We start from the raw sequence: 40,567 nt of genomic DNA on the forward strand, positions 1-40,567 counted from the left end.
CAGGCCAAGTAAAGCAATAAGCTAATAGCTAATTTGGGCATAAATCATTCCTGAGTGTCTTGGTGAAAGATGGTCGTAGCTTAACAAATATCCATATACATATTGATCGTTTATCCCAATCGTAAATTCCGTATTGATCGTCATTAGCGATCAAACTATTCGATTCAAACACCTATTTAAAACCTCTGAGATGACCGATGCGGGGAGACGCCGTAGGCCTAAACACGCCTGTAGCAGACCGATAGTTCTCACCTCTCATAAGGAGATTTAAACACTATGACTACCAAGAATACTTTAACGTGGCGTATCGCTGTATCTGATGTAGACACCAAGTCCAACACCATCAAGATTGACGGACAGGAGCATGACTTAGGGTTTGCCTTGAAGTTCCTACTTCCTGCCTATTTCTCAACGTTTGATTCAAAGACCATCCAGTCTGACAACACGTTCAATGCTGTAGAGCCACTGGTCGTTGCTGGTATTAAGGTATCAAACTTCCTTCCTGTGGCTGCTGAGGCTCACCGTGATATGACCTACCGTCGACAAGCTGAAGCACGTGAGGCCATTCGTCAGGCTGAACAACAAGCTATCCGCTTCGCTGAGTTGAATAAGAGCAAGGAACAAGTAGAGCGTGAGCAACTGGAAGCCGAAGCACGTAAGAAACGTTTACGTGAACAGTCCGAGCTTGTCCGAAGTGCAGGGTCGACTCTGGGTAAATCCCGTGCGGCACAGATGCTGGAAGGCATTGGAGACATCAACCTGCTGGCTGACTAGTAGTCCTCGAACACACAACAAACTTCAGGCCTTGACCAATGGTGGTCGAGGTCTATCCGAACTATTGAGAATAGGAGATACACCACTATGTCTAAGAATATTCAAATTAACGCTGCCACTGACTTAAACAAGCCTGTAGGTGAACAGTTCCGAGCACCTAACGACAAGATTGTTCACTCTGAGTCTATGACCTTCCGTGAAGAGGTTAGTAGCTTCGCTTGGGCGTCTGACAGCCCCGAGTTCAATAGCATTGAGGCCGCTAAGTCCCCTGCTGTTTATGCTAAGACCCTTGAGTCCAGCCTGCGTATTGGCCTGAATGGCATCAAGTCAGACGTTGAGTCTGTGAACTCTGTGTTCCCTGTTGAGTTCCTGCCTAACCGTACTGACGTACCAACCCCTATTGTTCGCCACTTGTTCAACGACCGAGGTGCTGTGGTGGCGACCAATGGCGACTGGTCTAAGCCTAAGAAAGCTGTAGCTATGGCTGGTAGTGAAATCTTTGTGGAGCCAGCAAACAAGGCTATCCTGCTGTCCTATAGCATCCCGCTGTATGACTTCAAGGTCGAGTCCGGTTTCACCCATGCGACTCTGGTTGGTGATATGAATAACATCGTCGATAACATCCTAAAAGACATCAACGCTAAGGTCGCTTCTCAACTGGCAGACTCCAAGCTGGTGCGTAAGGTTGATGGCGGTAAGCTGGCAGGTAAGTTGTTTGATAAAGGTCAAGACATTCTTGATGCTATCACTGAGGCTACAGACTCGGCGCTGGGTGCTAATGTAGACGACTATGGCTTGGTTATTCATGAAGACTTAGTGAAGGCTCTGGCGTCTGTTGCTCGCCGCTCAGGCTTTGGTGGTGAGGACGGTATCGAAGAGATGCTAGGCACTGACTTCTGTTCCTACAACGGTGAAGACAAAGGTGTCTTCCTGATGCCTAAAGCATTTACGGGTCTGAGCTTCGCTCCACCTAAAGTCGACGGTGAGTGGTTCACTACAATCTTGACACGAGATACCGACCGCCAAGCTTTCGTACTGGAAGTCATTGGTAAGCTGTACATCCTGAATGAGGCGACCACTGAGATTAAAGATGGTATCCGCAAGGATGCTGCTGTACTGCCTGTAGTCACTAACATTACATTCACTAAGTAAGACTTTGAGTCTGGGCCTTCGGGTCTGGACTTTATTTATTGTTACGTTATAACATATCAATCGTAAGGAGGGCTGAGTGTCTACGACTTCCACAGACCTAAAGTCTCTCCTGACTCTGGTCTATAAACTTGTGTACCTCTCTGTAGGTCTCTACATGGTACTATCTGGTCGACTCAGTATAAGTGTATTCGACACACTGTCTGGGACTGTAGGTGGGCTTCTGGGACTGTAGGTGGGCGACTTAAAGTGTTTACACCAGAAAAATTCGTCTGACCATCCAATATAAAGAGGAAGCAAAAAGTCCCCCATAGCCCCGACCTATAGTCAGACATAAGACCTGTATAAACACACAGTCTACACCGTAGTGAGTAGACGAGCTACTAACCCAATGTCCCGACCACAGAGACACAAGGCTGACACATAAAGTATTGACTCAACGCCAGACCTGAGGCCTAATGATGACTGAAGGCTGGCAGCTTCAAGTCCTTGTAGTTCCAGAAGAATTTAATCGGCACATCAAGCTTATCCTTGCCGCGCACGCCGTCACGGGTGGCGGTCATTTCAGCACCGTGGTCAATGGCGTCGGTCCAGGTAAAGCAGGAGATGGCGGTTTTTACCGGGTTAGTCAGCACCGGGAAGCGTTCGATGGTGATGGTATAGGTGGACTCACGGGCACCGCTATTGCCGCCATTGATGCCGACATTACCGGTAAGAATGGGCAACATTGCGATGGCACGAGCGGCCAGTTCACCGTTGGCCTGGCGCTGCGGGCCCCAACCCTGGCAAATATAAGCGGGTTTAGCGCTGCCTATTTCTCGCGCCAGCTTGATAATCCTATCGACCGGGATACCCGTGACCTGTGATGCCCATTGCGGCGTTTTTGCTATCCCGTCATCACCCTGGCCCTGAATATAGGCCTTGTAGTGACCGTTAGCCGGTGCGCCTTCTGGCAGCGTGGTTTCATCATAGCCCACGCAATATTTATCAAGGAACGGCTGGTCGACGAGGTTTTCGTCAATCAGCACCCAGGCAATACCCGCCACCAGCGCCGCGTCGGTACCGGGACGAATTGGGATCCACTCATCCTCACGCCCGGCGGCGGTGTCGGTATAGCGCGGATCGATAACGATCATGCGCGCATTTGAGCGTTCGCGAGCCTGTTCAAGGTAATAGGTGATCCCGCCGCCGCTCATACGCGTTTCCGCCGGGTTATTACCAAACATCACCACCAGTTTGCTATTTTCGATATCGGAGGTGCTGTTGCCATCGTTGGTGCCGTAAGTATAAGGCATGGCGCAGGCTATCTGCGCGGTGCTGTAGGTGCCGTACTGGTTGAGTGAACCACCGTAGCAGTTCATCAGACGCATCACCGCCGAACCGGAAGGTGAGGAGCGGGTAATATTACCGCCGACGATACCGGAGGAATAGTTGATATAAACCGATTCGTTACCGTAATCTTTCACCACGCGCTGCAGGTTGCTGGCAATCGTATCGAGCGCTTCTTGCCAACTGATACGCTCAAACTTGCCTTCACCACGTTTGCCGACGCGTTTCATAGGATAGTTCAGGCGATCAGGATGGTTTATTCGGCGGCGAATAGAACGCCCACGCAGGCAGGCGCGCACCTGGTGATCGCCATAAATGTCATGTCCGGTATTATCGGTTTCAACCCAATAAACTTCATCATCTCTTACGTGTAAGCGAAGAGCACAGCGGCTGCCGCAGTTAACGGAGCACGCGCCCCACACGACTTTATCGTCAGCGCGACTGGCCTGCTGGACGGCGGCCGCGGTGGCGCGTAAAGAGAAGGGCAGCGAAAACCCGCCCGCAGCCAATGCTAAAGAACCGATGGCCGATGATTTAATCAGGCTGCGCCGACTCAGCCCTCCATGCTTTTCCTGCTTAGACATCACTCACTCCATTATTGTATTAATGATTTCTGATCGAAATTAAAATCTGACTAATAATGGACGGATAATACCTGGTAAGTGGTATACAAGTATTATTCCTGGTCAAAGAGCAATACCACTACCGCAGGTATTTTTTTGTCGGGTGTTTGCCAGGTTCTAAACTGCTGTGCATAATTGTTTTACAACAATAAAAGATAATTTTTTCGGTTAATGTTTTGCTCTCAATGGTGAACATTGGCTGTACCCCTACAGGAAGAAACTCATGCAGGATATTGCTTCGCACGTCATCCCGATGCCCGCGATCGATACGGTCACGGTTCCCTATAAAGGGGTAAATTTCTTACGCCCCGAAATTTTGCTCGATTTCATTAGCGTCACCCACGGCCATGTCCTTGCTATTACGCCGCTGGCGGTACTCTATTCTAGCGTCGGCGTGTCGCAATCAGCTGAGCTGCGCAAGATCCCTGTGCTGGTCTCAGGGCGGGTGGTGTATCCGATAGGTTCTCAGACGCTTCCTTGCCTGCATGGCAAATTGACCATTAATACCACGTCACAGCAGCTGCGCTTTCAGGGCAATCTTGACGCCTTGTCGGACGACCGTTCGTTAAAGGATGGGGTGTTGATAGGGATTGCGCTGGCGTTTACGGTAGCTCAGGAAGCCTAAGACGGCACCGCCTCCGCAGAGGCGGCGTCGCGCTACTGGGCGCTGTCGGTGCGGGAGTAAAGGATTTTAAAGGTGTCGTTGGCGCAGTGCCCAACCACCTGCGCGCCCGGTTGGTCAGCCTGATCGTTTGGAACAATATCAAGGGTAAAAGCGCTTTCCGCTACGCCGTTGCCGATGATTTTTTGCTGAATGTCGCTCCTGACGCGCTCGCACGAATCCGGGACGGCGGCCAGCGCGGGTAAGGCCCCGGCTAACAGTAGTGCCAATAACCAGCGTGAAGATTTCATGATCGACTCCTTTGCAGTTGGCTTGGGAAAAGTATAGCAGTGGTAGTGTAAATTATTGTATTTCCTAATATCATTGAGAAAATCCCGAAACAGGACTGCGGTGTGAAGAAACTTATTTTATTGGCGTCAGCGATGGCGGTACTCAGCGGCTGTGATACTAATGACGCTCCAGCGGCCTTTACTCCGGAAATGGCCAGTTTTTCAAATGAGTTTGATTTCGACCCACTCCGTGGCCCGGTGAAAGATTTCAGCCAGACATTGCTAAATGAAAAGGGCGAAGTGGCAAAACGGGTCAGTGCGCAAATCTCTCGCGAAGGCTGCTTTGATTTGCTGGAATTTCATAATATTGAAGAGGATAGCGGCGCACTGCTGGTGCTGGATGCTAACTATTATCTTGATGGCGTGACGCATGAGAAGCGGGTGCGTCTACAGGGAAAATGTCAGCTAGCTGAATTCCCTTCGGCGGGAGTGGCCTGGGAAACCGATGACAATGGCTTTGTGGTCAAGGCTCTCAGTAAAGAGCGTGAAGTGGATTACCGCTATGACGGCGAAGGCTATCCGCTGGGTAAAACCGCAACGGCGAAAGATGAGACGCTTTCAGTGGTGTCCACGCCTTCGCAGGATGGCCGTAAGAAGCTCGATTATACCGCCGTCAGCCTGTTGAATAAGCAGCCTATTGGCAATGTCACTCAGAACTGCGAATACGATAGGCACGATAACCCGGTGAGCTGTTCTTTAAAGATTGTCGATGAAAGCGCGAAGCCGCCGGTTATCCAGCATTACACGATTAAGAATACCATTGAGTATTATTGAGCAGAAATGAGAAGGGCGCCGATGGCGCCCTTTTAACACTATGGATTGATTGAGCGACCGGTTGAGCGATCGAGGCAACGCATGGTGTTCGACTCCCAGTAGGCATTGACGTTCGCGCTCTGCTGGCATTTATCGCGAGCATCAAAAGCGACGTCGGTTTTATCCCACTCTTTTTCCGCACGTTTGTTGACCTTCTGGCGCAGCTGGCGAGTGTCGTTCCACTGCTCTTTGTCCATCGCTGCATTCTGGCGGCTCTGGGCGCTATCGCCAGATTCAATAACCAGCTTGTTGGTTTCAGCAGAGGCAGATGCGGTGTACACGATGGCTCCCAGCGCGAGCATAGCCGTCAGGCACAGGCGTTTGCCAAGTGTAATTTTCATTTGCGTGTTCCTTCGAGATAGTGAATACGATAACTCTTTAAACCAGTTTACTACATCTCTTGCGGCTGGCATACCTGCGAAAAAAACGTGGTCGAATCGCGTGAGTTCTTGCGTATGATGGTGCAATCCGTCGATTCTTGATAAAGCATAATGTTAAAGACCTCTCTGCTGTTTTTCGCCACCGCGCTGTGTGAAATCATTGGCTGTTATTTACCCTGGCTGTGGTTGAAGCGGGGTGCAACGCCTCTGTTATTGCTGCCCGCCGGGCTGGCGCTCGCGATGTTCGTCTGGTTATTGACTCTGCATCCCGCGGCCAGCGGGCGGGTTTATGCTGCTTATGGCGGTGTCTATATCTTTACCGCGTTGTTATGGCTGCGGGTGGTTGAGGGCGAAAAACTGACCGCCTATGATTGGCTGGGCGCGGCTGTCGCGCTGTGCGGTATGCTGATTATTGTCGCCGGATGGGGGCGGAGTTAAATCCGTCACCCGTATTAAGGTGTGAACTCAAATTCCTTTGCCCGTTTTTAATCCCCTTTTTTTGTGATCCTTTACGGGATTTTTCGATCTTCATACTTGTATGGTAGTAGTTCAAAGCGTAAGTTTTGCCCACTAACCGATGAGATGTAAGGATTGAAGATGAAAATTGTGGGTGCTGAGGTTTTTGTAACCTGTCCTGGCCGTAACTTTGTCACGCTGAAAATTACTACCGATAGCGGGTTGGTTGGCTACGGCGATGCCACGTTAAACGGCCGCGAGCTGCCAGTTGCTTCCTACCTGAAGGATCATCTGTGCCCGCAGCTGGTGGGGCGTGATGCGCACCGCATTGAAGATATCTGGCAGTTTTTCTACAAAGGTGCCTACTGGCGTCGCGGCCCGGTAACGATGTCGGCGATCTCGGCCATTGATATGGCGCTATGGGATATCAAAGCCAAAGCCGCCAATATGCCGCTGTACCAGTTGCTGGGCGGGGCCTCCCGTGAAGGCGTGATGGTTTACTGCCACACCACCGGGCGCACCATTGATGAAGTGCTGGAAGATTACGCGCGCCATCAGGAGATGGGCTTTAAAGCGATTCGCGTTCAGTGCGGCGTGCCGGGCATGAAAACCACCTATGGTATGTCTAAAGGTAAAGGCCTGGCATATGAACCGGCGACCAAAGGTCAGTGGCCGGAAGAGCAGCTGTGGTCCACGGAAAAATATCTCGATTTCACGCCAAAACTGTTCGAGGCGGTACGTAACCGGTTTGGTTTCAACGAACATCTGCTGCACGACATGCACCACCGTTTAACGCCGATTGAAGCGGCGCGTTTTGGTAAAAGTATCGAGCAATATCGTCTGTTCTGGATGGAAGACCCAACGCCTGCAGAGAACCAGGAGTGTTTCCGTCTGATTCGTCAGCATACCGTCACGCCGATTGCGGTGGGTGAGGTATTCAATAGCATCTGGGATTGCAAACAGCTGATTGAAGAGCAGCTGATTGACTATATCCGCACCACCATGACCCATGCGGGTGGCATCACCGGAATGCGCAGAATCGCCGATTTTGCCTCGCTCTACCAGGTTCGTACCGGTTCACACGGCCCGTCAGATCTTTCGCCGGTTTGCATGGCGGCGGCGCTGCATTTTGACCTGTGGGTACCTAACTTCGGCGTTCAGGAATACATGGGTTATTCCGAGCAGATGCTGGAAGTCTTCCCACACAGCTGGACCTTCGATAACGGCTATATGCACCCAGGCGATAAACCGGGCTTAGGCATCGAGTTTGACGAAAAGCTGGCGGCTAAATACCCGTACGACCCGGCCTATTTACCGGTCGCACGTCTGGAAGACGGCACGCTGTGGAATTGGTAAATCATTCAGTCTTTTAATTTACTTCAATATTGCCAAAGAGAATAAACATGGACTTCATTAACGATCGTTTCATGATCGAGAGTGAAGTCGGTGTTCGGTTATATAAAGACATTGCTGCACAATTACCGATCATCGACTATCACTGTCACCTTGATGCAAAAGAAATATACGAAAATAAAAGTCTCGAAAATATCACACAGCTGTGGTTAGCAGGTGACCATTATAAATGGCGCGCAATGCGCGCTAATGGTATCGCCGAACGCTATATTACCGGTGATGCAACGGCGGAAGAAAAATTCAAAGCGTGGGCGGAAACGGTGGAAGCCTCATTTGGCAATCCGCTCTATCACTGGACGCATTTAGAATTAAATAAATATTTCTCCTGTAATGAAATGCTAAGCAGTGAAAACTGGCAGGAAATAATGCAGCACTGTAATCAACAGATAGCTGGAGAAGATTTTAAGCCGCGTAGTCTGATTGCGCGTTCTAACGTCGAAGTTATCTGTACAACCGACGCACCGCTGGATTCGCTGGAATATCATCGTCTGTTGCAACAGGATTCAACCTTTAAAACGCGGGTGCTGCCAACGTTCCGTCCGGATGATGTTTTTGAGCCTGATGCAAACGTGTTTGCGCGCTTTGTTGAGAAGCTGGCGGCGCTGACTGGCCATGACATTCGTACTTTTGCTGATTTTTCCGCAGCGCTGGCACAGCGTATTGACTGGTTCCATGAATCGGGATGCCGTATCTCCGATCACGGCCCGGTCACTATTGAATATCAGGCGGCAGACGAGCAACACGTTAACGCGCTGTTCAGCCAGAAACGCGGCGGTAAAGCATTAACTGGACTTGAGAGCGCGCAACTGACGAGTGCGATATTTGTCATGCTGGCGAAAGAGTACAAACAGCGCGGCTGGGCAATGCAGATTCACTTTGGCGCGATACGCAGCAATAACAGCAAAATGCACCAGCAGCTTGGGATTAATACCGGGTTTGATTCGATAGCCGATCAAAGCAACCTGGCAGCCGGTTTGAATCAGTTACTCGATGCGATGGCGAAGGTGGATGCGTTACCGAAGACCATTCTTTACAACCTTAACGGCAGCTATAACGATATTGTCGCCACCACGATTGCTAATTTCCAGTCAGGCGATGATGGCGTGAAATCACCGATCCAGTTTGGTTCCGGCTGGTGGTTTAACGATACCCGCCGAGGGATGGAAAATCAGCTTAATAGTTTAGCCGATCAGGGTTTATTAATGCACTTTGTGGGCATGCTCACCGACTCCCGGAGTTTGGTTTCTTACCCCCGTCATGATTATTTCCGTCGGATTCTTTGTAATTTAATAGGCAGTTGGGTTGACCGTGGGGAAATTCCTGATAACGACAGGATTTTAACGCGGATGGTTAGAAATATATGTCACGACAATGCGGTTAATTATTTTAGATTCTAACGTCCTTCCTTAAATGAGGGTAGAACATGTCTCGTACTAATAGAAAAATAACAATTCCCGTCAGTATTGGCTATGGCTTAACGGATATCATGGGCGGCGGCGCATTTACCGTTATTGGCGCATGGCTTTTATTCTTTTACACAACCTTTGTCGGTTTATCTCCGGTAGAAGCGGCGTCAATTGTCGCTATTGCGCGTATTGTTGATGCGATAGTTAGCCTGTTCATGGGCAGTTTCACTGACCACTTTTATAAAAACGCGCTGGGTAAACGGTTTGGTCGTCGTCGCTTCTTCCTGCTGATAGGCGCGCCGTTGATGCTGGTCTACACGCTGCTGTGGGTGACCGGCATGAGCTTCTGGTTCTACCTGGCGGTGTATCTGGCTTTCGAAGTGATCGCGGCAATGGTACTTATTCCGTGGGAAACCTTGCCGTCTGAAATGACCAAGGATTTTAACTCCCGTACCAAGCTCTCGACCTGCCGTATGTTCCTGTCGGCATCCGGTACCTTCCTGGCGACCTTTATTCCTGGTCTGTTGATAAGCCATTTCGGCGAGCACGATCCGCATGCGTATTTTATTAATGGCGTTGTGTTCTCGGTCATCTTTATGCTGTGCGTCTTTATTTCGTGGAAAGTGACCTGGGAACGCGACTTGACGCCGGAAATGCAGGCTGAGCTGGAAAGTCATCGTCAGCCGACCTCGTTTATGGAAAAAGTGGTTGCTGTGGGGCATTTGTTCAAAGAATACTACTCCACGCTCAAAGTCCGGGCTTTCAGAAAGCATCTGGCGATTTACCTGTTCTCCTTTACGGCGAAAGATGTCTATAACACGGTCTTTGTTTTCTTCTGCGTATACTGCCTCAACGTCTCGTCTTCTTTGTCGGGAACGCTGCTGTCGATGAGTATCGTGGGACTGCCGGTGACGCTGCTGGCTGGTGTCGCCATCATCAAATACGGTCCGTCTCGTTTGTATGTGTTTGCCTATACGCTGATGCTGTTGTGCCTGGGAGGCCTGTTCATGGTTTACCAGTTCCCAACCGATAACAAAGTGACCATTCTGCTGGTGCTGGCGGCGCTGTATCAGGTTGGCCGGTGTGTGCTGGAATTTACGCCGTGGAACGTATTCCCATTCATCCCAGATATTGATGAAATGATCACCCGTCAGCGTCGCGAAGGTTTGTTTGCTGCAGTCATGACCTTCTCACGTAAAACGACGGTGGCTATCGCGACCTTCGCCGTCGGCGTGATGTTGCAAGAGGGCGGTTTCGTGAAGGGCAGCCAGGTTCAGCCTGAAAGCGCGGTCAATACCATCGCCATGATGCTGTTTATCGGTACTGCCGGGCTGCTGGTGATTGCGCTGTGGCAGGCATTAACCTTCCATCTGAATAAACAGACCCATAAGATTTTTGTCGATGAAGTCGAGCGCCTCAAAGCACACGGTTCGAAACAGGACGTGACGCCACAGGCCCGACACGTGGTCGAAGATCTGACCGGTTACTCGTACGACGATTTGTGGAACGAACCGCAGAACGCCGAGAGTCAAACGTCTCGCCCAGCCCGGGTGCACTAACGATAGCGCTGACAGCATAGGTAGGTTTTGCCTATGCTGTCACACAACTTAAAAATCATGTCATACCAATCGCCAATAAGTTAACGCAAATCAAAAACACCTCAAATGAACTCGTTAATCTAGTATGGCAATCAACGTTCTCTACAGTGAGTCAAAAAGATGCAGAATAAGCTATTAACCGCTAAGGCAACTCTCCCGACCTACGACCGCAGCAAGCTGGTGTCCCGTATCGTACACCTGGGTTTTGGTGCGTTCCATCGCGCTCATCAGGCTGTCTATGCCGATATCCTTGCCGCAGAACACGGCAGCGATTGGGGATACACCGAAGTTAACCTGATTGGCGGTGAGCAGCAGATTGCCGACCTGAACCATCAGGACAATTTATACACCGTGGCAGAAATGTCGGCTGATGCCTGGACTGCTCGCGTTGTGGGTGTGGTCAAAGAGGCACTGCACGCCCAGGTTGATGGCCTGGAAACCGTGCTGGCAAAAATGTGCGAACCTCAGGTCGCCATTGTCTCCCTGACCATTACCGAAAAAGGCTATTGCCACTCTCCGGCTACCGGCCAACTGATGCTCGATCATCCATTCATCGCCGCTGACCTGCAGAACCCGCACCAGCCGAAATCCGCACCGGGTGTCGTGGTTGAAGCGCTGGCGCGTCGTAAAGCCGCTGGGCTGCCAGCATTCAGCGTGATGTCATGCGACAACATGCCGGAAAATGGCCATGTGATGCGTAACGTAGTATGCGCTTATGCGCGCGCCGTCGACGCTGGGCTGGCTGACTGGATTGAGTCCCACGTGACGTTCCCGTCTACCATGGTTGACCGTATTGTGCCGGCCGTAACCCCAGAGACGCTGGATAAAATTGAACAGCTGACCGGCGTGCGCGATCCTGCGGGCGTGGCCTGCGAGCCGTTCCGTCAGTGGGTAATCGAAGATAACTTTGTGGCGGGGCGTCCGGCTTGGGAAAAAGCAGGTGCAGAGCTGGTGAGCGACGTTATCCCGTTTGAAGAGATGAAACTGCGCATGCTGAACGGCAGCCACTCTTTCCTTGCGTATCTGGGCTATCTGGCCGGTTACCAGCATATCAACGACTGCATGGGTGATGAAAACTATCGCCGCGCTGCGCATGATCTGATGTTAAAAGAGCAGGCTCCTACGCTGAAAGTGCAGAACGTCGATCTGGCGCGCTACGCAGACTTGCTGATTGCGCGCTATACCAACCCGGCGCTGCGTCACCGCACCTGGCAGATCGCGATGGACGGTAGTCAGAAATTACCGCAGCGTATGCTCGATTCCGTGCGCTGGCATCTGGCAGACAATAGCAGCTTCACTCTGTTAGCGTTAGGCGTCGCCGGCTGGATGCGCTACGTTGGCGGTGTGGATGAGCAGGGTAACGCGATTGAAGTTTGCGACCCGCTGCTGCCAGTCATTCAGGCGGCGGTTGCGCAAAGCGAAGAGGGCGAGTCCCGCGTGAAAGCGCTGTTGGCTATCGAGGCTATCTTTGGTAAAGACCTGCCGCTGAACGGTCAGTTTGTCGACCAGGTGATTAATGCTTATCTGTCTCTTCTGAGTAAAGGCGCGAAAGCGACCGTAGCAGCATACATCTAATCAATAAAGCTATGCTGGCAGGCGCCGTCATTTTATGGCGGCGCTTTTCCGCGTTTGAACACCTGTTTTTTCCTGCGACATCCTGATTTCCCCCACAAATTTTATCTGCGCAATCTTATTTCCGTTCATTCTTTCATCTACGACATTTTTGTGATCTGTATTGCTGTTTCTTTCTCATTATACTTGTATGGTAGTTATATGGAGCAAGATATGTACAGTATTAGGTGGTTATTCGTTCAGTGATATCCTAAGGGGCAACAGAGATGAGAAGTGTGGTTATCGAGAAACCAAATCAATTAACGCTTGAGGAACGCCCGATTCCTTTACCAGGAAAGAATGAGGTTCGAGTAAAAATAAAAAATGCCAGTATTTGTGGTTCTGATATTCACATTTGGCATGGGCATAATCCTTTTGCAAAATACCCGCGAGTGATTGGACATGAATTTTCCGGGGTTATCGATGCCGTCGGAGAAAGTGTGGCTAAGACACGCCTTGGTGAACGGGTTGCGGTGGATCCGGTGGTGAATTGTGGACATTGCTATCCTTGCCTGATTGGCAAACCAAACGTCTGTAAATCGCTCTCGGTGATTGGCGTCCATCGTGATGGTGGTTTCAGTGAATATGCCTGTGTCCCGCAGTACAATGCTAAAGTGTTACCGGAGAGCATTCCTGACAGCATTGCCAGCCTTGTTGAGCCTTTCACCATTGGTGCCAATATCTGCGGCAAAATGCAGCCTACAGAGCTTGATGTTGCGCTTATTTATGGCGCAGGGCCAATGGGGCTTACCGCCATACAGGTATTACGCCATGTCTATCATGTCAAAAAGATTATTGCTGTCGATCGCATTGATGAGCGATTGGCACTGGCGAGAGAAAATGGTGCTGATGTCATTATCAATAATAAAGACACACCGTTAACTGAAAGCCTGAATGATGAACCCACGTTGATAATTGATGCCGCCTGCCATCCATCGATTTTAAATGAGGCAATCCAGATAGCATCACCTGCGGCGCGGATTGGATTGTTGGGATTCTCAGATACACCAGGAACTCTCGTCCAAAAAGAGATCACCAGTAAAGAGTTGACTATTTTTACCTCCCGTCTCAACAGTAATAAATTCCCAGAAGTGATTGATTGGATTTCACAAGGCAAAGTGTTTCCTGAAAAATTAATTACTCATCGTTTTACGTTGGATAACGTATTGTCGGCGATGGAACTATTTGAGCACGACGCCAGAACATGCTGCAAAGTCATATTGGATATTCAGTAATAACATTTGTATTTGTAATCTGAAGATGCTGCTCGTTATTGAACGGAGCAGTTGCCATGATTTTATTCTTGATATCGTAATTACCCATTAAACTGGAGATTGATTCATGACGAAAATTTCATTTGATGAAATGAAGAGTACGGTTAAACAAGCTTTCCTGAATACCGGTCTTCATGAAAAACAGGCAGATATTTGCGCTCAGATTCATACGGAAACCAGCTGTGATGGGATTTTTTCTCATGGACTTAATCGCGTGGCGCGCTTTGTCGATTATGTGAATAAAGGTTGGGTTGATATCAACGCGAACCCGGAACGGGTGAAATCACTGGCGTCGTTAGAAATATACGATGGTCAACGTGGTATTGGTATCACCAACGCATTATTCGCCACGGAACGTGCAATTGAGCTCGCCAAAAAATATGGCGTTGGGATTGTGGGCATGCGTAATACGACGCACTGGATGCGTGGTGGCACTTACGGTTGGAAAGCAGCACAGCAAGGCTATGCGGCAATATGCTGGACTAACACCGAATCCTGTATGCCAGCCTGGGGAGCAAGAAATACCCGCCTTGGCAATAACCCGTTCGTGATGGCTGTTCCTCTGCATGAAGGTGCGATGGTTCTGGATATGGCGATGTCCCAATACGCCTACGGCAAGCTGCAGGTTACCCGTCTTAAAGGAGAGAAGCTGCCGTTTCCTGGTGGCTATGATAAAGAGGGCAAGCTGACTGATGAGCCCGGGCCAATTGAAGAGTCCATGCGTATTCTGCCTACTGGATACTGGAAAGGTTCAGGTATGGCGATCCTGCTTGATGCGATGGCCGCCTTTTTAACCGCCGGCTCACCAACGAACGAAATTGATAAAGTGCAACAAGGCAGCTGTACCGGTGCAAGCCAGGTGTTTATGGTCTTTGACCCGGCCCACTTTGGTGGAGCCGAGTTTAGTGAAAATATGGCTCAGAGCGTCGCTGAATATGTGAAAACATCTGAACCTGCCGAAGGCATTAAAGAGGTTTACTATCCCGGCGAAATGGAGATGAAAAATCGGGCTAATTTTATGGATAGCGGCATTCCAGTTGATGATGGTGTTTGGGCAGAAGTGGTTCAACTCGCAGAGAGTCAGTCATTATGATCAGCGGAAATATTCAACAGCTCTCGCAGGCGGCGAAAGAACTTCCGGCAAAGGTTTATACCGTGCTGGAGACGATAGCCGGTTTTGATTGGCAGCAACATCAGGATGGCCAGCTCGAAATAGACGGTGTGGTCTACAAAACGTTTACCGCCGATACCGCGGCCGCAGAAAACCGGCGCCCGGAAACGCATAAACAATTTATTGATGTACACTTCGTGATTACGGGCAATGAGTGGGCAGAGTTTGGGGGGCGAGGTGACAGATTACCTGTGGAGGCCGACCCTCAGCAGGATAATTATTTCTATCAGCGAGAGTCTTTAGTGTTAAACGATATGATATTGGGTGCTGGAGACTATGTGATCTTTTTCCCCTGGGATATTCACTCTCCGCTGTGCCATAAAAATGAGACTCTGCATGTGAGAAAATTGGTGGTGAAAGTTCCTCTCGACGCATTGTAATTCATTGTATCGTAGGTCAACGCCTCCCATTACCGGAGGCGTTTTATTTACGGTTCTACTCTATTGCAACGTTTCTATGAGTTCCTTGAAGTTAGTTGAAATAACAGACGATTATTTTCGTGTTTACATCCTAATTATGAACAATAAATGCTATATCCCACGGGGAAACTGTGGCATGGTTATGTCAGGAGATTAATGGACTATCTGGAATAAGGAGCTCGGGCTATGTACAAAAAAATTCTCATGCCTGTAGATGTGTTTGAAATGGATTTAAGCGACAAAGCTATCCGTCATGCCGTTTATCTTGCCGGCGAGACGGGTGAAATTACCTTATTTAATATTTTGCCTAATAGTAATCGGTCGATTTTGCGTGGCTTCGCTTCAGACATTAAAAAGTTTGAAGATTATATGTTGTCGGAATCCACAAAGAAAATGGTGGCTCTCCAGCGCTTATTTGATATGCCAGCAGAGCGACTGCATACCGAAGTTCGCTTTGGTAATATACGCGACGAGATCCTCACAAAAAGCAAAAGTGGCGAATACGACGTGATTGTGATTGGCTCGCGTCAGCGGGGGATGAGTACCCATTTATTAGGGTCGAACGCTGAATCTATCCTGCGCTACGCCAATATTCCTACCATGGTGGTACGCTAATAAAAAAGGCCTTCATCATGAAGGCCTTTTTACTATTCTTCGCTAAACCAGTCTCGATTTTCCTGGCGGATAAGCAGGACCGACTCGCTAATTTCTTGCAGATGCAACGTCATCGCTTTATCTACCGCATCGACATCGCGCTTTTCCAGTGCCGAAAATATCTCGTGATGTTGCTTCAGCAGCATTTCAGGGGAGGAGATATGATCCAGACTCATATAGCGCACCCGGTCAATGGCCGCTTTAATATTCTCGATGGTATCCCAGGCTAGCTGGCAATCGGCAATATTGGACAGCAACTGATGGAATTCATCATCAAGCTGAAAAAAGTCATTGAGCTGCTGGCGATCGATGGCAATACGCTGCTGATGCAGATTTTGCTCAAGCTGATAGCTTTGCGCATCATTGATCATCGTTGCGGCCCGGCGCGCCACGGCGCATTCAATTGCCTGGCGCACGAAGCAGCCGTTACTCACCTGCGAGAGTGAGATTTTATTTACGTAACTTCCGCGCTGCGGGCGAATTTGGATCAGGCCATTTTCGGCAAGCTTAATAAATGCTTCGCGCACCGGCTGACGGGAAACATCAAACCGCAATGAGACCTCTTTTTCAGACAGCGGGGTACCTGGCGCAATAAGGCAATGCACAATATCGCGACGCAGAATGCGATAAATCTGTTGGTTGACGGGCTGTGTAGGGTTCAGTTGGGTTTCGGCGGCCATTGAATCGTTCTTATCAGCTGATTAAGCTGTTATTTTACGCTTTTTTTGCTTTCTAGCCCAGCCCGACCGAGAGTCGGACTGGGAATTAATGCTAACTTTGGCGATGAACGCTCAGGCCAGCATAGGTTTGGCTTACCGGCATCATTTCGACGGTATTGATATTGACGTGTTTTGGCAACGTCGCTACCCACCAGACGGCTTCGGTGACATCTTCAGGCGTCAGTGCGTTGGCGTTTTCATAGGCTTTACCGGCTTTTGCATCGTCGCCTTTAAAGCGAACATTCGAAAACTCGGTACCGCCCACCAGGCCCGGCTCAACGTCTGTTACGCGTACTGCGGTGCCGTGCAGGTCGGTACGCAGGTTGAGGCTGAACTGGCGAACAAACGCTTTGGTTGCGCCATAAACGTTGCCACCGGCATAAGGCCAGCTACCGGCAGTGGAGCCAATATTGATGATATGCCCGCGATTGCGCTCGACCATACCTGGCAGAACGGCGCGGGTCATATACACCAGACCTTTGTTGTTGGTATCGATCATATCTTCCCAATCTTCGACGCTGGCTTTATGCGCCGGCTCAAGGCCCAGCGCCAGGCCGGCGTTGTTGACCAGAATGTCGATTTCACGCCACTGCGCGGGAAGATTGGCGATGGTTTCTTCGATGGCGGCGCGATTGCGCACGTCCAGCTGTACGGTCAGTACGCTGTCACCCAACTCATCTTTCAGCGCTTTTAAACGTTCGTTGCGACGGCCAGTGGCAATCACTTTATGCCCGTTGGCAATAAAACGGCGCGTGATGCTTTCGCCAAAACCCGCCGTTGCCCCGGTTACCAGTACGATCATCTCTCTGTTCCTTCAACGCGTTAATGTGTCATCACGATAGCACGCTATCTTTATCTGGGGGAAGATACCGCAAGAGCCCGAGAAATCATTGCGGTCTATCAATGGCTTGCTACTCTATGACAAAGTCTTAATCAGGAGCACACGATGTCGGCCACGAATCCATTTTTTGCCAGCAGTACGTTACCTTACCAGGCACCGCCATTTAACGAAATTAACGACAGCCACTATCGCCCGGCTTTTGATGAAGGCTTAAAGCGTAAGCGCCAGGAAATTCTTGATATTGCGCACCATCCCGCCGCGCCAGATTTTGACAATACGCTGGTGGCGCTGGAAAAAAGCGGAGAGTTGCTGTCGCGCGTCACGTCGGTCTTTTTTGCTATGGCGGCATCAAACAGCAACGATGAAATTCAACGCCTGGATGAGCAGTTTTCGGCAGAACTTGCCGGATTAGCCAACGATATCTACCTGAACGATGCGCTGTTCCAGCGTATTCAAAGCGTCTGGCAGCAGCGTCATGACTTAGGTCTTGATGCGGAGTCGCTGCGCCTGGTTGACGTTATTTACCAGCGATTCATTCTGGCGGGCGCCACGCTGGGTGATGAGCAGAAGGCCGAATTAAAAACGCTCAATACCGAAGCCGCAACGTTAAGCAGCCAGTTTCACCAGTGTTTGCTTGGGGCCGCTAAATCGGGCGGATTGATCCTTGACAGTGAAGACTACCTTGATGGATTTAGCGATGATGAAATTGCCGCGGCAGCAACGGCGGCGAGCGATCGTGGGCTGAAGGACAGTTGGTTGATCCCGCTGGTTAACACCACCCAACAGCCGGCGCTGGCATCACTGCGCCACCGCGAAACGCGCGAAAAATTGTTTAATGCCGGCTGGCAGCGTAACCAGCAGGGGGATGCTAACGATACCCGAGCGCGTCTGCTTCGCCTGGTGGCGATTCGCGCGAAACAGGCGGAGCTTCTGGGCTACGCTGATTACGCCAGCTGGAGCATGGCCGATCAGATGGCGAAAACGCCAACCGCCGCGTTCAATTTTATGCGTGAAATCACTCCGGCGGCGCGCGCCCGTGCCGAAAGCGAGCTTGCGGATATTCAGGCGCTTATCAATCACGGTGAAAAGACCTTCAGTGCGCAAGCCTGGGATTGGCTGTTCTATTCCGAACAGGTGCGTCGCGAAAAATACGCGATTGATGAAGCGCAAATCAAACCCTGGTTTGCGCTAGAAAACGTTCTGCTTAAGGGCGTGTTCTGGTCGGCAAGCCAGCTGTTTGGCATTCGCTTTGTCGAGCGTTTCGATCTGCCTGTATACCACCCGGATGTGCGCGTCTGGGAAATCTTCGACGCCAACGGCGAGGGAATGGCGCTGTTCTACGGTGATTTCTTCGCGCGAGACAGTAAAAGCGGCGGGGCATGGATGGATAACTTCGTGCCACAGTCCACGCTGTTCGGCACCCGTCCGGTAATCTATAACGTATGCAACTATCTCAAGCCTGCTGCGGGGAAAAGCGCGCTGATATCCTGGGATGATGTGGTCACGTTATTCCATGAGTTTGGCCATGCGCTACACGGTCTGTTCGCTAACCAACGGTATGTGACGTTGTCCGGTACCAGCACGCCGCGTGATTTTGTCGAGTTCCCGTCACAAATTAACGAACATTGGGCCAGCCATCCAGAGGTGTTCGCCCACTATGCGCGCCACCACGAAACCGGTGAACCGATGCCTGAATCGCTGCGTGATAGCCTGTTCCGGGCGGCCAACTTCAACAAAGGTTACGATATGACCGAGCTGTTGAGTGCGGCACTTCTGGATATGAATTGGCATAGCGTGAATACGTCGGCACTGCCGCAGAGCGTGGAAGAGTTTGAAGCGCAGGCTTTGCGTCGCGAGAATATCGATCTCGCCGCCGTTCCACCGCGCTATCGCAGCAGCTATTTCTCGCATATTTTTGGCGGCGGCTATGCGGCGGGTTACTACGCCTATCTGTGGACGCAAATGCTGGCCGATGATGGATACCAATGGTTTGTTGAACACGGTGGATTAAATCGTGAAAACGGTCAGCGTTTCCGCGAGGCTATTTTATCTCGCGGCAATAGTAGCGACCTTGAACTACTTTACCGCGACTGGCGTGGACACGATCCGTTAATTGAACCGATGTTAAAAAACCGCGGATTAAGTGACTAACCTTCACTCTCAAAACCGTCCCGGCCAAGCGTAGCGACGCCGGGAAAATAGAAAAAAAACCCGCACACAGGGCTGGCGGGTTAAGTCGGACAAATAAATAGAGCATTCATGCTGTCTTCCCTGGAGTGAAGACAACGGCGCCAGTTTTACGCAACAATAACAATTGCGCAACCTGACATTTTCGGTAGGGTACTTTCGGCGAGTACACTCGTGTGCGCTGGCTCACGGGCTCTTTACAAATGCCTTAAGTTATTGAAGAAACTCGTCATTCGGCTTGTTATTATCTCGGTGTAACTTGTTGAGTTAATGGATTTAATATCGACATTCTGCCCGGAGGTAATAATGAAAAAGTCCCAGCGCAACGCGCGTCGCGAATCTATCTGGTCTAGCCGTCCTGAACTTCAGGATTTACAGGAGTCGCGTTCCGGCAGACTGTGGGCAGGGCGTAAGGCCAACTGTCAGAGTAAAAAAGCGTGGAAGAATTCTGGCTTAATTAATGCGCTTGCCGTTTAACGTTAGTTGAATATTGCGGTGCTACGATTATTGGCAGCAACGGTTATCCAATCAAGGAGAGAGGGTAACTGTAGAAAGAAAATCTATCCATGCAAGCATTTATACCGCCAGTTTTACTGGCGGTTTTTTTTGCCCGTTAATCATTCCACTTTCCGCTCAAATAGGCTGTCAGAAAACCGGAAAACAGAATGAGACCCATCGCAATAACAAAAATTTGCATATTATCCGGCATGATGACCTCCGCTTTAACATCCAACGAACACATCTTCTAGCGTACTAATTTAAACGTAGACTAACGGCGTATTTTGTTAAATTAATTATTTGTTGCAGTAAACTTTTTTCGGTAGGCCAGCGGGTTTATTGCTAAATGTTGCTGAAAACGCAGGCGCAGATTTTTGGCATTGCCAAAACCGGATAACTCCGCGACTTTTTCCATACTGTCACGGCTGGTGGTCAGGCGGTGCTGCGCTAGCTGTAAACGCTCATCAAGCAGCCAGCGGGCCGGGGTTTTACCAGTAGCGTCCTGAAAACGTCGCAGGAAGGTACGCTCACTCATGCCCACTCGTTCGGCAAGCGACCGAACGCTGTGGCTGTCCGCCAGATGTTGATAGAGAAAATCATACAGCATGCCCAGGCGCTGACTCTCTCGCGAACGCGCGACGGGCTGTTCAATCTGCTGTTTTTGCGCGCCGTCACGATGCGGCTGAATGACCAGTCGACGCGCCACCTGGTTAGCTATCTCAAGCCCATAGTCGAGCCGTACCACGTGCAGGCACAAATCCATTCCCGCAGCGCTGCCCGCGGAGGTGAAAACCGTATCCTCGGCGATATAGAGCACATCTTCTACCACTTTGATTGCCGGAAAACGCTGCTGTAACTGCTCGGTGTAACGCCAGTGGGTGGTGGCGCGTTTCCCCGCCAACAGCCCGGCCGCTGCCAGGACAAAGACCCCAGAACAGATCGATAACACCCGACAGCCGCGTTGATTCGCCCGCCGTAACGCCTGGCATAGCGCATCCGGCACTGAACTGTCGATGCCGCGCCAGCCGGGAACGATAATCGTGTCGGCCTGGTCGAGAAGACTGAGATTGCCATCGGCCATCACCCGTACACCGCCGGTGGCGCGTAGCTCACCTTCATCAACCGCCGCCACGGCAAAGCGATACCAGTTGTCACCCATTTCCGGTCGCGGCAGGCCAAAAATCTCCACCGCCACGCCAAATTCAAAGGTACATAAACCGTCGTAGGCCAGAACCACGACCTGTGGGGCTAAATTTGTCATTTTAGGGTCGTTTTCTGTCATCACTGCGGGCAGTCCTCATCCTGGGGGCCTGGATATACTCAAGCGGTTGTTGCCATAGAGGTAACATATAACTGGAGATTAAACGATGAGTTATGTAACTGAATATCCCGCTGCGACAGCGCTTCAGGCCGCCGCCCATTTTCGTCAACGGCTAGCCTTTGAAACCGACTGCGCAGATGTTTATGCATCGCTGCAACAGTCTGAGATCGATTTTGTGCTGCTTCACGTCGTCGGCAGCCCGGAAACCTTTGCCCGCCGCCATATTCCCGGTGCCATTCACCTCCGCCATGCGGAGATCACCCGTGAAAAAATGCAGGAATGGCCAGAGGATACGCTGTTTGTTGTCTATTGCGCCGGGCCGCACTGTAACGGCGCCGATCGCGCCGCGCTGAAGTTGGCGGAGCTGGGACGCCCGGTGAAGTTAATGTTGGGGGGAATTACCGGCTGGCAAGATGAAGGGTTTGCTTTTAATCGCGCAACGTGAATTTTATTCATGGCTGATGAATTTTTCTCGTTTGCCAGAGCAGGGAACGGATGACACTATTTGGACATATAGCCATCCAGAAGGCTAAATAATTCAAATAATATATTATCACTCAGAGCAACCAGTTTTGCCTGAGTGAATAAGGAGAACTGCATGCCACATCAACACGCTCCCTATCGCGCCGATATCGTCGGCAGTTTCTTACGTCCGCTGGCTATCAAAGAAGCGCGTCAACAGTTTGCCGACGGTGAAATTAATTCACAGCAGCTGCGTGATATTGAAGACGCGGAGATCCGCCGTGTAGTACAGCATCAGTGCGATTGCGGCCTGCATGTAGTCACCGACGGTGAGTTCCGTCGTGCATGGTGGCATTTCGACTTCTTCGATGGTTTACAGGGCGTTGAGCGCTATGACGCCGACAAAGGCATTCAGTTTAACGGTGTACAAACCCGCGCTCACGGTATTCGCGTTACCGGGAAACTAGGTTTTGGTGAACACCCAATGCTGGAAGATTTCCGCTTCCTGAAAAGCATCAGCGGTGATGCCACGCCAAAAATGACCATTCCGAGCCCAAGCGTGCTGCACTTCCGTGGTGGACGCAAAGATATCGATGCCACGGTCTATCCGGATCTGGCAGATTACTTTAACGATTTGGCTGATACCTGGCGTGATGCGATTCGTGCCTTCTATGATGCGGGCTGCCGCTATCTACAGCTCGATGACACCGTCTGGGCCTACCTGTGCTCTGACGAGCAGCGTCGTCAGGTCCGCGAGCGCGGCGATGACCCGGATGAATTGGCGGCAATCTACGCCAACGTACTGAACCGTGCGCTGGAAGGCAAACCGGACGATTTGATTATCGGTCTGCATGTTTGTCGCGGTAACTTCCGCTCAACCTGGATTTCTGAGGGTGGCTACGAGCCGGTGGCGGAAATTCTGTTTGGCCGCGTGAAGGTGGATGCCTTCTTCCTTGAATATGATAACGACCGCTCCGGGGATTTCGCGCCGCTGCGCTTTGTGCCAAAAGGTGAGCAGAAAGTCGTGCTGGGGCTGATTACCACCAAGAACGGTGAGCTGGAAAATCCACAAGGGGTCAAAGCTCGCGTTGAGGAAGCCGCGAAATTTGTCGCCCTCGATCAAATCTGTCTCAGCCCACAATGCGGTTTTGCCTCAACGGAAGAGGGCAATAGCCTATCTGAGCAGCAACAGTGGGATAAGGTTCGACTGGTAACAGGAATTGCCGCACAGGTTTGGGCATAACTTCATTCGTTTCGCCAATATCACGCCATCCGACGGTCGGGAACGATTGTCGGATGGCGGTTTGTTTGATGCAGGGCTAAATGGCGTTAAATTGCGGGCGCCAGGTGCTGGCTTTTATTCCGCGGAAGATAAGCGCCCATGCAAGGATGATGGCAATCATCATTATCGGGAACAGGGTCAGCGGCGGGAAATGGGTGAGGATTTGCCCGGTCAGCAATGGGTTAAATGCGGCGCCCAGCCAGCCCAACGCCTGAGCGGAGAAGTAGCTGGCTTTCATGCCCGGTGGCGCGATGTTATCAATCAGCATGTATTCACCCGGGGCATAAATTATCTCGCCAAGAGTGAAGACGGCCGCTGCCAGCCCCCAATACACCAGGTTGTTACCTGACATCATAAATCCGGCTAATCCCAGCACATAGCAGACGGTACCAAAAGTCATTAACGGACGAAGGTTATTCGCCGTTAATTTGCGCCCAATGGCGTACTGCAATGTGACGACCACCGCGGCGTTGACCGGCAGAATCACCGCCACCACTTTTTCGGCAAAGGTACTGTCACCGATGGTTAGCACGTACTGGGACAGGCAGGAGGCGAACGAGCCACCGACGAAGGACGCCAGCAGGCCGGAAAGGGTAAACCACAGCAGCGCCCGGTCATGCAGCAGCACGGAAGGCGACCAGGCGACCGGTTTTTCCGTCATCTCACCGGGGATGATTCGCTCAACGTAACGCTGAATAAACAGCAGCGGGAAGGCGGCGCAAATTGCCGCCAGCCAGAATGGCAGATTAATGCTGTGCATCACCAGCAGGGTGCCAATTGGCGGGCCAATGGTCCAGCCAATATTCAAAAATGAGTAGTTGAGGGAGAACACCCGTGCCTTGGTGCTGGCGGCCAGCGTATCGGAAAAGTAGGCCTTCAGTACGGTTGAAAAGACCGAATAGGAGCAGTTAATCAGCGCGAAGAAGAACACCACCAAAGGGATGCTATTCACTAACGGAATGGCGACAAAGCCGGCGATGAAAAACATCACGGCGATCAGCATATAGCGTTTTTTATCAAACTTATCGGCCAGGATGCCGAAGCCGAGGCTGAATATCACGCCGACCACCAGCGCGATAGACATGGCGTAGCCGATGGTATCGACCTTCATGGCGTACTGCCGCGTGAGGTAGATGGTCATGAACGGAAGTGTGGCACCGCGCCCGATGGTTAACAGCAATGACGATGCCAGCAGCGCAATCGTGGATCGTCTGGTCGTTGGTTTCATTTTCTTGCCCAAAGGTGTTGTGGTATTGGTTTTTGTTATCTCTTTCACAAATATCACGCCATAAAGAGCTTGTATAGCGGTTGGCGTGTCGATAAGTGCAATTTCATCCCACCACAAATAATGATCTATTCCTGGGGCGAATTTTTCGTTACTTTGATTGTGTTTACATAAATTTAATAAACGTTGAGGCGAGTATGACGCGGAAAGATGGGCTACTGGCGCTGCTGGTAGTGGTGATATGGGGGCTGAACTTTGTGGTCATCAAAGTGGGGCTGCACGGGATGCCGCCGCTGCTGCTGGCCGGTCTGCGCTTTTTGTTCGTTGCCTTCCCGGCGCTATTCTTTGTGCCGCGTCCTCGCGTCCCGCTCTCGTTGCTGCTGGGCTATGCGCTGACCATAAGTTTCGGTCAGTTTGCCTTCCTGTTCTGTGCCCTTAATTTCGGTATGCCGGCGGGTCTGGCCTCACTGGTTCTGCAGGCGCAGGCTTTCTTCACCATCATTCTTGGCGCATTTGTGTTTGGTGAACGGCTACAGCGTAAACAGCTGGTTGGCATTTCGCTGGCGGTGTTTGGCGTCCTGGTGCTGGTAGAAACCAGTATGAGCGGGCAAAACGTCAAACTGCTGGGCTTCATGCTGACGTTGGGCGCGGCGCTGTGTTGGGCATGCGGGAATATCTTCAATAAAAAAATCATGCTGCACCCGTCGAAAACCGGGGTGATGTCGCTGGTGGTGTGGAGCGCATTAATCCCGATCATTCCTTTTATGCTCGTCTCGTGGATTTTTGAAGGTCCGCAGCTCATGGCGCAGAGCCTGATTCATATCGACATGACGACAGTACTCTCTCTGGCGTACCTGTCGTTTATGGCAAGCATCGTCGGTTATGGCATCTGGGGTTCGCTGTTAGGGCGTTATGAAACCTGGCGAGTGGCGCCTTTATCGTTACTGGTGCCCGTTGTGGGGCTGGCGAGTGCGGCGCTGCTGTTGGGAGAGACGCTGTCATTGATGCAGCTTCTGGGGGCGCTGCTGATTATGGCGGGGTTGCTTATCAACGTATTTGGTTTTCGTCTACCGGGTCTGCGCCGTGCGGTGAAGGGCTAAAAAAAAGCCCCGCGCTGGCGGGGCTAATAACGTTTAGCGATTTTTAGCGATTGTTATCGTTGTAGTACGGTACGCCCAGCTCGTCTGATTTGTCGCTACCGGCGGCCATGTGATTAAAATCAAATGGTGACTGGTTGCTGGCGGTTGGCATCAGCATGGTTTGATGGGCGTTATTTTGTGCAGGAAGTTGCTCCGCGTGGCCTGGAATTGCGGCCACCGCCAGTAGGGCGAAGGCAACGGAAGCGAACAGTTTCATTATTTCCTCGATACGTCTTATAGCAGGCGATTAACAAACACAGTGATCAATGGGGTGGAGATAGCGAGACTCTCCGTGCATATTGGTGACGCGATACTTGTGTGGTGGCACATCAAAATAGTTTTTAAACGTCCGCGTCAGCGTCTGCTGCGATTCAAAACCGTAGCGCTCCGCCAGATAGAGGATCGGCTCGTTACTTTCTTTTAATTTCTGGGCAATTTCCGTCAACTTACGGGTTCGGATATATTGACCTAATGAATGACCGGTCTCTTTTTTGAACATCCGCTGCAGGTGCCACTTGGAATAACCAGAACGCTCGGACACTTTCTCAAGTGACAGTGGGGATTCCAGGTTATCTTCGATCCAGCCCAAAATGCTATGAATAGTAATAGCGTCGGTGTTGCGTCTGGACATCGTCTTACCTCTTCTTCTGTTTACGGCAATATTTTTTTAAGTAGAAGCTCTAGTGTTGCCACTTCATTTGCCGTTAAGTTTTTCGTTAATTCCTGGTGCAGGTTTTGCCCAACGAGCTGATGACATTGTTCGCAGATAGCCGCGCCTTCAGGCGTCAGTTGAATCAATACGCCTCGCTTATCGTTTGGATTGGGTAATCGGGCTATCCAGCCCCGACACAACAAACGATCCAGCATGCGGGTCAGTGCACCTAAATCCACCGAAAGGGTCTTTTTCAATTCCACCGGGGTGATACTGCCCTGACAGCGGATTGAGCACAAAACCCTGAACTGCGAGGAGGTAATGTCCTCTGGCGATAAATGCTCGTTGAGTAAGCGATCTTTTTTCTGGTTAACCATGTGAATCAAATGCCCAAGTGGAATCATTTCATTGAAGAGATTGCTTGTGCTGTTCACAATGGTTGCCCTGGCAAGTACTTTAGTTGCGGAGGATATTATTTCCCACGCAACCATAAGTCAACTGAATGAATGGTGGCATGCCACGAATTGCTAAAACGGTTCGGGTGGCGGTAAATAGGATATCCTGTAGTGAGCCGCTTAACGCAATCGCGACGGTACTGAACGGCAAACGCCCGGCGTTCAGTACCTTATTTTTCGTAAACAGACAGGATTTTGGACGCATATGAAGGAACTTTTTCAGGCAATAGGCCTAGGGCTGGTGGTGCTGCTACCGCTGGCGAACCCGTTAACCACCGTCGCGCTGTTCCTTGGTCTGTCGGGGAATATGAATAACGTAGAGCGTAATCGTCAGTCGATGATGGCGTCGATATACGTGTTTGCGATAATGATGGTGGCCTATTACGCGGGTCAGGTCGTGATGAATACTTTCGGGATATCGATACCCGGGTTACGTATTGCCGGGGGGCTGATTGTTGCCTTTATCGGTTTCCGGATGCTGTTCCCGCAGCAAAAGGCGCACGAGTCGCTGGAAGCACAAAGTAAATCGGAAGAGTTAAAAGAAGAACCGACCGCCAATATCGCCTTCGTTCCGCTGGCCATGCCGAGTACCGCGGGGCCGGGGACCATTGCGATGATCATCAGTTCGGCGTCAACGGTAAAGCACGGCGTCAACTTCCCTGATTGGGTTGTACTGGTGGCTCCGCCTCTTATCTTCGCGCTGGTGGGGTTGATTCTGTGGGGCTGTTTACGCAGTTCTGGCGCCATTATGCGGTTGGTCGGTAAAGGAGGGATTGAAGCGATTTCCCGACTGATGGGCTTCCTGCTGGTGTGTATGGGCGTGCAGTTTATTATCAACGGCGTGCTGGAAATAATCTCTACTTACCACGCCTGATTTGTTGCGGTGTTGCGTGGTTCTGGTGAACAACGCAACACCGTGATGCGCTTAGTGCTGGTGTGACTGCTCTTCTAACGATGCCGCAGGCCAGCGGCGGAAAATCACTATCGACCAGATAAACGCTGCCAGCGCCGGTACGGCACCCACGTAGCCGATGACGGACATGGATAAATGAGTGCTTATCTGGCTGCCGAGCAGCGCGCCGGCCCCAATCCCGATATTAAAGATCCCCGAGAATAACGACATCGCGACATCGGTCGCATCCGGTGCCAGCGCCAGGACTTTTACCTGCATCCCGAGGCCAATCACCATAATCGCAATCCCCCAGAAGATACTCAGCACCGCAAGATGACTGGCATCCCGGGCGGCGGGCAACAGCAGCAGTAAACAGGCCAGCAGCAGGCCAATTGCACTGCTAACCAGCCCAGAGGCATGTTTGTTACCCAGTTTACCGAACAGCACGCTGCCGATAATCCCCGCACCGCCCAGCACCAGCAGCAGAATGGTGGCGAAGTTACCGCTGAGTCCTGCTACGGTCTGAACAAACGGTTCAATGTAGCTGTAGGCGGTGTAATGCGCGGTGACCACCACTACGGTTAGCAGATAAATAGCGATCAGCGCCGGGCGTCGGAACAGCAGCGGCAGGCTTTTCAACGAACCTGAATGCTCGCTTGGCAGGCGCGGAAGCAGTTTAACCAACGCCAGCAGGGTAATCAGTGCGCCCACGCCAATGGCGAAGAAGGTGGTGCGCCAGCCGAAATATTGACCAACGATACGACCCAGCGGTATACCGAAGACCATCGCCAACGCGGTGCCGGTAGCCAGCAGGCTCAATGCCTGAGCGCGTTTACCTGCCGGGGCCATACGAATGGCCAGTGAGGCGGTTATTGACCAGAACACCGCATGGGCGAAGGCGATCCCGATACGGCTGGCAACCAGCACGGTAAAGTTCCACGCCAGGAACGACAGCACGTGGCTGGCGATAAATAGAACAAACAGCCCGATCAGCAGCTTGCGCCGTTCCATCTGGCTGGTCAGCAGCATAAACGGCAGCGACATCAGGGCGACCACCCATGCGTAAATCGTCAGCATGATACCAACTTCAGCGGTTTGCATACCAAAGCTGTTGGCAATATCCGACAGCAGACCGACGGGGACAAACTCAGTGGTGTTAAAGATAAAAGCGGCGATAGCCAGCGTGACCACCCGAAGCCACGCGATCCGACGAGAGACCGTGTTCGTTGTCATATAAATGCACCGGGAGCGTTAGATAAATGAGGAGATGCTCGATCTTAAAGCGATTGTTGCAGTGAATACAAACGTTTTGTGGGTTATCTCTCGTTTTTACACGCATGTGACACTGTCACTAATAATCGTATTAAAGATACTTGTCGATGTTAAATTTTCGTGTCAGTTTGCTGTAAAGCACAGAGAAAAGCGGGGAGTGATATGCACGAAATTGATTTTTATATGGTTGATGCGTTTAGTCGCCACGCCTTTGGCGGTAATGCGGCGGCGGTCTGTATTCTCAACGACTGGCTGCCGGATGAAACAATGCAGCGCATGGCGTTGCAGCATAACCAGTCGGAAACCGCTTTTGTTGTTAAACAGCAAAGTGGTTTTGCGCTGCGCTGGTTTACCTCACGCAACGAAGTGAATCTCTGTGGCCATGCAACGCTAGCCAGTGCGCATGTCATATTTAACCATCTGCATTATCCTGATGAGCGTATCCATTTCGAGACGCTCTCCGGGCGGTTAACCGTTTCGCGCAAAGACGACTGGATGACGCTGGACTTTCCAGCCTGTCCGACGCAAGCGGTAACGCCCCCGCCTGAAATGCTCCGGGCGCTGGGGATTCACCACTATCTTAGCGCCCACAAGGGACGCGCCTGGGTGATTGAACTGGAAACCCGTCAGCAGGTTGAAGCGCTGAGCCCGGATATTACGGCGATGACGCCGGTTGAACACAAAGTGTCGGTCACGGCCGCCGGTGACGGTGAGTATGATTTTGTCAGTCGCTTTTTCTCACCCGGTGAAGCGGTGTGGGAGGATCCGGTAACGGGCTCGGCGCATACCATGTTGATCCCATACTGGGGCGCGAAGTTGGGGAAAACCCAGATGCTGGCGCGACAGGTCTCGGCACGCGGCGGCGATATTCGCTGCGAATGGTCCGGCGAGCGGGTATTGATGAGCGGAACGGCAAGAACCTATTTACAGGGCAAAGTCCTGCTGGATTAAGCGAATATCGGCTACGTATAATTTTCATGAAACGTAGCCGATGTCAGTTACCGTCGGCTACGGCAGTAGCCCAATGTTGGCTTTAATCACATCAACGGAATGGAGAAACTTCTCCTGTTCCTCTGCCGCGAGCTGGAGTTCAATCACCTGCTGCACGCCGTTTTGTGCCAGCACGGCAGGCACGCCAATCGCCACGCCGTCGACACCATATTCCCCGTCAAGAATGCAGGAGATGGCCAGCGCGCGATGGCTGCCGGTGAATACATTTCGGCAAATTTCGGCGATGGTTCCGGCGATACCGTATTCGGTGCAGCCTTTTCCGGCATAAATTTCAAAGCCCAGCTTACGCACGCTGTCGGCCATGGCCTGACGATCGAGCTCTTTTCCGGTGCGGCGCTGATAGACCTGCTCGATAGGCGAACCGTAAACCGAGGAGTGCGACCATACCGGGAACTGACTGTCACCGTGCTCGCCAAGGATAAAGGCATCGATACTCTGCGCGCCGATATCCAGATCTTGCGCCAGCTTGCGGCGCAGACGAGTGGTATCGAGCCACACGCCGGTGCCGATAACCTGATTACGCGGCAGGCCGGAGAGCTGCCATACCTGCCAGGTAATGATATCGCATGGGTTAGTGGCGATTAGAAAGATGCCATTAAATCCGCCCGCCATCATCTGCGGTACGATGCTGCGGACGATATTGGCGGTACCTTTTAATTCATCAAGGCGCGTCTGGCCAGGCTTTAAGGCGCCACCGGAAACGGTGATCACCGCAATATCGACATCCGCACAATCGCTGGCGTCGCGACAAGAGATGGTCATCATACCGGGCATGTAGGCCGCGGCATCGCTCAGATCCTGAGCGTGCGCTTCGGCGCGGGCTTTGTTCAGATCGACCAGAATTAACTCTTCGCAAATATTCTGGTTGAGCAGCGCATAGGCTGCTGATGCGCCGACGTTACCGGCGCCGATTATCATGACCTTACGGGCTTTGGTATTCATGGTTTTCCATTCGATGGGCAAACAACAGTGGATAAAGCTACTCGTTAACAAGCGGTTAGCGCAAGAGTCTGCGGCAATTATAAGTTAACGATCTGAGTTGATGGGCGAGCGAATGGTAGAGTGGAGAAATAACAAAAAACCGGAGCCGCCTATGTACACTATCGCCGTCACGTCACCCGCTGATGCGGGAATTCACTCCCTCATTGCCGCGCTTGACCATTACCAAATGGCGCTTTATCCGCAGGAGAGTAATCATCTGGTGGATTTGTCGCAGCTGCCGCAAGAGCATCTGGTGCTGTTGGCTATTCGCCACGGCGAGCAGGCTATTGGCTGTGGGGCAATTGTTGTCGGTGAAGATGGTCGTGCGGAAATGAAGCGCGTGTACATTGACGACACGCATCGCGGGCAGCGGCTTGGCGAAAAATTGTTGGCTGAACTCGAGGCCGCAGCGTGGCAACGTGGTTGCCATACGCTGCAATTAGAAACGGGAATTCATCAGCTTGCGGCCATTCGACTCTATGAGCGTTGTGGCTATGAAGTGTGTGACGCTTTTGCCCCGTACGCGCCCGATCCGCTCAGCGTCTTTATGACGAAAGCGCTGGTTCATCCAGTAACGCAATAAATGCTTCCAGCTGACGGCTCATCGCCCCACGTCGCCACACCAGCCAGGTCGTCAGCCAGCGCCATTTTTCTGCCAGCGGCCAGGCGGAAACCTGGTGGTGACCGGGCATGCTTTCCAGCATGCTACGCGGTATCAGCGCCAACCCAGCGCCAGCAATGACGCAGGCCAGCATGCCATGATAGGACTCCATTTCGTGAATGCGCCCCGGTGTGGCTTTATCCGCATGAAACCAGCTTTCAAAATGACGGCGATATGAGCAGTTGGCGCGAAACGCGTAGATACTCACCCCGTTCACTTCGCTGGCGCGGGTAATCGGCGGATGGCCGTGGGCGGCAACCAGCATCATCTCCTCCGGGTAGACCGGCATACCATCAAGTCCCGGATGCACCACTGGGCCATCGACAAACGCTGCGCTTAATCGACCTTCTAGCACGCCATCGGTCATAGTGCCGGAAGGGCCGGTCGCCAGATCGAACTGAATTCGCGGATAGCGTTGGTTATAGCGCGCCAGCACCTGGGGTATACGCACCGCAGCGGTACTCTCCAGCGCACCGAGCGAGAACAGCCCCTGCGGCTCATCGCCCGCTACCACCATCCGCGCTTCATCGACCAACGCCAGGATCTGCTGGCTATAGCGCAGAAAACTGTGCCCGGCGGGAGAAAGACGCAGTCGCTGATTCTCGCGGATAAACAGCTCAACGCCGAGATCGGCCTCAAGCTGGCGAATTCGGGTCGTCAGGTTTGATGGCACGCGGTGCACCTTCTGTGCGGCCTGGGTAATACTGCCGGTCTGGGCGACGGCGTTGAACATCTCCAGCTGGGTTAAGTCCATGGCGTTCTCGTTTCGTGAATGGTTTGGTTAATATTATTCAGTTTTCATAAATAGCAGAATAGGCGAGGATGTCACCACTGCGCAATTGACCCGGAGAGAAAAAATGAATTCACCTGCAACCCATGCTCTTTCTATTAACCCGGCTAACGGCGAAGCCATCTCTTCGCTGCCGTGGGCAACGACTGCGGAAGTGGACATTGCCATTAGCCTGGCGGATACCGCATTTCGCCAGTGGCGTAAGACTCCCGTTGCCCAGCGTGCCGATGCGCTGCGTGCCATTGGGCGAACTCTGCGCGAACGTGCGGAAGAAATGGCGCAGTGTATTACCCGTGAAATGGGCAAACCGATAAATCAGGCGCGGGGTGAGGTCGCTAAGTCAGCGAATCTCTGTGATTGGTATGCGGAACACGGCCCAGCCATGCTGGCCACCGAAGCGACTCAGGTTGAAAACAACCAGGCCGTTATCGAGTATCGTCCGCTGGGGCCGGTGTTAGCTATTATGCCGTGGAACTTCCCGCTGTGGCAGGTCCTGCGCGGTGCGGTGCCGATTATGCTGGCGGGCAATAGCTATATTCTTAAGCATGCGCCTAACGTGATGGGCTGTGCGGCGCTGATTGGCGATATTATCGCGCAGGCGGGTGTCCCGGCCGGCGTCTTTAACTGGAACAATGCGACCAACGACGGCGTTTCGCAGGTAATCAACGATCCGCGCGTGGCGGCGGTGACGGTGACCGGTAGCGTGCGCGCCGGGAAAGCGATTGGTGCTCAGGCCGGTGCGGCGCTGAAGAAATGCGTGCTCGAACTGGGTGGCTCCGATCCGTTTATCGTCCTCAATGACGCGGACATTGATATGGCGGTGCAGGCGGCAGTCATTGGCCGTTATCAAAATACCGGACAGGTCTGTGCCGCGGCGAAGCGTTTTATAGTAGAAGCCGGTGTTGCGGAGACCTTCACGCAGAAGTTTGTGGACGCGGCGAAAGCCCTGAAGATGGGGGATCCGCGTGACGAGGATAACTATCTGGGGCCGATGGCGCGATTCGATCTGCGAGATGAATTGCATGATCAGGTGATGGCCACCGTCAAAGAAGGTGCGACGCTGCTGCTTGGTGGTGAGAAACTCGCGGGGGAAGGTAACTATTATCCGGCCACCGTATTGGCTAACGTATTGCCAACCATGACCGCATTCCGCCAGGAGATGTTTGGCCCGGTGGCGGCTATCTCCGTTGCTCGTAACGCCGATCATGCGCTGGCTTTGGCAAACGACAGTGAATTCGGTCTATCCGCGACCGTCTTTACCGCAGATAGCGCACAGGCGCAGCGTTTTGCTGATGAGCTGGAGTGCGGCGGGGTGTTCATCAATGGCTATAGCGCCAGCGATGCGCGAGTGGCGTTTGGTGGGGTGAAAAAGAGCGGCTTTGGTCGTGAACTGTCACATTTTGGCCTGCGCGAGTTCTGTAATGTGCAGACCGTGTGGAAGGATCGCCGCTAAGCCAAACGACGTGGCCACGGCACTCTGCTATACTCCCAGGCCGAAAATGGCCTGTGGGCAAGGAGCGTAAGTGGCTGCGGTTATCAATAATGCCATGCTGACGTCGATTCTTAACGACGTCCGGCCGTTGATTGGGCAAGGCAAAGTGGCGGACTACATTCCGGCACTGGCCTGCGTCAGCGGTAATAAACTGGGGATCGCTATTAGCACCGTCGATGGGCAGCACTTTTGCGCCGGCGATGCGAGCGAGCGGTTCTCTATTCAGTCGATTTCAAAAGTCCTCAGTCTGGTGGTGGCGATGAACCATTATCAGGCTGAAGAGATCTGGTCACGGGTGGGGAAAGATCCCTCCGGTCAGCCGTTTAACTCCCTTTTGCAGCTTGAAATAGAGCAGGGCATTCCGCGTAACCCGTTTATTAATGCCGGGGCGTTGGTGGTCTGCGATATGTTACAGGGACGATTAAGCGCGCCGCGTCAGCGTATGCTTGAAATAGTCCGCAAACTTAGCGGCGTGCCGGATATTGGTTACGATCTGCAGGTCGCGCGTTCGGAGTTTGAGCATTCGGCCCGTAATGCGGCTATTGCCTGGTTGATGAAATCTTTCGGTAACTTCCATCACGATGTCGCGACCGTGTTGCAAAACTACTTCCATTATTGCGCGCTGAAGATGAGCTGCGTGGAGCTGGCGCAGACCTTTTTGTTCCTGGCAAACCAGGGGCAGGTGGCGCATCTGGATAGACCGGTCGTTTCGCCGATGCAGACGAGACAGATTAATGCGCTGATGGCTACCAGTGGCATGTATCAGAACGCCGGGGAATTTGCCTGGCGCGTCGGGCTACCGGCGAAATCCGGTGTCGGCGGCGGGGTAGTAGCGATTGTGCCGCACGAGATGGCGATTGCCGTGTGGAGCCCGGAACTGGATGAAACCGGGAACTCGCTGGCGGGTGTGGCGGTACTGGAAAAACTCACGCAGCAAATAGGACGTTCGGTTTACTGATGGATAGGCTAGACATTTTGTTCTCGCGCCTACAGCGCTCGCCTTTTCGCAGCCGTTTTCGGCTTGGCGTGAAGGAGCGGCAGTACTGTCTGGATAAAGGCGCAGAGGTGATTGACCGCCATGCGGCTGATTTTGTTGCCGGGCGTCTGGCGCCGTCATTGCCAAATAATGATGGTAAGCAGACGCCGATGCGCGGTCATCCGGTGTTTATTGCCCAGCATGCGACGGCGACCTGCTGTCGCGGTTGCCTGGAAAAATGGCATCAAATCCCGCAAGGACAGGCACTCAGTGACGGGCAACAACAGTATATTGTTCGCGTTATCCATCACTGGCTGGTCATTCAGATGAACAAAGCTGAGAAGTAACATTTCTAAGTTTAATCTGAAAAGCTATCTATTTTGATAGCTTGCTCAGACGAACGTTGCTCAATATGATAGGCCGGGCGACGTATCGGAATAAATTGTGTTATGAATGGTTTTGGCAAACTAATTGCGAATAATGGGGTGACAGGCACCCGGTTTGTCAGACGAATGTATCTGATGCGGATCCTGGGCACCTTTCTCTGCTTTCTTCCTATTTTATCTGTGCTTCTTGAACGCCAGCAGCCGCTGTTTTTACAGGTGCTGTTGGGCATCAACGCATTTGTCTGGCCAACGATGGCATACCGGCGCGCACGTCGCTCGCCAATACCCCGGCAGGTAGAACAACAAAATCTGCTCATTGACGCGGCCGTCGGTGGCTTCTGGATTGCCATGATAGCGTGTAATCCGCTGCCGTCGATAACGATCGCCACGATCCTGATGACGGATAGACTCTCGGCGGGCGGCGTGTCGCTGATGCGTAAAGCGGCGGGAATGATGCTGGCGGGATTTGCCGTGAGTTGGGTGCTCACGGGGATGCCGTTTGACGCCTACGTCACTCAGCGCACCATGCTGGCGACGCTACCGCTGATTTCGCTCTACGTCCTGGCGCTCAGTTTCCTCACCGACAGTATTGCGGTGAAACTGCGACTTAAAAGCCAGGAGCTGGAACGCATCGCCATGCTCGACCCGCTATTAGATATCGCTAATCGACGTCTGCTGGAGCAGCGTATCTCCTGGGAGCTTGTTCGTCTTAAGCAGCAATGCGGGCATTCGTTGCTGATGTTTATTGATCTTGATAACTTCAAAGAGGTTAATGACCGGTTTGGGCATAAAGTCGGCGACGTGATGCTTAAGACCGTGTCGCAGATTTTGCAGATGGCGACCCGTCCATCGGATACGCCTGCCCGATTGGGGGGCGATGAATTTGTGATCCTGCTTCCTAATACATCACGGGAAGAAGGGCGAGCCATTGCTCAGCGTATTATGGATGCCACGGCGGTGGTAACTGAGCGTCCGGATCATCAACAAACATTAACGCTGAGTATTGGTATTGCCGATGCGCTGCCGGAAATGCAGGAAGTGACGGATTGGTTGCAGGCGGCGGATAATGCGCTCTATGAGGCCAAACGGGGCGGTAAAAATCAGATCTTCGTCCACTAAGTCATACGAAAATACAATGACGCAGCTTATTGTGTTATCAAAAGGTTAACGTGATAGTGGTTTTTCTATTAATAGGAGAAGACCATGCAAACATCCTTTTCGCTACACACCTTTTCAGACGCTGAAATTATTTGCCATCTCGATGCGCTAACGGAAGTGCTGTCTAACTGCGTTGATGGCGGCGCGTCAGTCAGTTTCATGCTGCCTTTCACGGCAGAAACCGCTAAGGCTTTCTGGCGCCGCACGGCGATAAGCGTTGCTCGCGGCGAGCGGGTGCTGCTGGTGGCAAAAAACGCCGAGCAGCGTGTTGTCGGCACGGTCCAACTCATTACCGACCAGCCGGAGAATCAACCCCATCGTGCAGATGTCGCCAAGCTATTGGTGCATGAATGTGCACGCCGTAGCGGCGTTGCCCGAGCGCTAATGCAGCGGCTGGAACAGGTGGCGATTGATGCGCAGAAAACGGTGCTGGTGCTGGATACAGCGACCGGTAGCGGCGCTGAGTATTTCTATCAACAATGCGGTTGGCAGAAAGTCGGGGAAATCCCGCGTTACGCCCTGATGCCGGACGGTGAACTGACGGCTACCTCAATTTTTTACAAATTTTTATAGACTCGCTATTTATTCTCTCACTTTTGATCAAAACACGGTTTCATAAGCGGAAAATCTGATAAGTTATTACACCAATTGAGCAGGCTGTATGACTAATCCAGAAAGGAACCCATTGTGAAAACACTGAACCGCCATGATTTCCCCGGTGCCCAATACCCTGAGCGTATTATCCAGTTTGGCGAAGGAAACTTCCTGCGTGCGTTCGTTGACTGGCAGATCGATCTGCTGAACGAACATACCGACCTGAATTCCGGGGTGGTCATCGTGCGCCCAATCGCCAGTGATTTCCCGCCGTCGCTCAGTACTCAGGATGGCCTGTACACGACAATTATTCGTGGCTTGAATGAGAAGGGCGAAGCAGTGAGTGATGCTCGCCTGATCCGTTCCGTAAACCGTGAAATCAGTGCCTACAGTGACTACGATGCGTTCCTGAAGCTCGCCCATAATCCAGATATGCGTTTTGTTTTCTCCAACACCACCGAAGCCGGTATCAGCTATCATGCGGGCGATAAGTTTGATGATGCGCCAGCGGTAAGTTATCCGGCAAAACTGACTCGCCTGCTCTTCGAACGCTTTAGCCACTTCAATGGGGCGGCGGATAAAGGCTGGGTTATCATTCCTTGTGAGTTGATTGATTACAACGGTGACGCGCTGCACGAACTGGTTGTACGCTACGCGCAGGAGTGGGCGCTGCCTGCAGAATTCATGGCCTGGCTGAATGAATCTAACACCTTCTGCTCTACGCTGGTGGACCGTATCGTTACCGGTTATCCGCGCGACGAAGCGGCTAACCTGGAAGCGGAGCTGGGGTATAAAGATGGTTTCCTCGATACCGCCGAACACTTCTATCTGTTCGTTATTCAGGGGCCAAAATCTCTGGCCAGCGAACTGCGTCTCGATAAACTGGCGCTGAATGTGCTGATTGTTGACGACATCAAGCCGTATAAAGAACGTAAAGTCGCGATTCTGAACGGAGCGCATACCGCGCTGGTACCGGTCGCGTTCCAGTCCGGTATTGATACCGTGGGCGAGGCCATGAACGATGCTGAAATCTGTGCCTTCGTTGAGAAAGCGATCTACCAGGAAATCATTCCAGTGTTAGATCTGCCAAAAGATGAGCTGGAATCCTTCGCCAGTGCGGTAACGGGGCGTTTCCGTAACCCGTACATTAAGCACCAGCTGCTGTCGATTTCGCTGAACGGGATGACTAAATTCCGTACCCGTATTCTCCCGCAGCTACTGGCAGGGCAGAAGGCGAGCGGCAAACTGCCAGCCCGTCTGACATTTGCACTGGCGGCGCTGATCGCTTTCTATCGCGGTGAACGTAACGGTGAAACCTATCCGGTACAGGATGATGCGCACTGGATTGAGAGCTATCAAAAACTGTGGGCGCTGCATCGTGATCAGCAGATCGGTACCGCGGACCTGGTGAAAGCGGTACTGTCAGTCAGCGATCATTGGGAGCAAGATCTTACACAAGTTTCAGGATTGGTCGAACAGGTTTCCGCCGATCTTGACGCCATCCTGACCCAAGGGATGCGCAAAGCCGTTCAGCCGCTGTGCTAATCACGCTGTAACGAGACTCAACCCGGCTCTGGCCGGGTTTTTTGTTGGTTTATCGCTCAATGCAGGCCCGTTTAATATCCATAACGTGCGATGCATTAGTTACAACATACATTGCGTATTTGATGTTATACCTATGAAGCACCGTGCAAAAACATAAAGTCAGGCATCAAAAAAGGGCGGCCAGAATACCATCTCTACCGGTTGCTCGCTTGAATACATGACGAAGATCACGTTTAATATACAAATTGTTAACCAGATTGAAAAAAACATGATCGTCCGTCCTCACCAGCACTGGCTGGCCCGTATTTTCGTTTGGCACGGTTCAGTGCTACCAAAAATCTTCTCGCGTTTGCTACTCAATTTCCTGTTGTCCATCGTTGTCATCCTGATCCTGCCCTGGTATTCGTCATTGGGATTCAAGCTGACCGTCGCGCCATTCAGTATTCTCGGCGTGGCGATTGCCATTTTCCTCGGTTTTCGTAACAACGCCTGCTATGCGCGCTACGTTGAGGCGAGACAGCTATGGGGACAGTTGATGATTGCCTCGCGTTCATTACTGCGAGAAGTGAAAAACACGCTGCATAATGACCCCCAGCTTGCGGAGTTTGTCGGGTTACAAATCGCCTTTGCCCATTGCCTGCGCCTGACTCTTCGCCGCCAGCCGACCCGAGCGGTGCTGGCTCAGTATCTCAGTGAAGAACATTTGGCACAGGTGATGGCCGCACAGTCGCCGGCGAATCGTCTTTTGCTGATTATGGGGGATTGGCTGGCGCAGCGGCGTCGGGAAGGGGAACTGTCGGATATTTTGTACCACAGCTTAAATATCCGCCTGAATGACATGTCGATTGTGCTCGCGGGCTGTGAACGTATCGCCAATACGCCGGTACCGTTCGCCTATTCATTGATTCTGCACCGTACCGTGTATCTGTTCTGCATCATGCTGCCATTTGCCCTGGTGGTGGATCTGCACTACATGACGCCCTTTATCTCGGTGCTGATTTCGTACACCTTTATCTCGTTAGATACGCTGGCGGAAGAGCTTGAAGAACCCTTCGGTATGGAAAATAATGATTTGCCGCTGGATGCTATCTGTAACGCCATCGAGATCGATTTGCTACAAATGAATGATACGCCGCAGATACCTCCCCGGATTACCGTCGATAAGTACTATCAATTAACCTAATAAGGTGATGACGTGAGCGTGATTTTTCGTTCTATCCAGGCTGAAGATAAGGCACAGTGGTTAGCGCTATGGCAAGGATACACGGCCTTTTATGAGAGCCAGATTCCGGATAATGTTACGGAATATACCTGGAAACGAATCCACGATCCGGCCTCATCTATGTTTTGCCGGGTGGCGGTTGTCGATGGCGTGGTGGCAGGTTTTGCGCTGTGCGTGCTTCATGAGGGCACCTGGGTGACGGCACCTATCTGCTATCTGGAAGATCTGTATGTCGACCCGGCGTTTCGCGGTAAGGGTGTTGCTCGCCAGCTAATACAATTCGTGCTAACGGAAGCGAAAGAGCAGGGATGGTCGCGTTTCTACTGGCATACTCGTATTCATAATCCTGCTCGTAAGCTTTATGATGAGTTTGTCGCTGCCGATGATTTCGTTCGCTACAGTGTGACGCTCTAATCGCGATGTGTGGAATAAATCATTAAGGTTTTCCATGTTTAATGGTTGTACCGACATAGGGAGAATCAAAATGGAAAAGAGAATCGAGACGGCTGTAAACATTATTGTGTTCGTTTCGCTGTTTGCAACCGCCTGGGATTTATCGCTGGTACGGGCATTAAGCTGGTAGGCGAGACCAACACATCCTATCGGGCGCTGGCACCTGCTGCGCCCTTGACCAATCGGTCAATTCCCCAGTAATCAACGGCTTTTCGGCCTATTACCCACAAGGTTGTGCACCGTTTCTGTGGATAACATTTTTATCCATTTCGCGCGGCCATACTTCCCTGGAACGTTCTGCGCCACTCCAGTGTGATCTTGACCCTCCATCT

Annotated in this window: 43 protein-coding genes and 1 pseudogene (1 of these 44 running past the window's edge); 29 read left to right on the forward strand and 15 right to left on the reverse strand. The window is 51.9% G+C overall.

All coding sequences use genetic code 11. The features are described from left to right. On the reverse strand, window positions 1-41 hold the 5' end (the start) of the coding sequence (locus LZ634_RS14220; RefSeq protein ID WP_063216582.1) for a hypothetical protein. Its footprint begins 268 nt before the window's first position; 41 of the gene's 309 nt are visible here — the first part of the coding sequence; it begins with the start codon at window positions 39-41; its stop codon lies off the left edge, out of view. A gap of 235 nt (window positions 42-276) precedes the next feature. Between LZ634_RS14220 and LZ634_RS14225 the strand changes: the two genes are divergently transcribed. Together LZ634_RS14225 and LZ634_RS14230 are read left to right on the forward strand one after the other, a co-directional pair. Further along, a complete protein-coding gene (locus LZ634_RS14225) occupies window positions 277-774 on the forward strand; it encodes a hypothetical protein (protein ID WP_234506343.1) in 498 nt (165 codons plus the stop codon). 87 nt (window positions 775-861) lie between these two features. Continuing rightward, complete coding sequence (locus tag LZ634_RS14230; RefSeq protein WP_121909801.1) at window positions 862-1,926, forward strand: hypothetical protein; 1,065 nt, start codon at window positions 862-864, stop codon at window positions 1,924-1,926. A gap of 488 nt (window positions 1,927-2,414) precedes the next feature. On the opposite strand, the pseudogene LZ634_RS14235 reads toward LZ634_RS14230, so the two are convergent. After that, window positions 2,415-3,836 (reverse strand): annotated as a pseudogene (locus LZ634_RS14235) (molybdopterin-dependent oxidoreductase); the annotation flags it as partial. Between the two features lie 262 nt (window positions 3,837-4,098). Here LZ634_RS14235 and LZ634_RS14240 point away from each other — a divergent pair. After that, window positions 4,099-4,500, forward strand: coding sequence for a dTDP-glucose pyrophosphorylase (locus LZ634_RS14240; RefSeq protein ID WP_234506344.1), 402 nt, complete (start codon window positions 4,099-4,101; stop codon window positions 4,498-4,500). A gap of 32 nt (window positions 4,501-4,532) precedes the next feature. Here the strand turns inward: LZ634_RS14240 and LZ634_RS14245 are convergent, their stop codons facing one another. Beyond that, entirely contained in the window at window positions 4,533-4,787 is a 255-nt protein-coding gene (locus LZ634_RS14245) for a DUF1161 domain-containing protein (RefSeq protein WP_234506346.1), read from the reverse strand. A gap of 102 nt (window positions 4,788-4,889) precedes the next feature. Here LZ634_RS14245 and LZ634_RS14250 point away from each other — a divergent pair, with 102 nt between their 5' ends. Then, on the forward strand, window positions 4,890-5,600 hold the full coding sequence (locus LZ634_RS14250) for a YnfC family lipoprotein (RefSeq protein WP_234506347.1): 711 nt from the start codon (window positions 4,890-4,892) through the stop codon (window positions 5,598-5,600). A 38-nt stretch (window positions 5,601-5,638) separates the two neighbouring features. On the opposite strand, the gene LZ634_RS14255 is transcribed toward LZ634_RS14250, so the two are convergent. Further along, window positions 5,639-5,980 (reverse strand): DUF1283 family protein, encoded by a 342-nt coding sequence (locus tag LZ634_RS14255; RefSeq protein WP_234506350.1) that lies wholly within the window; start codon window positions 5,978-5,980, stop codon window positions 5,639-5,641. A gap of 150 nt (window positions 5,981-6,130) precedes the next feature. Between LZ634_RS14255 and LZ634_RS14260 the strand changes: the two genes are divergently transcribed. The 9 genes from LZ634_RS14260 (at window position 6,131) to LZ634_RS14300 (ending at window position 15,982) form a co-directional block, all read left to right on the forward strand. Continuing rightward, window positions 6,131-6,457, forward strand: a complete 327-nt coding sequence (locus tag LZ634_RS14260; protein ID WP_234506353.1) for a YnfA family protein — start codon at window positions 6,131-6,133, stop codon at window positions 6,455-6,457. Between the two features lie 159 nt (window positions 6,458-6,616). Continuing rightward, window positions 6,617-7,831 carry a starvation-sensing protein RspA gene (gene rspA / locus LZ634_RS14265; RefSeq protein WP_234506356.1) on the forward strand — a complete coding sequence of 405 codons (1,215 nt, stop codon included), beginning with the start codon at window positions 6,617-6,619 and terminating at the stop codon, window positions 7,829-7,831. A 47-nt stretch (window positions 7,832-7,878) separates the two neighbouring features. Beyond that, window positions 7,879-9,285, forward strand: a complete 1,407-nt coding sequence (gene uxaC, locus LZ634_RS14270; protein WP_234506360.1) for a glucuronate isomerase — start codon at window positions 7,879-7,881, stop codon at window positions 9,283-9,285. A gap of 26 nt (window positions 9,286-9,311) precedes the next feature. Further along, window positions 9,312-10,853, forward strand: a complete 1,542-nt coding sequence (locus LZ634_RS14275; RefSeq protein ID WP_234506364.1) for an MFS transporter — start codon at window positions 9,312-9,314, stop codon at window positions 10,851-10,853. A 159-nt stretch (window positions 10,854-11,012) separates the two neighbouring features. Continuing rightward, window positions 11,013-12,467: a mannitol dehydrogenase family protein gene (locus LZ634_RS14280; RefSeq protein ID WP_234506367.1), complete on the forward strand. Its 1,455-nt coding sequence runs from the start codon at window positions 11,013-11,015 to the stop codon at window positions 12,465-12,467. A 263-nt stretch (window positions 12,468-12,730) separates the two neighbouring features. Next, a complete protein-coding gene (locus LZ634_RS14285; protein ID WP_234506370.1) occupies window positions 12,731-13,738 on the forward strand; it encodes a Zn-dependent oxidoreductase in 1,008 nt (335 codons plus the stop codon). Window positions 13,739-13,844: 106 nt separating this feature from the next. Further along, window positions 13,845-14,870, forward strand: coding sequence for a 3-dehydro-L-gulonate 2-dehydrogenase (gene yiaK, locus LZ634_RS14290; RefSeq protein WP_234506373.1), 1,026 nt, complete (start codon window positions 13,845-13,847; stop codon window positions 14,868-14,870). After that, complete coding sequence (locus LZ634_RS14295) at window positions 14,867-15,328, forward strand: YhcH/YjgK/YiaL family protein (protein ID WP_234506376.1); 462 nt, start codon at window positions 14,867-14,869, stop codon at window positions 15,326-15,328. Before yiaK ends, LZ634_RS14295 begins: the two co-directional genes overlap by 4 nt. A 225-nt stretch (window positions 15,329-15,553) precedes the next feature. Continuing rightward, window positions 15,554-15,982, forward strand: coding sequence for a universal stress protein (locus LZ634_RS14300; RefSeq protein ID WP_234506378.1), 429 nt, complete (start codon window positions 15,554-15,556; stop codon window positions 15,980-15,982). A 32-nt stretch (window positions 15,983-16,014) separates the two neighbouring features. Here the strand turns inward: LZ634_RS14300 and LZ634_RS14305 are convergent, their stop codons facing one another. Further along, complete coding sequence (locus LZ634_RS14305; protein WP_234506382.1) at window positions 16,015-16,701, reverse strand: GntR family transcriptional regulator; 687 nt, start codon at window positions 16,699-16,701, stop codon at window positions 16,015-16,017. A 91-nt stretch (window positions 16,702-16,792) separates the two neighbouring features. Further along, window positions 16,793-17,542 carry a bifunctional NADP-dependent 3-hydroxy acid dehydrogenase/3-hydroxypropionate dehydrogenase YdfG gene (gene ydfG / locus LZ634_RS14310; protein ID WP_234506384.1) on the reverse strand — a complete coding sequence of 250 codons (750 nt, stop codon included), beginning with the start codon at window positions 17,540-17,542 and terminating at the stop codon, window positions 16,793-16,795. 144 nt (window positions 17,543-17,686) lie between these two features. On the opposite strand from ydfG, the gene dcp reads away from it, so the two are divergent. Together dcp and LZ634_RS14320 are read left to right on the forward strand one after the other, a co-directional pair. After that, window positions 17,687-19,732: a peptidyl-dipeptidase Dcp gene (gene dcp / locus LZ634_RS14315; RefSeq protein ID WP_234506387.1), complete on the forward strand. Its 2,046-nt coding sequence runs from the start codon at window positions 17,687-17,689 to the stop codon at window positions 19,730-19,732. A gap of 342 nt (window positions 19,733-20,074) precedes the next feature. Continuing rightward, window positions 20,075-20,245 (forward strand): hypothetical protein, encoded by a 171-nt coding sequence (locus tag LZ634_RS14320; protein WP_234506390.1) that lies wholly within the window; start codon window positions 20,075-20,077, stop codon window positions 20,243-20,245. 136 nt (window positions 20,246-20,381) lie between these two features. Here LZ634_RS14320 and mgtS read toward each other — a convergent pair whose 3' ends face one another. Both mgtS and ftrA read right to left on the reverse strand, forming a co-directional pair. Continuing rightward, window positions 20,382-20,510 carry a protein MgtS gene (gene mgtS / locus LZ634_RS14325; protein WP_414467744.1) on the reverse strand — a complete coding sequence of 43 codons (129 nt, stop codon included), beginning with the start codon at window positions 20,508-20,510 and terminating at the stop codon, window positions 20,382-20,384. A gap of 48 nt (window positions 20,511-20,558) precedes the next feature. Next, window positions 20,559-21,548, reverse strand: coding sequence for a transcriptional regulator FtrA (gene ftrA / locus LZ634_RS14330; protein ID WP_234506395.1), 990 nt, complete (start codon window positions 21,546-21,548; stop codon window positions 20,559-20,561). 85 nt (window positions 21,549-21,633) lie between these two features. Here ftrA and LZ634_RS14335 point away from each other — a divergent pair, with 85 nt between their 5' ends. After that, window positions 21,634-22,032 carry a rhodanese-like domain-containing protein gene (locus tag LZ634_RS14335; protein WP_234506398.1) on the forward strand — a complete coding sequence of 133 codons (399 nt, stop codon included), beginning with the start codon at window positions 21,634-21,636 and terminating at the stop codon, window positions 22,030-22,032. 153 nt (window positions 22,033-22,185) lie between these two features. Then, on the forward strand, window positions 22,186-23,292 hold the full coding sequence (locus LZ634_RS14340) for a cobalamin-independent methionine synthase II family protein (protein WP_234506401.1): 1,107 nt from the start codon (window positions 22,186-22,188) through the stop codon (window positions 23,290-23,292). A 76-nt stretch (window positions 23,293-23,368) separates the two neighbouring features. Here the strand turns inward: LZ634_RS14340 and ydeE are convergent, their stop codons facing one another. Next, entirely contained in the window at window positions 23,369-24,559 is a 1,191-nt protein-coding gene (ydeE, locus tag LZ634_RS14345; protein WP_234506404.1) for an efflux MFS transporter YdeE, read from the reverse strand. 194 nt (window positions 24,560-24,753) lie between these two features. Here ydeE and eamA point away from each other — a divergent pair, with 194 nt between their 5' ends. Further along, entirely contained in the window at window positions 24,754-25,656 is a 903-nt protein-coding gene (gene eamA / locus LZ634_RS14350) for an O-acetylserine/cysteine exporter (RefSeq protein ID WP_234506407.1), read from the forward strand. 43 nt (window positions 25,657-25,699) lie between these two features. On the opposite strand, the gene marB is transcribed toward eamA, so the two are convergent. From marB to marR, 3 genes are read right to left on the reverse strand one after another with little or no spacing between them, the layout of a single operon-like run. Further along, the gene (gene marB / locus LZ634_RS14355) at window positions 25,700-25,912 is read right to left on the reverse strand and encodes a multiple antibiotic resistance protein MarB (protein WP_234506410.1); all 213 of its coding nucleotides are present in this window, start codon (window positions 25,910-25,912) and stop codon (window positions 25,700-25,702) included. Between the two features lie 30 nt (window positions 25,913-25,942). Continuing rightward, a complete protein-coding gene (marA, locus tag LZ634_RS14360) occupies window positions 25,943-26,326 on the reverse strand; it encodes an MDR efflux pump AcrAB transcriptional activator MarA (RefSeq protein ID WP_052282559.1) in 384 nt (127 codons plus the stop codon). Between the two features lie 20 nt (window positions 26,327-26,346). After that, on the reverse strand, window positions 26,347-26,781 hold the full coding sequence (gene marR, locus LZ634_RS14365; RefSeq protein ID WP_234506413.1) for a multiple antibiotic resistance transcriptional regulator MarR: 435 nt from the start codon (window positions 26,779-26,781) through the stop codon (window positions 26,347-26,349). A gap of 226 nt (window positions 26,782-27,007) precedes the next feature. On the opposite strand from marR, the gene LZ634_RS14370 reads away from it, so the two are divergent. Next, window positions 27,008-27,676 carry a MarC family NAAT transporter gene (locus LZ634_RS14370; protein ID WP_234506416.1) on the forward strand — a complete coding sequence of 223 codons (669 nt, stop codon included), beginning with the start codon at window positions 27,008-27,010 and terminating at the stop codon, window positions 27,674-27,676. A gap of 51 nt (window positions 27,677-27,727) precedes the next feature. On the opposite strand, the gene LZ634_RS14375 is transcribed toward LZ634_RS14370, so the two are convergent. Further along, a complete protein-coding gene (locus LZ634_RS14375) occupies window positions 27,728-28,927 on the reverse strand; it encodes a sugar transporter (RefSeq protein ID WP_234506417.1) in 1,200 nt (399 codons plus the stop codon). A 201-nt stretch (window positions 28,928-29,128) separates the two neighbouring features. On the opposite strand from LZ634_RS14375, the gene LZ634_RS14380 reads away from it, so the two are divergent. Beyond that, the gene (locus LZ634_RS14380; protein WP_234506420.1) at window positions 29,129-29,917 is read left to right on the forward strand and encodes a PhzF family phenazine biosynthesis protein; all 789 of its coding nucleotides are present in this window, start codon (window positions 29,129-29,131) and stop codon (window positions 29,915-29,917) included. 57 nt (window positions 29,918-29,974) lie between these two features. On the opposite strand, the gene LZ634_RS14385 is transcribed toward LZ634_RS14380, so the two are convergent. Next, complete coding sequence (locus tag LZ634_RS14385; RefSeq protein WP_234506423.1) at window positions 29,975-30,919, reverse strand: L-lactate dehydrogenase; 945 nt, start codon at window positions 30,917-30,919, stop codon at window positions 29,975-29,977. Between the two features lie 151 nt (window positions 30,920-31,070). Here LZ634_RS14385 and LZ634_RS14390 point away from each other — a divergent pair, with 151 nt between their 5' ends. Then, entirely contained in the window at window positions 31,071-31,541 is a 471-nt protein-coding gene (locus LZ634_RS14390; RefSeq protein WP_234506426.1) for a GNAT family N-acetyltransferase, read from the forward strand. Here the strand turns inward: LZ634_RS14390 and ptrR are convergent. Beyond that, window positions 31,504-32,373 (reverse strand): putrescine utilization regulator PtrR, encoded by an 870-nt coding sequence (gene ptrR, locus LZ634_RS14395; protein WP_234506429.1) that lies wholly within the window; start codon window positions 32,371-32,373, stop codon window positions 31,504-31,506. The two genes, LZ634_RS14390 and ptrR, sit on opposite strands and share 38 nt — an antisense overlap. 103 nt (window positions 32,374-32,476) lie before the next feature. Here ptrR and sad point away from each other — a divergent pair, with 103 nt between their 5' ends. From sad to LZ634_RS14435, 8 genes are all read left to right on the forward strand, one after another. Next, entirely contained in the window at window positions 32,477-33,862 is a 1,386-nt protein-coding gene (sad, locus tag LZ634_RS14400; protein WP_234506431.1) for a succinate-semialdehyde dehydrogenase, read from the forward strand. Window positions 33,863-33,932: 70 nt separating this feature from the next. After that, complete coding sequence (gene glsB, locus LZ634_RS14405; protein ID WP_234506434.1) at window positions 33,933-34,859, forward strand: glutaminase B; 927 nt, start codon at window positions 33,933-33,935, stop codon at window positions 34,857-34,859. Continuing rightward, window positions 34,859-35,224, forward strand: coding sequence for a DUF4186 domain-containing protein (locus LZ634_RS14410; RefSeq protein ID WP_234506438.1), 366 nt, complete (start codon window positions 34,859-34,861; stop codon window positions 35,222-35,224). The genes glsB and LZ634_RS14410 overlap by 1 nt, the downstream gene beginning before the upstream one ends. A gap of 165 nt (window positions 35,225-35,389) precedes the next feature. Beyond that, window positions 35,390-36,382 (forward strand): sensor domain-containing diguanylate cyclase, encoded by a 993-nt coding sequence (locus LZ634_RS14415; RefSeq protein ID WP_234506440.1) that lies wholly within the window; start codon window positions 35,390-35,392, stop codon window positions 36,380-36,382. An 84-nt stretch (window positions 36,383-36,466) separates the two neighbouring features. Then, window positions 36,467-36,994 carry a GNAT family N-acetyltransferase gene (locus LZ634_RS14420; protein ID WP_234506443.1) on the forward strand — a complete coding sequence of 176 codons (528 nt, stop codon included), beginning with the start codon at window positions 36,467-36,469 and terminating at the stop codon, window positions 36,992-36,994. A gap of 114 nt (window positions 36,995-37,108) precedes the next feature. Beyond that, window positions 37,109-38,560, forward strand: coding sequence for a tagaturonate reductase (locus tag LZ634_RS14425; protein ID WP_234506445.1), 1,452 nt, complete (start codon window positions 37,109-37,111; stop codon window positions 38,558-38,560). Between the two features lie 268 nt (window positions 38,561-38,828). Beyond that, the gene (locus tag LZ634_RS14430; RefSeq protein ID WP_265178961.1) at window positions 38,829-39,743 is read left to right on the forward strand and encodes a bestrophin family protein; all 915 of its coding nucleotides are present in this window, start codon (window positions 38,829-38,831) and stop codon (window positions 39,741-39,743) included. 12 nt (window positions 39,744-39,755) lie between these two features. Continuing rightward, window positions 39,756-40,196, forward strand: a complete 441-nt coding sequence (locus LZ634_RS14435; protein WP_234506452.1) for a GNAT family N-acetyltransferase — start codon at window positions 39,756-39,758, stop codon at window positions 40,194-40,196. Window positions 40,197-40,567 lie beyond the last annotated feature (371 nt).

Source organism: Kluyvera intermedia (assembly GCF_021440345.1).
GTDB lineage: Bacteria > Pseudomonadota > Gammaproteobacteria > Enterobacterales > Enterobacteriaceae > Kluyvera > Kluyvera intermedia_A.

Excerpts from the sequence above, each read along its gene's own strand:
- LZ634_RS14225 (WP_234506343.1), top strand. The coding sequence starts at position 277 with ATGACTACCAAGAATACTTTAACGTGGCGTATCGCTGTATCTGATGTA.
- LZ634_RS14230 (WP_121909801.1), top strand. The coding sequence starts at position 862 with ATGTCTAAGAATATTCAAATTAACGCTGCCACTGACTTAAACAAGCCT.
- LZ634_RS14240 (WP_234506344.1), top strand. The coding sequence starts at position 4,099 with ATGCAGGATATTGCTTCGCACGTCATCCCGATGCCCGCGATCGATACG.
- LZ634_RS14245 (WP_234506346.1), bottom strand. The coding sequence starts at position 4,787 with ATGAAATCTTCACGCTGGTTATTGGCACTACTGTTAGCCGGGGCCTTA.
- LZ634_RS14255 (WP_234506350.1), bottom strand. The coding sequence starts at position 5,980 with ATGAAAATTACACTTGGCAAACGCCTGTGCCTGACGGCTATGCTCGCG.
- LZ634_RS14260 (WP_234506353.1), top strand. The coding sequence starts at position 6,131 with ATGTTAAAGACCTCTCTGCTGTTTTTCGCCACCGCGCTGTGTGAAATC.
- rspA (WP_234506356.1), top strand. The coding sequence starts at position 6,617 with ATGAAAATTGTGGGTGCTGAGGTTTTTGTAACCTGTCCTGGCCGTAAC.
- uxaC (WP_234506360.1), top strand. The coding sequence starts at position 7,879 with ATGGACTTCATTAACGATCGTTTCATGATCGAGAGTGAAGTCGGTGTT.
- LZ634_RS14275 (WP_234506364.1), top strand. The coding sequence starts at position 9,312 with ATGTCTCGTACTAATAGAAAAATAACAATTCCCGTCAGTATTGGCTAT.
- LZ634_RS14280 (WP_234506367.1), top strand. The coding sequence starts at position 11,013 with ATGCAGAATAAGCTATTAACCGCTAAGGCAACTCTCCCGACCTACGAC.
- LZ634_RS14285 (WP_234506370.1), top strand. The coding sequence starts at position 12,731 with ATGAGAAGTGTGGTTATCGAGAAACCAAATCAATTAACGCTTGAGGAA.
- yiaK (WP_234506373.1), top strand. The coding sequence starts at position 13,845 with ATGACGAAAATTTCATTTGATGAAATGAAGAGTACGGTTAAACAAGCT.
- LZ634_RS14295 (WP_234506376.1), top strand. The coding sequence starts at position 14,867 with ATGATCAGCGGAAATATTCAACAGCTCTCGCAGGCGGCGAAAGAACTT.
- LZ634_RS14300 (WP_234506378.1), top strand. The coding sequence starts at position 15,554 with ATGTACAAAAAAATTCTCATGCCTGTAGATGTGTTTGAAATGGATTTA.
- LZ634_RS14305 (WP_234506382.1), bottom strand. The coding sequence starts at position 16,701 with ATGGCCGCCGAAACCCAACTGAACCCTACACAGCCCGTCAACCAACAG.
- ydfG (WP_234506384.1), bottom strand. The coding sequence starts at position 17,542 with ATGATCGTACTGGTAACCGGGGCAACGGCGGGTTTTGGCGAAAGCATC.
- dcp (WP_234506387.1), top strand. The coding sequence starts at position 17,687 with ATGTCGGCCACGAATCCATTTTTTGCCAGCAGTACGTTACCTTACCAG.
- LZ634_RS14320 (WP_234506390.1), top strand. The coding sequence starts at position 20,075 with ATGAAAAAGTCCCAGCGCAACGCGCGTCGCGAATCTATCTGGTCTAGC.
- mgtS (WP_414467744.1), bottom strand. The coding sequence starts at position 20,510 with ATGTGTTCGTTGGATGTTAAAGCGGAGGTCATCATGCCGGATAATATG.
- ftrA (WP_234506395.1), bottom strand. The coding sequence starts at position 21,548 with ATGACAGAAAACGACCCTAAAATGACAAATTTAGCCCCACAGGTCGTG.
- LZ634_RS14335 (WP_234506398.1), top strand. The coding sequence starts at position 21,634 with ATGAGTTATGTAACTGAATATCCCGCTGCGACAGCGCTTCAGGCCGCC.
- LZ634_RS14340 (WP_234506401.1), top strand. The coding sequence starts at position 22,186 with ATGCCACATCAACACGCTCCCTATCGCGCCGATATCGTCGGCAGTTTC.
- ydeE (WP_234506404.1), bottom strand. The coding sequence starts at position 24,559 with ATGAAACCAACGACCAGACGATCCACGATTGCGCTGCTGGCATCGTCA.
- eamA (WP_234506407.1), top strand. The coding sequence starts at position 24,754 with ATGACGCGGAAAGATGGGCTACTGGCGCTGCTGGTAGTGGTGATATGG.
- marB (WP_234506410.1), bottom strand. The coding sequence starts at position 25,912 with ATGAAACTGTTCGCTTCCGTTGCCTTCGCCCTACTGGCGGTGGCCGCA.
- marA (WP_052282559.1), bottom strand. The coding sequence starts at position 26,326 with ATGTCCAGACGCAACACCGACGCTATTACTATTCATAGCATTTTGGGC.
- LZ634_RS14370 (WP_234506416.1), top strand. The coding sequence starts at position 27,008 with ATGAAGGAACTTTTTCAGGCAATAGGCCTAGGGCTGGTGGTGCTGCTA.
- LZ634_RS14375 (WP_234506417.1), bottom strand. The coding sequence starts at position 28,927 with ATGACAACGAACACGGTCTCTCGTCGGATCGCGTGGCTTCGGGTGGTC.
- LZ634_RS14380 (WP_234506420.1), top strand. The coding sequence starts at position 29,129 with ATGCACGAAATTGATTTTTATATGGTTGATGCGTTTAGTCGCCACGCC.
- LZ634_RS14385 (WP_234506423.1), bottom strand. The coding sequence starts at position 30,919 with ATGAATACCAAAGCCCGTAAGGTCATGATAATCGGCGCCGGTAACGTC.
- LZ634_RS14390 (WP_234506426.1), top strand. The coding sequence starts at position 31,071 with ATGTACACTATCGCCGTCACGTCACCCGCTGATGCGGGAATTCACTCC.
- ptrR (WP_234506429.1), bottom strand. The coding sequence starts at position 32,373 with ATGGACTTAACCCAGCTGGAGATGTTCAACGCCGTCGCCCAGACCGGC.
- sad (WP_234506431.1), top strand. The coding sequence starts at position 32,477 with ATGAATTCACCTGCAACCCATGCTCTTTCTATTAACCCGGCTAACGGC.
- LZ634_RS14410 (WP_234506438.1), top strand. The coding sequence starts at position 34,859 with ATGGATAGGCTAGACATTTTGTTCTCGCGCCTACAGCGCTCGCCTTTT.
- LZ634_RS14415 (WP_234506440.1), top strand. The coding sequence starts at position 35,390 with ATGTATCTGATGCGGATCCTGGGCACCTTTCTCTGCTTTCTTCCTATT.
- LZ634_RS14420 (WP_234506443.1), top strand. The coding sequence starts at position 36,467 with ATGCAAACATCCTTTTCGCTACACACCTTTTCAGACGCTGAAATTATT.
- LZ634_RS14430 (WP_265178961.1), top strand. The coding sequence starts at position 38,829 with ATGATCGTCCGTCCTCACCAGCACTGGCTGGCCCGTATTTTCGTTTGG.